The sequence below is a fragment of the Pontibacter coccineus genome (genome assembly GCF_030546575.1).
In the GTDB taxonomy this organism is placed as follows: Bacteria; Bacteroidota; Bacteroidia; order Cytophagales; family Hymenobacteraceae; genus Pontibacter; species Pontibacter coccineus.
The window spans coordinates 1-57671 of the sequence record NZ_JAUOTN010000008.1 but is presented as its reverse complement, the minus strand read 5'-3'; the positions used below and the strand labels follow the sequence as shown (position 1 = coordinate 57671).

The window sequence follows — 57671 nt, the reverse complement described above, 5'->3', positions numbered from 1 at the left end:
CCATTGCCGACATGGAAGCCAAGGAATTCCGGGCGCACATTATTGGCTGGCTCATGACCAACCACCCGCACGACTGCGCCGTGTGCGACGAAGGCGGTGCTTGTCACCTGCAGGACATGACCGTGATGACGGGCCACAACTACCGCGCCTACCGCTTCGACAAGCGCACCTACATCAACCAGTACCTGGGCCCCTTCATCAACCACGAAATGAACCGCTGCATACAGTGCTACCGCTGTGTGCGCTACTATAAAGACTATGCCGGCGGCAAAGACCTGGACGTGTTCGCCGCCCACAACCACCTCTACTTCGGCCGCCACGAAGATGGCGTGCTGGAGAGCGAATTCAGCGGTAACCTGGTAGAAGTCTGTCCGACGGGTGTTTTCACCGACAAGACGCTCAAGCAACACTATACCCGCAAGTGGGACCTGACCATGGCTCCTTCGGTGTGCCACCATTGCAGCCTCGGCTGCAACATCACAGCAGGGGAACGCTATGGCACCTTGCGCAATATCACCAATAGGTATAACGGCGAAGTGAACGGCTACTTCCTGTGTGACCGCGGCCGCTTTGGCTACGAGCACGTGAATCATGTGGGCCGCATTCGCAAGCCTTTGGTGCGGGCCCGACTGCCTGAAGCCACTGATAAACTAACTGCTTTGCAGGCTGCCGCTGCGGTATTCCGCACAGGTAGTGTGATTGGGATTGGTTCACCACGGGCTTCGCTGGAATCGAATTTCATGCTGAAAACCTTAGTGGGCGATGATAATTTCCACCTTGGTGTATCTGACACGGATTATGATCTGGAATGTCTGGCCCTGAAGATTTTGAAAGAAGGCGCTGCCCGTACACCATCGCTGCGGGAAGTAGAACAGGCTGACGCCGTTTTTATACTTGGTGAAGATCTGATCAACACGGCACCCATGCTGGCGCTGGCCGTGCGGCAATCGGTACGCAGGCAACCGGCCCTTGAGCACATTTCCAAAGCCAGCATACCTGTCTGGCAGGACGCAGCGGTACGGGAAATCGTGCAGGACGAAATGGGCCCGCTCTTCATCGCCACCATCCACGACACCAAACTCGATGAAATCGCCACCCATACCTACCACGACACCCCCGACGCCATTGCACGGCTGGGCTTTGCTGTGGCCCATTTTATTCATGCCGATTTCCCGGAAGTGTCCGGTCTCAACGAAAATGAACTGCAACTGGCGCGACAGATTGCAGACACCTTGCTGGCGGCGAAAAAGCCGCTGGTCGTTTCAGGCACACACTGCGGTAGCGAGCGGGTGTTGATGGCCACGGCCAACATCGCCAACGCACTGGTTGCAAAAGAAAGAGAAGCGGGCATTGTGTTCACGCTGCCCGAGTGTAACAGCATGGGACTGGCCATGCTGGGTGGGCACAAACTGGACTCGGCTTTCGAAGCGATCTTCAACGGCTATGCAGATACAGTCATTATCCTGGAAAACGACCTCTACCGCCGGGCCAGCGCAGGCAGGGTGACCAATTTCCTGAAGTCCTGCAAAAACGTGATCGTGCTCGACCACCTGCACAACGCGACTACCGAAGAAGCCAGCATCTTGCTGGCCGCCGGCACCTTCGCCGAGTCGGACGGTACGCTGATCAATAACGAAGGACGGGCGCAGCGCTTCTTCCAGGTATACCCGACCTCCGAAGACCTGCAGGAAAGCTGGCGTTGGCTGGGCGAACTGGGCACGATCCTCGCCCATGACCGCATCAGTCACTGGCACGGTTTCGACGATATCCTGCAGGCTATGGTAAAGGAAAAACCCGAGTTTAAAGGGATAGAGGCCGTGGCACCGGGGACCGACTTCCGCATTGCCGGGCAGAAAATACCGCGGGCACCACACCGCTTCAGTGGCCGCACCGCCATGCTGGCCAACATCAACGTGAACGAGCCCAAACCACCCGTCGATCCGGACGCACCGCTTTCCTATACCATGGAAGGCTACCGCGGACAGCCACCTTCCTCCATCATCCCGTTCTTCTGGGCGCCAGGTTGGAACTCCTCTCAGGCCACCAACAAATACCAGCAGGAAGTAGGCGGTCACCTGAAAGGCGGCGACCCGGGCTTACGCTTGATCAAACCCAATACGGCTCATACCGCACCTTATACCCAAACGGTGCCGCAGAAATTTCAGCCGCTGGAAGGGCATCTGTACGTGCTGCCGCTCCACCACATTTTCGGATCGGAAGAGCTGAGCATGCACTCCCCGCCCATTGTGGAGCGGGCGCCGGAGCCTTATGTTTTGCTTAACGAAGAAGATGCCATCCTGACGAAACTGCAGGAAGGACAGAGTTTGAGCTTCACCATCGACGGACAAATCTACCAGGTGCCTGTGAAAATAAGTACGCACATACGCAGCGGCACGGCGGGCCTACCGGCGGGACTGCCGGGAATACCTTATGCTGAATTGCCTGCCTGGGCCACACTTAACCGAGAACTAAAATGGAGACAGCAACCCCAAACTACTTACTGATCATCGGCGGCGTGCTGTTCGTCATGCTCAACGTGGCAGCACTGCTCATCTGGGTAGAGCGGCGCGGTCTGGCTTTGTTCCAGGATAGGTATGGACCAAACCGTGCCGGCCCCTTTGGCTTGCTGATCGTGGCCGCTGACTCCATCAAACTGTTTTTCAAACAGGACTGGATTCCGCCCTTCGCCGACAAGCCTGTCTTCGTGCTGGCGCCGGCCATCGTGGTTGTCACGGTGCTGATGTCCTTTGTGGTCATCCCCTTTGCGCCGGGCATCGTGGTGGCCGACCTCAACATCGGGTTGCTGTTCTTTCTGGCGATGTCTTCGATGGGTGCTTACAGTATTATTCTCGGTGGCTGGGCCTCCAACAACAAATACAGTTTACTGGGCGCCATGCGTGGCGCGGCACAGATGATTTCCTATGAAGTGTTCATGGGCCTTTCGCTCATGGGGGTGGTGCTAATGGCTGGGTCTTTCAATCTTGGAGATATTGTGGAAGCGCAGCGGGGACTCTGGTTTGTGGTACCGCAGCTAGTGGGTTTCATCATTTTCTTCATTGCAGGTATAGCCGAAACGCACCGCCTGCCTCTGGACATACCGGAGTCGGAAAGTGAGCTGATCGCCGGTTTCCATTCGGAGTACTCGGGTATGAAATTCGGCATGTTCTTCATTGGCGAGTACATGGGCATCACGCTGATTTCCTGCATGATGGTCACACTGTTTTTCGGCGGCTGGCTCGGCCCGGATTTCCTGCCACCCATCGTTTGGTTCATCCTGAAAACCGGTTTCTTCCTGATAGTCTTCATACTCCTGCGCGCCTCCATGCCCAGGCCAAGGTATGACCAACTAATGGAGTACGGCTGGAAGGTGTTGCTGCCGCTCACGCTGTTGAATCTGGTGGTGACGGCGGGAGTGGTGCTGTGGTTGAATGATGGGTTTAAGTGATTGAATGATTGAGTAATCGAGTGATTATTAATATGTCATTTTGAATGCTATGAGAAATCTGGAATAGTTCGGTATATCACATTAACCAATATTTCTCGCTGCGCTCGAAATGACAATAAAAGATATAAACGAAAGGAGCACTTATGTTTAGTTTATTGCGCAGTATGTGGCTCACGTTCCTGCATGCGTTTCACAAGCGGGATACCATTCTGTATCCGGAGCAAAAGGCCATATTACCGACCCGTTGGCGGGGCCGTATTGTGCTGTCGCGCGACCCGGACGGCGGGGAGCGCTGCGTGGCCTGCAACCTCTGCGCCGCCGCCTGCCCCGTGGACTGCATCGCCCTGCAGGCTACTGAAGATTCTACCGGCCGACGTTATCCGGAGTTCTTCCGCATTAACTTTTCGCGCTGCATTTTCTGCGGTTTCTGCGAAGACGCCTGCCCGACTTACGCCATCCAGCTTATACCTGATTTCGAGATGGGCGAGTACAACCGCCAGAACCTCGTGTATGAAAAAGAGGACCTCCTCATCAACGGACAGGGCAAGTACCACGGCTACAACTACTACAAGGTAGCGGGTCTGGCCATTGGCGGAAAAGGCAAGGGCGAGGCCGAGAATGAATCGCCGCCGGTAGACATCAAAAGCTTAATCCCTTAGCCTATGGAACTCACATTTTATATAGCCGCATCCGTCGCCGTGCTGGCCACCATCATGGTCATCACGCGCTACAACATGATCCATGCCCTGCTCTACCTCGTGGTGTCTTTTCTGGCTGTCGCGGTAGTATTCCTGACCATGGGCGCCCCCTTTATGGCGGCACTCGAAGTCATCGTGTATGCCGGGGCGATTGTGGTGCTGATTATTTTCGTGATCATGATGCTCAGTCTCACCCGCGAGGATGTGGAACAGGAAAAGGCCTGGCTCCAGCCCAAACTCTGGATAGGTCCTGCCCTGCTCTCGTTTGTGCTTTTGGCCGAGCTGGTCTACCTGTTGGCAATTGCCGACATGCCAGCCACCGCTTCCGCCGCTAGTTACGTCGACGCACAGGCTGTCGGCTTGGCGCTGTACGGCCCATACGTCCTGGGCGTGCAGCTTTCCGGAATTCTGTTAATGGCAGGTATTGTGGGCGCCTACCATTTGGGTCGTCAGAAGAAGAAAGTCATTCACCGCTTCCTGCAGCAAGAGGAGGCGCAAAAAGAAAGGAGCGCCGCGCTATGACCGCTATACCCATGGAAACCGGCTTGCTGCTGGCGGGCATCCTGTTTATGCTCGGGCTGATCAGTGTGATGATTCGCCGCAACATCATCTTCATGCTCATTTCGGTGGAAATCATGCTGAATGCTGCCGGGCTCGCTTTTATTGTGGCGGGTAGTCACTGGGCGCAGCCGGACGGACAGATCATGTTTATCTTCATCCTCACGATGGCCGCTGCCGAAGTGTCGGTTGGATTGGCCCTGATACTGCAGATCTATCACCAGCTGAAGACGCTCAACAGCGACGCAGCCAACTTTATGAAAGGATAAAACGATGGGAGAATTACTCTGGTTGATCCCCGCCCTGCCCTTTGCCGGCGCCCTCTTGCTGGTGCTCTTCGGCAAGCGCATTTCCCGCATGCTCGTCTCGGCCATCGGGGTCGGGAGTGTAGGTATAGCCGCGGCCATTACGCTGGTGTTGGGTATAGAATTTCTTAGCTCACGACCGGACTTTATCAGGCAGGAACTGTGGCAGTGGTTTGATGTGGCAGGCTTCAGTCCTTCTATCGCTTTCCACCTCGACGCCCTGTCGATGGTCTTCATTTTCGTCATCACCTTCGTCGGCTTTCTGATTCACATCTACTCCACCGAGTACATGGCGGAAGACACGGACTATGCCCGCTTCTTCGCCTGCATGAACCTCTTCGTAGGCTCCATGCTCATGCTCGTGATGGCCGATAACTTACTGTTGCTATACCTGGGTTGGGAAGGCGTGGGCCTCTGCTCCTACCTGCTCATCGGATTCTGGTACAAGGAACCCGCCAACGGCTATGCTGCCCGAAAGGCTTTTATCATCACGCGTGTTGGGGATACGGCCATGGCCATCGGCCTCTTCATGCTCTTTCAGCACTTCGGTACGCTGCACATCCAAACTATCTCCACGGAGGCAGCGCAGGTATGGAGCGTTGGTAACGAAACGGCTATGATCATAGCGCTGCTCTTGCTGGGCGGGGCCGTAGGCAAATCGGGACAATTGCCATTGCAGACCTGGCTGCCTGATGCCATGGCGGGTCCGACGCCGGTGAGTGCGCTCATACACGCGGCTACCATGGTGACGGCCGGCGTATACCTGATTGCCCGCATGCACGTCATCTTCGAACTTTCCCCTGTGGCCATGACGGCCGTAGCCGCAATTGGCGCTGCCACCTTGCTGATTGCAGGTTTTGCAGCGCTCACCCAGCATGACATCAAGCGGGTACTCGCCTACTCTACCATCAGTCAGGTCGGCTACATGTTCCTGGCCCTGGGTGTGGGTGCCTGGTCGGCGGGCGTGTTCCACTTCATGATCCACGGCTTCTTCAAAGCCCTGCTTTTCCTTTGCGCCGGAGCCATCATTCTGGCACTGCACCACGAACAGGACATGCGCAAAATGGGCGGCCTTAGCAAAAAGCTACCCGTTGTATTCTATACCTTCCTGATTGGGGCGGCTTCGCTCGCGGCCTTCCCGCTGGTGTCGGCGGGTTTCTACAGCAAGGACCAGATCCTGTGGCTGCAGCTGGCTGGTGAGAAAGGCAACATCTGGCTATACCTGGCTGGCTTGCTGGGCGCATTCATCACCTCCATCTATACCTTCCGCATGGTCTTCCTTACCTTCTTTGGCGAAGAGAAAACGCATGTCGGACACAAACCAACCCTGGCGATATTGGTTCCGTTGATCATCCTCGGTGTGCTCTCCTTTGCAGGAGGTTTCATCGAGCTGCCGCATAACTTCGGCCATGTGGTGCTGTTCTCCGACTTCCTGTCTCCTGTACTGCCGGCTGTAAACGTAGTGGAAGGCTTGAGTCAATACGAGTGGATGCTGCAGTTGCTGGCAGCGGTGGTTTCGCTGAGTGGTATTTTCATCGCCTACCTCTTCTACTACAAAAAGCCGGCGCTCATCGAGAGCCTACACCGCTCCGAAATCGCCATGGCCCTACACCGGTTCTGGCACTCTGGCTGGGGCTTCGACCAGCTCTACGACACGCTTTTTGTGCGACCCTATGTCTACCTCTCGAAGCTGAATAAAGGCGACTTCATCGACTCGATCTATACCTTCATCGCCCATATTACCCAAGGCGCGCACCGCCTCTTTTCCTCCACCCAAACCGGCGTGATGCGCAATTACGTGGCCGGCATTGTGGTAGGGGCGATCATGATAATAACCATAAGTCTACTGCTATGATACTGGTCTGGCTGATTGCGATACTGATGGCCGGCGGTGTGCTGGCCTGGATTTCCGGGAAGGTAAACCGCTCCCTACCCCGCTGGATAGCGCTGGGGTCGGTGCTGGCTGTTTTCGGGCTCACGCTATACCTGTGGCTGAGTAATCCTGCACCTGTGCTGGGTTCGGCCTGGCTGGTGCAATACAACATGCCCTGGATTCCGCAGTGGGGCATCAGCTTCAGCCTGGCGCTGGACGGGCTGAGCCTGCTGTTACTGCTGCTCACCTTTTTTCTAGGCCTGTTGTCGGTGCTTATTTCGTGGCGGGAGATTCAGACCAAGGTCGCCTTCTTTCACCTCAACCTGCTGTGGGTGCTGGCAGGTATAGCGGGCGTGTTCCTCACCATGGACCTCTTCCTATTCTACTTTTTCTGGGAGGTGATGCTCATCCCGATGTACTTCCTCATCGGCATCTGGGGACACGAAAACCGCCGCTACGCCGCCGCCAAATTTTTCCTCTTCACACAGGCCTCCGGGCTGCTCATGCTGCTGGCCATCCTCGGACTCTACTTCATTCACGGCAACCAGACCGGCCTCTATACCTTCAGCTATTTCGAGTTGCTCAACACCACGCTGGCGCCCGAAGCGGCACGGCTGCTGATGTTCGGTTTCCTGGCCGCTTTCCTGGTGAAGCTCCCTATTGTGCCTTTCCACTCCTGGCTCCCCGACGCGCACTCACAGGCGCCTACTGCGGGTAGCGTGATCCTGGCGGGTCTGTTGCTCAAGACCGGGGCTTACGGACTGTTGCGTTTCGTGCTGCCGCTTTTCCCGACCGCTACCGTGGAGTTTGCGCCCTGGGCCATGCTGCTGGGTGTAATCGGCATTCTCTACGGCGCGATGCTGGCCTTTTCGCAAACAGACCTCAAGCGACTGGTAGCCTATACCAGCGTGAGCCACATGGGCTTTGTCATACTGGGGGTGTTTGCCTTCAACGAATGGGCGTTGCAGGGCGTGGTCATGCAGATGATCACGCACGGCCTGAGCACGGGCGCGCTCTTCATCATCGCCGGATTCCTCTACGAGCGCCTCCATACCCGCGACATCCGGCAAATGGGCGGCTTCTGGTCCACGGCTCCCAAAATGGGCTTCATCTGTCTGGTCTTCGTGATGGCATCGCTCGGCCTGCCCGGACTCGGTAATTTTATCGCGGAGTTCCTGACTTTGGTCGGCTCCTGGCAGGCGAATAATTGGCTGACGGTTTTTGCGACCATCGGCATCGTGCTGGCTACCATTTATTCGCTCCGCATCATGCAGAAAATCTTTTTGGAAGAGCATAAGCTGAAGCAAGCCCTGCCTGACCTGAACGCCCGCGAAATGCTCATTGCTATACCTATGGTCGTGCTGATCCTGTGGCTGGGCTTCTACCCACAACCATTCCTCGATACGGCCCAACCCAGCATCCGGGAGCAACTACAGGCCTACACCGGATCGGCGCCAGAACGGGAGCAGGTGGCTGAGGTGGCTGGACCAGAGACAAAAACCATAGAGGTTGTGCTTGGAGAAAAGAAACCATCTCCAAATATCCACATCTCAAAAACTTTAAATCAATAAGATCTCCAAACTAAAACGCCATGACGCTGACTGATTTCCAACACCTCATGCCGCTGCTTATCCTCACCTTTGCCGTGCTGGTATCCATGCTGGTGATTGCCGTGGGGCGCAACCATAAGATCATGTATGTGATCACGGCCGTTTCCTTCCTGGCGGCTTTTGCGTCGCTCTATGACCTGCGCGATGTGGGGCGCTATACCATCGGGCCGCTACTGGTCATCGACGGCTTCGGCGTTTTTTACATCGGCATGATCCTGCTCACGGCCCTGCTCATCAGCATGCTTTCCTATGCCTATTTTGAGCAACGGGAAGAGCGCAAGGAAGAGTATTACATCCTGCTCCTGCTGGCAACTATCGGGACCTGCGTACTGGTCATCAGCACGCATTTCGCCTCGCTATTTTTAGGTCTGGAAATCCTGAGCGTCTCGCTTTACGCCCTCATCGCCTACCTCCGTACCCGTGAACGTTCAGACGAGGCAGGTATAAAGTATTTGATCCTGGCCGCTTTCTCTTCCGCATTTCTGCTCTTTGGGATGGCGTTGGTTTACGCCAGTACCGGCACCATGGAGTTTGCAGGTATAGCCTCCGCCATTGCGAGCTTTACTGAACTGCCGCTGCTACTGCTCACCGGCTTCGGGATGATGATCGTGGGCATTGGGTTTAAACTGAGTGTGGTGCCCTTTCACATGTGGGCGCCGGATGTGTACGAAGGCGCTCCGGCACCGGTGACGGCTTTTATCGCCACGGTTTCCAAAGGCGGCGTGCTGGGCGTGTTGATTCGCTTTTTTATGGAAGTGGATGGTTTCCGCTACCCGACGCTTGTGCTGATCTTTACCATCGTGGCCATCGCCTCGATGCTGGCTGGCAACCTGCTGGCCCTGCTGCAGCGCAACGTCAAGCGCATTCTCGCCTACTCTTCCATTGCGCACCTGGGTTACCTGCTGGTGGCCTTCCTGGCAGGCAACGAAATGGGTGTGGAAGCGGTGACCTTTTACCTGGTGGCCTACTTCATCACCACCGTCGGCGCCTTCGGGGTGGTCGCCATGCTCTCCGATAAGGAGCGGGACGCAGAGCAACTCGAGGACTACCGCGCCCTGCTCTGGCGCAGGCCTTGGACGGCGGCTGTGTTCACGGCCATGGTGCTTTCGCTGGCAGGTATACCGCTCACGGCTGGCTTTGTAGGCAAGTTCTACATTCTGGCCGCGGGCGTGAACACGCAACTGTGGCTACTGGTGGTGATGCTGGCGCTCAACAGTGTCATCGGCCTCTTCTACTACATCCGCATTGTGGCCGTCATGTTTCAGCAGCCTGAAGCGGAAACTCAGGTAGAGCCGCGCGGCAAACTACGGCCATCCATTTATGTGGCGAGCGTGGGAACGCTGACTGTGCTGGCTTTGCTACTGGTTTACATTGGGGTATACCCATCTGGCCTGCTGCAGATCATACAGGGATTAATTGCGACTACTACACCTTAACATACGCTTAACTAACCGCAGGAAAAGCCCCTCTAACCAGAGGGGCTTTTCTATTTTAAAATCAACTAGCCTATCCTCGTATTCCTACTCCTTTACCTAACTATCTCACCGGGTTTATGCAGGATGTTCCACCATCAATTTTAATGAATCAATAAATTTTCAGAGCACCTTCATTCACTTAATATAATCAAAATTTATATTAGCTTATTTACAAAATAAATCGTACTTAAAAGAAGATTAGTTAACCTATTCTTACCACTTGCCCTACCCGCAGAAGTTCGCTTAGCGCTAAGAAGGCAGCTACTTCATGCCACGATGGCCAAGAAAAACAAGGGTTTCAAAATAGTGCCCTATCGTCCTGAACATGAACAGGCGCTCTTGGAAATCGAGCGTCTGTCTCCCCAAGGGTTTATGGTCAAGCTTGAAACCGTGCGTTCGGAATTTCTGAGTCGGGCAGCGCTTTTTGAAGACTATACTGCCTTTGTCGCTATTGGGCCAGATGACAAGGTACTGGCTGGTGCCACTGCTGCGAAGGCTCCCATGCGTATCAACGGCGAACTGCAGCATACAGGATTTGGTTTCGACGTGGTGGTCAACCCAGCTGTCCGGAACAGGGGCATCGGGCGAGAACTGGCTACCTGCCTGCGAAAGCGCTTTTTTGAGCCCAAGGGACTGACGCGCCAATGCACTACCCTGCGGTCAGGCAACCTCACCATGTTGCACCTGATCTCCAAATCCTACCGCAATACCTTCCGGTACGAATTCCTATACCTGACCTTCCCAACAGCGCGCACCATCCGGGTCGAAAATACTGCCATCGGGGAGCCTGTTTTCAATATATCGCTGCTCTCCGATAGCGATAGCCTGAGCGAATACTACGAAGTGACGGATAGTGGGCTCGGCTTGTGGCACACGCACCAGGTATACCAGTTTAAGGTGAAGTCCGTGAGCCCTGTGCTGAGCGGTGGGCTATGGCTCGGAAAACGATTTGTCCGGACGAACAAGTATGTGCCCCTGGTCGGATCGGTATTGAAAACGACGACCATTTACAACCTGACCCAGGACAACATCCATACCCTGCCCGAGGTATCGCTGCAGCTTTATAAACAAGGCATCAATTACATGCAGATCTGTTGCCAGCCCAGCGATGCGGTGTACCATGCCCTGCAGAAAAGCGCCCTCAATGCTTTCAGTCACTACGTCGTGAGCACCAAGGAACTCAATCCCGACGAACCGCTGACGCTCGACGTCCGCTGTCTGTGACATTTCCCCTATCTTTGCGGCAGAACCACATGCGGCAAAACTTATGAAACGCTTTCTGTTGACCTTGCTTGCTATGGGCAGCTTTTGCCTGACTGTGTCGGGGCAACAACGGCCCGATAGCGTCCGCGTGACCTTCCGGATAAACGCTGCCACAATGCTGGATTCGCAGCACGTATACCTGAGCGGCAGTTCGCCAGCGCTCGGTAACTGGCAGCCGGACAAAGTGGCGCTACAAGCTGTAGGCGGACAGGTATGGGAAAAGACGCTATACCTGAAAGAGCCATCAGTTGCTTACAAGTTCACGCTGGGTTCCTGGGACTCCGAGGCTACCGACGCACAAGGCAAGCCTTTGCCAAACTTCAGCCTGCAACTCAAAGGCGACACCACCGTGCAGCACGAATTGAGGCATTGGCTGAAGAAGGAAGCGCGAACAGTTACCGGCGGCATTACGGGTACAGTGCGCTACCACCGGAGCCTCACCGCCGACAGTCTGAAACCCCGCGACCTGATCGTTTGGTTGCCTCCGGGCTACGAGCAAAGTAACAAGCGATACCCGGTACTCTACATGCACGATGGCCAAAACGTGTTCGATCCAGCCACCAGCTCGTTTGGGGTAGATTGGCGCATCGACGAAACAGCCGACAGCCTTATACGGATCAAGCAAATGGAGCCCACCATCATCGTGGGAATTTACAACACTCCGGACCGTATGGAAGAGTATGTACCGGGTATGAAAGGGAGCGCTTACATGGACTTTGTGGTAAACACGGTTAAGCCGCTCATCGATCAGCATTACCGCACCAAACCGGGTGCGAAACATACCTTAACGGGTGGCTCGTCGGCTGGGGGCATCATGGCGTTTATGCTGGCCTGGGAATATCCGCAGGTGTTCAGCAAGGCCATTTGCATGTCACCTGCTTTTAAGATCATGCACATCGACTATGTGAAAGAGGTGCAGGCTTATACCGGCAAAAAGAAGAAGCTGAAATTTTACATCGACAACGGCGGCATCGACCTCGAGGCGCGTTTGCAGCCAGGTATAGACGAGATGCTCCAGGCACTGAAGCAAAAAGGTTACCGCGTGGGCAAAGACTATATCTGGATACTGGACAGAAATGCGCAGCACAACGAAGCCGCGTGGGCGAAGCGCATGCCCAGGGCGCTTACCTTTATGCTTGGAAAGTAAGGGCACATTTTCAAGTATACGCTCATCTCCGGAATATTGCAAAACGTATATGTTAACTCTTTATCAATACTCTTTCGTCCGATGCCTGAAAAGCGCTCATCTTATACCTGACGTGTTCGTTAGAGCCATTTTAGGGTGAAAATATTTTCATAATGGCCTTTTTGCCAGTTTAAAAACTACTGTAGCAGCTGGCATCCTATTGCATTTTTCCTTACCTTGAAACACAATTCGCCCACGGTTTTCAGGTTATAACAGATAGGTATAAGAAAGGAGCACGCTATGAAACAGCAATTTATTAAGTACGGATGGGTGTTGGTCGCCCCCCTGTTGGTTTTACAATTCACCGGCGAGAACAGCCTGAAGCTGAACGCCACGCCAAACGAGCGCAACGACCGGGCGTTTGAAACAAACAGGCAGATTTTCACATCCCCTGCCCTGCCCGATGCCATTACCTTTGCGGGCGAACCCGTGCCCTTGAACGTGCCGGATGTAGCCGAGCGCCTCGACCGCGAATTGCTGGCCAATTCCTATCTGCATACCAGCACCTTACTGGCTCTCAAGCGCATGCAGCGCTATGTGCCTGAAATCAAGCAACTACTGAAGGAGAATGACATACCGGAGGACTTCGTATACCTTGCCCTGGCCGAAAGCTTGCTGAGCCATGTGACCTCGCCGGCTGGCGCTTCCGGTTTCTGGCAGTTGATGCCCGACACGGCCCGAGGTTATGGCATGGTGGTGAACAGTGAAATAGACGAGCGTTACCATATTCAGAAGTCTACCCTGGCGGCCTGCCGCTATCTCAAAACCGCCAAAGCCAAGTTCGGGAACTGGACCAACGCCGCCGCCTCTTATAACCGCGGCATGGCAGGTATAGAACGCGCCATGAAACAGCAGGGTGTAACGGACTACTACGACTTATACCTGAACGACGAGACGTCCCGCTACATGTTCCGCATCCTGGCGCTGAAAGAAATACTGGGCAATCCGCAGAAATACGGCTTTGACCTGGCCGTAGAGCATGGCTACAAGCCACTGCCCAGCAAGCCGCTTTCTGTAACCAATACCATCAACGACCTGCCCGCTTTTGCTTTGGAACAAGGCATCAACTACAAAACCCTGCGCCTCTACAACCCCTGGATCAGGGGGTATAAGCTGACTGTCCCGGAAGGCAAAGAGTATGTGCTGCAAATGCCAATGTAAGGTTATTGACAAAAATAAATAGGTTCAGTTGATCGAACTTCAAGATTGCCGGGTGGTTTAGCGACAGTTACTATACTTTAGCGACAAGAAAAGGGAGCGGCAGAAACATCTGTCGCTCCCTTGCTGTATAACGGGACATGAGCCGTGCATTTGTAAAAGAAGACGACGCGGGCGAAGCGCCCATCATTCCGCCCCGTGCCGCCCTGCCTGCAGGGGTGCCCAACTACGTGCGTCCGCAGGGATTGGAGAAGCTCCGGGCCGAGCTAGAAGAACTGGAATCTGAACGCAGCCAGGCAGAAGCCAACCGCGAAAACGAGGCCGACCGCACCCGCCAGCTCACCATCCTCAACGGAAAACTCAGCGCCCTGAACGGTAGAATCGCCAGCGCTAGGGTCATCGATCCGCAAGAGCAAACCACTGATGAAGTTCGCTTTGGTGCCACCGTCAAGTTACGCACCATCAGTGGTGGCAAACCCGGCAACATCCGGAAATTTACCATTGTGGGCGTAGACGAAGCGGATGTCATGCAAGGGCTGATCGGATTTGTAGCCCCCATCGCGCAAGCTGTGACCGGCACTAAAGTTGGGCAGAAACTGCACCTCAAACTGGGCCGTGTGGAAGAGGAAGTGGAGGTAATGGAGATCAGGTATAGCTGAGTTTTTGAAAGGGATTTATTTGGCAAGGGGCATATAGAATAGTTTAACTTTTGTTCCAGTGGCACGCAAGTGTCTTTTTCACTTCATCTGGCTTCCATTTTTTACCCCCTACCCGACAACAGGATTGATTAGGCCTGTGATGCGAGCAAAGATTTTGCAGTGTCTTTCAGTGCCCACCAGTACCGCAAGTGTTTTGAGTGCAAACAGGTATAACTTGTCTAAATCAGGATTAAAGAGGGCCCCTACCACCACGGATTAACAGGATTTTCGTGCACGATTGTCATCCCTCTGCCCCCTTCGAAGGGCGACTTCTCGCCCAAAAGAGACTTTGGCCTTTATCATAATCAGGTATAGCTTCTTAGTTGTAGCAGTTCCTTCCCAGTACCGGGTCCAACCTGCCCCTCCTTATCCTTCAAGAGGGCCCCTACCCCCACAGGCGGGGAGTCTGTTGTTGCTAATTCTAAGGTATAGCATCGTAGTAGATTTAAGCTCAGCAAGATTAACACACCCCTGCCCCTCTCGAGAGGGGAATCTCTGCTATTGCCATTTCAAATGTAAAGGGTTTGTAGCTTCAGCAGTTTCTTTGCAGAACCGGGTCCAACCACCCCTGCCCCTCCTTATCCAAGGAGGGGAGCTTTTTGCCACTACTGCTTTGCAGGTATAAGCGCTGTAGTTCTTAATATTGCAGCACACCAAATGAAACGCTGGCAGGTATAGCAAAACATACTTGTACTGAACCTACGAAGTAGAAAGCTTTGTCAGGTGCACTTTTACGATACTCCACTGTTCGAGCGGTCAGCGAGTTTGGAGGATCTTGATTTTTTTGATTACTTTTTTCATCAAGGAAAAAAGTGAGTGCCCGCCGCACAGGCGAAAAACCAGCTATGCAATAGCACAAATGGCTATACCAGCAGCAGTTGCTACAAGCAAAGTAGCTGTACCTTCACCGACTACACCTTTACAAAACAAAACCGCCAGTAACACAAATGTGAACTGGCGGCCTGTAATTAAAGCTATTTTGTCATACTCAATGCTGATGTCCCTGTGGCGCTGCAGCCGGTTGCTCCGCTGACGCTGATCCTGCATTCTGTCCTCTCCTATACGTCTCCTCTGTTTCACCGCAGGTCAGCATGGCCTCTCCGAAGTAAGGGTTGCGTATATCCTTGACCTCACTCAGCCAGAAAGCACCTTTATCACCGAGCGCCATCGGGCAGGATTGAATGTAGGCTAATTCATGCTCTATCCCGAACACTTTCACAGCTTCAATAACATGGTCGGATAAAGGTGAGAAAGCGGCCCGTTGTTTTTCCAGATCGCGGCTTTTCTGAATCGCTTCGGCATTTGATTTTAACATCGGCAGCAGGGCCATCCATTGATCATGCAGCTTACCATCGAGTTCTTTCATGTCCACCTCGCCCAGTTTCATCGCAAAGGTACCCGCCGCCTGACGCGCAGCCGGAATATCCGATGCCACCAGCGCATTCTTCAAGGTATAGTATTGGTCTACAAGTTCGGTCAGTTGCTTTTGGAAAGCCTCTGGCGCCTTGGGCCCACCGGCTGGCGGAGGGGACATCATGCTGTAGTTACCGCGTAGCTGGGCCGCGCCGTCTACGGCAAACACGCCGTTCGTCACCACTTCTTCGCCTGGCTGCAAACCAGACTCCACTACATACCTATCTCCCATGCGTGGGCCGAGCGTTACTTCGCGCATCTCGAAAGCCGGCATCTCCTGATCCGTAACTTTCACATACACCACCGAGCGCTTGCCGGTCCACAGTACGGCGCTGCTTGGCACCGACAGCGACTGTGCTTTTGCTCCTGTAGAAGTCTTGATGCGGGCATCAGCAAACATACCCGGCTTCAGCTGGTTGCCCGGATTCTGCACTTCCGCCCGCACTTCAATAGCGCGTGTCGTGGCATCCAGTACGGGCGTGATAAAGGCAACCTTGGCAGTGAATTCCTTGCCGGGTATACCTGGCACCGTGAAGGTGATGTTGCCGCCCTTCTTTATCCACGACAGATCAGCCTCGTAGGCATCCAGCACTACCCATACTGACGACAGGTTAGCTACCTGGAACAGCGCAGAACCAGTGGTCACATAGTCGCCGGTACTTACCAGGCGCTCTGTGACCACGCCAGCGGCATCAGAATAAATGTCGAAATTGGTGATGATGTCCGAAGCGTTCTCAATGCGCTTGATCTGGGCATCAGACAGTTTCCAGAGCTTGAGTTTGGCGCGGGCCGCCTGGTAAAGTTCCGGCATCAAGTCTTTGGCGCGCACGGCTTCCTGCAGTTCGCGTTGGGCCGTGATCAGTTCCGGCGAGTAAAGGGAAGCCAGTCGCTCGCCGCGGCGCACTTCCTGCCCCGTGAAGTTCACATAAAGCCGCTCAATTCGTCCCGGAAACTTGGCCGTGATGGAAGAAACCTGCTGTTCGTTCAAAGCCACACGCCCCGAAAGCGTCAGCTCGTTCTCCGGATTCACCATTTCAAGTTTGGTCGTCTGGATGTTGGAAAGCGCAATGGCCTCCGGTGTCATCTCCAGCACATAGCGGCTTGTGTTGCCGCCACTTCCTCCGTTGCTCACGGGGATCAGGTCCATGCCGCAAAGCGGGCACTTCCCGGGTCCGTCCTGCCTGATCTGCGGGTGCATGGAACAGGTATACTCCGTGGCGCCGGCTACCTCGCCGGTGTGGTCATGCGCCTGTTCTGAACCTCTGCCGCCAAACAGCAGCCAGCCCAGCAGCAATCCGCCCAGGGCCACGAGTAGGTAGGTTCCGATTCTTTTATTTCTAGCTGTCATGTTTATGTGTTTATGACTGTTGTTCTTACTGATTGTGTTTGATTGCCATCATACTGCCATTTTCTGTCTGTATCAGGATTTGCAGGATTAAAGGATTCACAGGATGATGCTACACCACTGTTATCCCCTACCTCATTCATTTCCAAGTGGGTCTTTCCAGCCACTGCCTGTATACAGGTATAGCTTCTTAGTTCGGTTGCCCTTGCTTGCCTAAAAGTCCTTTGACTATTGTCCAATAGTCCTTAGTCAAAACAGGCTCTTAATTATCCCCCTGCATCATGCGGTTAATAGCAGAAACAGCGATGTGCTGGTTGGTGATGGCCTGTACCTGCTGCTGCTTGTAAGTGAGCAAAGACTGGCGCTGGCGGATGATCTCGTCTATACCGGTGCCTGATACGGAGTAGTTGGTCGTAAGCAGGCGTATAGTCTGTTCTGTCAGCGTGATCTGGTCCTTCAGCAGGTTGATGCGGCTCACGGCGCTTTGGTATTGGTAGAGCAGATTCTCCAGCTCCGTGAACAGCTCCCGCTCCGTCGCCTCCTTTTGGTAAACAGCTGCCTGTTGCGAGAATTCCGCCTCCTTTTTGGCCGCATTGTATTTTTTACGGTAAATCGGGAGAGTCACGCTCACCATCGGCATGATCATATTCTCACCCCCCATCTGCATCCCATCCTCCGGACGTGGCTTGAAGATCATGTAGTTCAGCCCCACCCCGAACATCGGCCTGCCCATCAGCTGTGCCATCCGTAACTGTGACTCCCGGGCCTTTTCATCCCACTCGTACATTTTAAGCATCGGGTGGTTTGAGCGGATGGAGTCTTCGATCAGCGACAAGGTAGCCGGCAGTGGCACTGGCAACAGCGTGTCAGCTGATAGCACGGTCATGCTTGGTCGCCGGCGCAGCAATTGGTTAAACTGAGCCTGCAATGGGCGGCGGGCTTCATGGTGTATCATCATCTGGTTCTCGAGCTCTTTCAACTGCAGCCGAATCAGCATCACATCAACCATAGAAGAGCCGCCCGAGCTGCCCATACTTGTCATGCTACCTCCTCCTGCCGCCATGCTGCCACCGCTATTACTTGCGGCACTGCTACCAGAACCACCCATACCTGCCATACCGGAGCCACTGCTTCCGGCAGTGCCAGAAGAGCTGCTTGAGCTGCCCGTCGTGCTGCGAGCCGGTGTAGCCGCACCTGAGCTGCCACCTGCCGGGGCAGACGTATACTTAGCCAGCGCCAGCCGTTCCAGCGCCTTCATGATCGCCACTTCGCGCTCCATCAGAACCGCTTCCTGGTCGTTGAGGTATAGCTGGTACCAAACAGTGCGCACGTCGTGGTACAGGTTTATTTTTGCCTCAATGAAGGAAGAGAATTTCATCTGTGCCATGTAGTTTGCCTCGTCCTTTGCCGCTTTGTTAGAGCCGAACCAGGGGAACATCTGCATCACAGTCACACCGCCTACCTCGTTGCCCATGTAGCGCTCCATCGGTTGCAAAAAGAAGTTAAAGGAAGCCTCCGGGTCCGGCAAAGCACCCACCTGCGGGGCACGCTGCAGGGCCGCCTGGTACTCGGCGTAGCGGGCCTTCAACGTCGGACTGTTTTCGCCTGCCTCTACGAGGTACTCCTCCAGCGTTTGCGCCTGCACCAGGGGCATCGCCCCCAGCAGTAGGATTATAAAAGCCAGTATCTTTTTCATACAGTTTCTTTTTTGATTTTGAGTTCTTCGCGCCAGCTGTACAGCACCGGTACGATTAGCAGCGTGATCAGGGCCACGAACATTCCCCCAAAGGAAGGGATTGCCATCGGAATCATGATGTCAGAGCCGCGTCCGGAAGAGGTGAGCACCGGTAGCAGCGCCAGCAAAGTGGTGGCGGTGGTCATCAGGCAGGGAAGCACGCGGCGCTTTCCTGCCTCCATTACGGCTGCCCGCACCTCGGCCCGCGTTTGCGGGGTGTTGCGTTCAAAGCTTTGCTTCAGGTAGGTTCCCATTACCACCCCATCGTCGGTGGCGATACCGAACAGGGCAATAAAGCCCACCCAAACGGCTACACTGAGATTGAACGTGCGCATCTGGAAGAGCTCCCGCATGTTGGTTTCCCCGAATGAGAAGTTCATGAACCAGTCCTGCCCGTAGAGCCACAGCATCATAAAGCCCCCGGCAAAGGCCATGGCAATAGCTGAGAAAACAAACAAAGTGGTACTCACGGACCGGAACTGGAAGTACAGGATCAGGAAGATGATCATCAAGCTGATCGGCACGATGAACGCCAATCGCTCCTCGGCCCGTATCTGGTTTTCGTAGTTGCCCGAGAATTTGTAACTCACCCCCGTTGGCACCACCAGTTCGCCGGAAGCAATTTTTCCCTGCAGGTAGCGCTGTGCGTCTTCCACCACAGCCCCTTCGGCAAATCCCTCCTGCTTGTCGAGCAGCACGTAGCCGGTCAGGAAGGAGTCCTCTGAACGGATCATCATCGGCCCCGGACGGAACTCGACTTTAGCAAGGGCTGTGAGCGGAATCTGCCCACCTTGTGGTGTAGCGATCATGATGCGGTTCACGGACTCAGGGTCGTTGCGGTACTCACGGGCGTAGCGTGCCCGGATGGAATAGCGTTCCCGGCCTTCCACCGTCGTGGTCAGCGCCATACCGCCCATCGCCACCTCGATGTACTCCTGCACATCGGCCACATTCAGTCCATAGCGTCCCAGCGCGCGGCGATCCAGGTCAATTTCCATGTAGGGCTTGCCCAGCGAACGATCCGCAAACACAGCTTCCGGTTTTACGGATGGCACCTCTTTGAGCAGGCGCTCCATTTGCATACTGAAGTCCTCGATGGTCTGCAGATCAGGTCCGTATACCTTCACGCCCATCGGCGCGCGCATACCCGTCTGCAGCATCACCAGTCGGGTTTCGATCGGCTGCAGTTTGGGGGCAGACGTCACGCCCGGCAGTTCGGCCGCGGCCACAATCTCGTTCCAGATATCGTCCGGCGTGCGAATGTGGTCGCGCCACTGGCGGAAATACTCGCCGCGCTCGTCTTCGATGAGCTTGCCTTTTTCGTCGCGCACAAAATTGCCTTCGTCGTCCACCTCAAAGCGCACCTTATACCCATTGGCGTCGGTGATGTATTCTGATTTATACTGAATGACGTTCTCGTACATCGACATTGGCGCCGGGTCCAGGGCTGTTTCAGCACGGCCCGCTTTGCCCACCACCATCTCCACTTCAGGTATAGCCGTAATCAGCATGTCGAGTTGCTGCAGGTAGCGTTTGTTGGCCTCCACGCCGGTGTGCGGCATCGAGGTCGGCATCAGCAGGAAAGCCCCTTCGTCGAGCGAGGGCATAAACTCCTTGCCCATGCCCGGGAAAGTGTGCGCCAGACTGCTCCAGGGCGAAGAGGTGCGTACGTTCACTCCTACTTTATCGAAGCCTGTCGCCACCCAGCCGAACACACCGTTAAAACCAATCCAGATGTTGAGGCCCAGCAGCATGATGAGTGCCGGGATCAGCAGGAACGTGCCTTTGTTAGCCAGACACCAGCTCAGCACGCGCGGGTATACCTTGATAAAAAACAGGAAGAAACCCAGCGACAGGCCTATGACCAGTATAATGAACAGGAAGTTGACAAAGTAACTCACCGACACGCCCAGCGGTACCCACTCGGTAGCTAGCAGCCACGATACGGCCAGCGCCATGATACCCACCAGCACCTGACTGTGGTATTTGCCAAAACGCTCCGGCTGGTAAAAATTGAGCAGGTTATTGGCCGCAACCAACAAAAGCGTCACCCCTGCCAGCGGCAGGATGAACAAACCCGCTATACCTATTCCAACCAGGGCCCAGTTCAGGATCTTGCTCCACGCCACGTTGCGCGACTTCAGACCGAAAACCACATGCGCAAAGGCAGGCATGAACACGAGCGTGAACACGAGTGAAGCTACCAGTGCAAAGGTTTTGGTATAAGCCAGCGGACCAAACAACTTGCCCTCCGCCGCTTCCAGCGTAAACACCGGCAGGAACGAAACCACGGTGGTGGAAACGGCTGTCAGGATGGCGGTAGCCACTTCGGTGGTGGCCTCGTAAACCGTTTTGAGCAGCGACTGTCCGGGTGGAGCCTCTTTCATGTGCCGCAGAATGTTCTCATTGAGAATGATCCCCAGATCGACCATGGTACCGATGGCGATGGCTATACCTGACAGGGCCACAATGTTGGCGTCCACATCAAAGTATTTCATCATGATGAAGGTCATCAGCACCGCCAGCGGCAGCAGCGCCGAGATCATTAGCGAGGCCCGCAGGTTGTATACCATCACAATGATCACGATAATGGTGATCAGGATCTGCAGGATGATGGCCGAGTTGAGTGTGCCGAGGGTTTCGTTGATCAGCTGTGTGCGGTCGTAGAAAGGTACTACCGTCACTTTGGAAACGCGCCCGTCAGCCAGCTTTTTGGAAGGCAGACCGGCAGAGATATCGTCGAGTTTGGCCTTCACGTTGTTGATGACGGCCAACGGGTTGTCGCCATACCTGGCGATGACCACGCCGCCCACCGCCTCCGCGCCGCTCTTGTCGAGCACGCCGAGCATGGAGCGGTCAGCAGGGCCGATGTTCACCCGCCCGATGTCGCGGATACGGATCGGCACGTTGTTGGCCACCCGCACCGTGGCGTCTTCGATGTCGCTGATCTCTTTCACATAGCCTAGCCCGCGTACCAGGTACTCGATCTGGTTGATCTCCACGGTGCTGGCGCCTACTTCCTGGTTGCTGTTTTTGAGGGCATTCATCACCTCCATCATGGAGACGTTGTTGGCCTTCATCGCCACCGGGTCGAGGTCTACCTGGTACTCTTTGATATAGCCACCTACCGAGGCCACTTCAGCGACGCCCTGCGCCCCGGCCAGCGCATATTTCACATAGAAGTCCTGGATGCTGCGCAGCTCGTGCAAGTCCCAGCCGCCGGCCGGGTTGCCGTCCTCGTCGCGCCCCTCCAGGGTATACCAGTATACCTGCCCGAGCGCCGTGGCATCAGGTCCGAGTTTGGGCGTGATGTCAGCAGGCAGCAGGTCGGCTGGCAGCGCGTTGAGTTTTTCGAGGATGCGGGAACGGCTCCAGTAATACTCCACGTCGTCGTCGAAAATAACATAGATGCTCGAGAAGCCGAACATGGAGGTCGAGCGGATGGTCTTCACGCCGGGCATCCCCAGCAGGGAAGTCGTGAGCGGATAGGTGATCTGGTCTTCCACGTCCTGCGGAGAGCGGCCCATCCACTCGGTAAAGATGATTTGCTGGTTTTCGCCAATGTCGGGTATGGCGTCTACCGGAACCGGGTCGCGCGGCAGGAAGCTTACGTTCCAGTTGAAGGGTGCCACGATAATACCCCAGCCCACAATAAGGAGCAGCAGCAGGACAGTCACCAGCTTCTGTTCCAGAAAGAACTTTATAATGCTATTTAACATGCTTGTTCGATTGAATGCAAAAAGAAATGGCGCCTCCCCATAGGGAAAGCCAATAGCTATACCTGACCAGAAAGGCCGGGCATCATCGAAAAAGTAGGTTTATAGCAAGAAGGATTGCACGAGGACGGGGATGTCCTGCGCCAGCAAAGGCGGTGCATAGACCGGCACATGGGTATTGGCCGGCTCATAAAGTTCGAAAAGGGCTGACCATACCGCCGTAAAGGCAGCGATAAAGGTCATATCGGGAACAGAGAGCTTAAAGGTCGGGCTGAGCGTTTGCTCATCCTCTACGTCCAGCACCAGGGTCTGGTCCTGGCAGCAATCGTCGTCCATGACCGGTTTGTGGCAATCCGGCAGGGACTCGCGCTGCTTTTCCATGTCGCATTCAGCGCTGTGCGAGAAGAAAGCCGTCGACATCACCTCACCCGCGCACAGATGCTGCGTGATCGTCATCCCCAGCGAGGAGAAAACAACCAGCAAAGCCAGTGTCAGGGTCAGTATGGTGCGAATCAGCTTCAAATGCTTGTGCGTCTGTTGTAACGAAGATACAGTTTCTTTTACAAAAGTAGGCAGTAAATGCCGGAGGTGCTTACAGATTTCGTATTAAAACTTACAAATATCGACAGAAGCCCACCGGTCTTCGCTATAACGCACCGTAGCCCTGACATGATTCACTTCCGGCACAACTAAATATTCAGGCAGAGACGTATAGCACTATAGTAAGATAACGACAACAAGCATCAGATGGCAACTATAGAACAGGAAGAACAGGGACGTGTGCGGGAGAGCACAACTGACAGTATAAACGAGCGAATGGACAGCTCCATCCGGCAGAGCATCGCCCGGTACAAAGGCCGCAGTCACGGCGAAATATCGGAGCGCATCCGCGAACTCGACCAGGAATGGAGCATAGAGCGCACGCTGGAGATAAATGCCTCTACACTTGCTTTATCCGGCACGCTGCTGGGGGCTTTCGTAAACAAGCGCTGGTTTATTTTGCCGGGCATTGTGAGCACGTTTTTGCTGCAGCACGGCCTGCAGGGCTGGTGTCCTCCCCTGCCCATCATGCGGTCGCTCGGCATCCGCAGTCGCCGCGAGATAGACGAAGAACGTTATGCCCTTAAGGCCTTGCGTGGCGATTTCGATGACATTTCCCCGAAAAGCTCTCCCAGTGAAATTCTGGATACGGTGCGGAATACGTAGGTATAAAATTTAAAAAAGTGACATTCGTCATCTTCTGACAGTATAAAAACATGGATATTTGTTCTTTTCCATGTTATGCGTCAAAAAACTGTTTCTATACCTGTCGTAGCCTGGCTCATCAGCGGCATTGTGCTGGTGGTAGCCATGGTGATCATCGGGGGCATTACGCGCCTCACCGGCTCGGGCCTTTCCATCACAGAGTGGAATTTAATTTCGGGTACGCTGCCCCCGCTTTCAGAGAGCGCCTGGGTCATCCTATTCGAAAAGTACAAGCAGTTTCCGGAGTACCAGAAGCTCAACTTCGGCATGACGCTTTCAGAGTTCAAGCAGATCTTCCTATGGGAGTACCAGCACCGCCTGCTGGGCCGCCTCATTGGCATCGTCTTCGTGGTGCCTTTCCTTTATTTCCTGTACCGTAAAATGTTGGCTCCCTGGCTGGTAAAGCGCTTGGTTTTAATTTTGCTGCTCGGTATGGCGCAGGGTGTGATGGGCTGGGTGATGGTGATGAGCGGACTGAGTGAAAATCCGCATGTGAGCCACTACCGACTGGCGGCGCACCTCACACTGGCCCTGCTTTTGGTGGGGGTTATCCTCTGGACGGTGGCCGATCTGGTCGCACCTGTTCAAAGCGATTCCAGAACCAGACGTCCAGCATTTACCTTGTCGTGGCTGGTGCTGGGCGCTATTATGATCCAGATCGTGCTCGGGGCCTTTGTGGCGGGGCTCAAGTCGGGCTTTTCCTACAACACCTGGCCACTAATGCAGGGCGAGTTTTTCCCGGGCATTCTCAGTAGTGTTTCCGTTTCCGGATTTTTTGAAAATGGTGTGGCTGTGCAGTTCCTGCACCGTTGGTTTGCGTTTGTGGCGCTTGCCGGCATTGTGCTGCTGTGGTACAAAGTGAAGCAGCAGGTATGGAAGGGCCGCATCAGACAGATCGCCAGCTTATTGCTGCTGACAGGTATAGCACAGGTCCTGTTGGGCATTTTCACCCTCGTGTTGGCCGTGCCGATCAGTCTGGGCGTGTTGCACCAGCTGGTAGCGGTTGTCCTGTTCTCCCTGGCTGTGCTGACCGTTCACCAGCTGCGCCAGCCGGAGCCGGTGAACACTGGCTATGCAACTTCTCCCACTCATCAACGTGTTTAGTTTACAGCACTCATACCCTCTCCCTACATGCTCCAGTCCACCTCTCAACAAACACCTTACCCTGAAAATGAAAGCAAACGGGTCCTCGACCTGATGGCTTTTGATTTAGACTACAATACCTTAGAAAAAGAGTTTGAGGAGCTTACCTCCCTGGCTGCCCGTGTGGCCGGCACAGAGGTTTCCCTGCTCAACCTGATCGACCTGTACACGCAGTGGACGGTGGCAGGTCACGGATTCCCGATGGTGCAGACGCCCCGCGAAAACTCGGTTTGCCAGTACACGATTCTGGAGCAGGACCATTTTGAGGTAAAGAACCTGCAGGAGGACGAGCGCTTCAAAGACCTGGCTGGCGTAAAGGACGGGCAGATGCTGCGCTATTATTTTGGCGTACCGCTCCGCACCCCGGACGGGCACAACGTAGGTTCACTTTGTGTTCTGGACCGCAACGAGGTTACGTTATCTGCTGACAAAATAGACCTGCTCAAGGCCCTGGCCCATGAAATTGTGAAACGACTTGTTTTGCTGAAAGAGGTGCGCCTGTTGCACAGCGAACTGACGGAGTCCAGAACCGTGAACAAACGGGTGGCACACGATGTGCGCGGGCCCATCGGTGGCATCATGGGATTAACGAAAAGGCTTATTCAAAAAGAAGGCATGAGCAGCCCGGAGGAAGTGCTTAAGATCAGTCAAATGATCCACAAGAGCAGTGCCTCCCTGCTGGCGCTGGCTGACGAAATCCTGCTGCCCAATCAGCTGCCAACTGCGCAGCCAGAGATCAAGGATGGAATGACGCTAGCGAGTTTTAAGGAAGCACTCGAGCAACTGTTCCTGCCCCAGGCCACCGAAAAAGCTATCAGCTTCGTGGTGCACATCAATGAAGCGCTTCGCGACATAACCTTTACCAAAACCAGGCTGATGCAGATCGTGGTCAATTTGGTTTCGAATGCGCTTAAGTTCACGCCTCCTCTAGGTGAAATCTCTGTCTACCTGGACTTTACCTTGACGCAAAATAACCGGGTACTACAAATCCAGGTGCAGGACACCGGTATAGGCCTCAGCCAGGACCAGGTCAAGGCCATACTGAAAGGACAGACGCCGAGCACCTGCGGCACCCAGGGGGAGCTTGGCTATGGGATGGGTTTACAATTGGTGCAACAATTGCTGGCCGGACTAAATGGAAAACTCGGGGTAGAAAGTACACCTGGTCAGGGATCCACCTTTGAGCTGGCTATCCCGATCGGTACTGTTTTGTATAGTGTCTAATCCCTACCAGAACAAAGGCCCACTGCCTCCTGTGCGGTCAGTTGTAAATTGGCGTAAGGTATAGGCGAGCCCGATTTCGTTGGTAGAACGGCTGATGGACCGGGCCTCCTGGATGGGGCTCTCGTAGGCGTAGGTGATGCGGAACTGGCGGTAGTGCAGACCGGCCCCCACATGAAAGGCCTGATCGTTGCGATAGCCCCCGCCTGCCCACAGCATGTCGTTATACACCAGTTTCACCTGTCCTTCTAAAGTGCCTTTCAATTGCTCGTCATACTGATAGAGGCCATTCACGATCAAACCCAACTGTTCAGTCATAGCGGTACGAAAACCAGCTTGCCCGATGTGCTTGCGGGTATACACGTCTTTCATGAAACTATCGCCGCTCTTCATAAAATGGCCTTTGGTGATGTCCTGCATGGCATAGCCCAGGTAGTAATTGGCCGAAGCCAGGGCAAAACCCAGGTTCAGGTCGAATTTGCTCATGCTGTTCTGGTCACCCAGCACGTGCTGGTAGCGCGGATCACCTGTGTTGTCCACCACCAGGCTGTTGCCGTCGAGTCGGAAATTGTTAAAAGTAAGCGAAGTGCCGAAACGCAGGCTCAGCGACTGTGAAAGCCGCACGCCGGTGCCGTAGTTCAAGCCAAGCTGCGTTTCCCTGGTCGGGCCGAAGCGCTCCTGCAAGGCGATCAGGCCGAAAGCATGGCGGGCGCCCATGTAATTGCTGCGCGAGTCGCGGTACTGGTAGTGGCTGGTTTTGTCCGTTTTCTTGTTCATATCCGCCATATCCAATTCCCCCGAGAAGAAGAGCGTTTTGGGCGCATCCTCAAATCCCGTCCACTGGTTGCGGTAATAGGTGCGGAGCATTGAGCCTTCGCTACCGGTGAGAGCCGGGTTATAGAAATGCTGATACGCCGAGAAGTTACTGATATACTTGCGGTTCTGCGCCTGCAGCCCCGATAGGGTCAATAGAAATAGCGCTGTTAAAATTAATCTGTTCATGTACGCTTACTTAAGAACTGTTAATACACCCTTCTGCACCAGGTTAATGTCTTTCACCTCGATGATGTAGAAATAGGAACCATCCTTCACCTGTCCATCCTGACTGCGCCCGTCCCACCCTTGCTCCGGATTGGTGGTATGGAAGAGTCTCCCGCCCGCCCGGTCAAATACCTGGATGCTGATCTCGTCATAGAACTTGAGCTCCGGCACAGTCCAGGTATCGTTAACCCCGTCACCGTCTGGCGAGAAGGCGTTGACCAGTTTGATCGGGTTGGCCGGCTGGTATACCTCCTTGTTGAGGATGAAAGTCTGTTCAAAACTGTTCTGATAAGGATCAGTGGTGCGCACGCGTATCTGGAAGTTGCGGATGCCCGACAGTCCGGTGTTTGATTTCAGGTATAGCTGATTGTCTCTAAGCTCAAAATAGCTGTTGTGGTTGCTTCCTTCCCCGTTCACCAGGGTATAGGTATGGGTTTCGTCATCTGGATCGGTCGTGCTGAAGGTCAGCAGTATTTCCTCGGGAGCCGCATTCGGTTTAAAGGCGGTCTGGCTGATGGCGATGGCCGTCGGCGGCTGGTTCGGCTCCACCGTCACGGTGATGCTGGCCATGCGGTTGTCCTGGTTGGTCGTGTTCGGTGGTAGCACCAGCTCTCCGCTCAAGGTATAGGTGCCGGGTTTTAAACCATCGTAGTTGCCCTGCTGCCATTTTACCTCCAGCTCTTCTTCCTCGCCATTGGTGTAGCGCACCTTTACCTGTGCAGGCAACGGCAAGTCCCCAAAACCGGTTCTGAACGGTACGCTGATCGCATCAGGACTGCTAACGGTCACGATGTTTTTGGTCATCTTCACCACCTGTGCCGTGGCATCCGTGCCCCGGTTACCGGCGGCATCCACCTGGTAGAACGTGAGGGTGAGCGTGCCATCGAATAGACCGCTCAGGTCGAGCTTGTCAATATTGAAAGCTGTAGCCGTTGCAGCGGCAGTGCCGGTTACATCTGTACCGCCTTTGTCGCTGCTGATGGTATAGAAATAAGTGGCGCCCTGCTCTGCTCCTTTCACAGAGAAAGATACCTGTTTTTGGTTGGCGTGATCTACTTTTTCGGTACCGAATGCCACGGTATAGCCGGATGGGGCCGTGCCGTCATAGCGTATGCTTAACGTATTGGAGGCAGAATTTGGGTTGCCCGCCGCATCCTGCGCTATACCTGCCGCCAACCGTACGGTCACTTCGCCATCGGCTGATGGTTTGATCAGGGCGCTGTACGTGCGATCGTCTGTTTTTTTGAACTCGCCAGCTGCGCCATTAGCTACGGTGATATCGGCCACAGCGAATCCTTCTACTGCCTCGCTGAAGCGGAAGTTCACGGTAAAAGGTTTGTTGGTCAGCTCCGGAGCATCGGTGCTCAGCACTACAGTAGGTGCAGTGGCATCGTACCGGCGTTTAAGGACGTTCGAGGCGGTGTTGCCGTTTCCGGCCTGGTCTTCGACCTTGTCTGCGGCTAGTTGCAGGCTCACTTCCCCATCTTCCTCAGGCGTCAGTAAGACTGTATACGTAGTGTTGTCTGTTTTCTGCAGATTACTCAGTCTGCCGTTTGTTGCGCTAAACGAGGTTAGGGTAAGCCCGGTCACAGGCTCGCTGAACGTGACCGTGACAGGTATAGCCGTATTCGTAAGTTCACCCGCCGTGGTAGCCAGCGTGACGGTTGGCGGCGCCACGTCGTAGAGGCGCTTCAGTTCGGCAGCCGCTTCGTTGCCATTGCCGGCTTCGTCGGTTGCCTTGTTCTCCGCCAGACTCACTACTACTTCCCCATCAGAAGTTGGGCTGATGGTGGCGGTATACACCGTAGCGCTCTCGGCCTTCAGGCTTCCTGCCGTTGCGTTCTGCACACTGATATCAGCTGCCGCAAAACCCGTCACGGCTTCATCGAAGGTAAACTTCACTGTAAACGGTGCCTTCACGATCAGCGGAGCCTCGGAACTCAGCGTCACTTTCGGGCGCTTCAGGTCATAAGCGATTTCCAGCTTGTTAGATGCTGTGTTAGCGTTTCCGGCCAGGTCGGTTGCCTTGGCAGCAGCCAGACTAATGGCTACCGTACCCTGTCCGTCGGCGGGAGGCGTGATTGTGGCCGTATAGGTGGACTTGTCCACTTCTTTCAGTTCGCTCAGCGTCCCGCCGGTCACGGCAATATCAGCGGCTGCGAGGCCGTATACCTCCTCAGTGAACTTGAGCTGAATCGCGAAGGCTTTGGTTACCGGCGCTTTCGCCTCAGTAGTGATGGCAACATCCGGACGGGTCAGGTCGATGGTGACAGTAAAGGTACTGCTGACCTTGCTCACGTTGCCCGCAATATCGGTGGCCGTAGCTGAGAAACGATAAACACCCGCTGGCAGGTCGGTGCCTTCGTAATTAAAAGACCAGTCGCCGCTGTCATTGGTTTTTACGTTGCCCAACACGCCCCGCTCTGCTTCGCTCACGGTAACTTCTACCCCATTCTGAGCCTTACCCGACAAACGGATGGTGTTATCGGAGGTCACGCGGTCGTTGTTAACCGGGCCCCGGTCTTCGGTGACAGCAATGAAAACCGGTGGTGTGGGAGGTTCTGTGATGATGGTCCAGGTATGGGTGGCCGGTGTGGCGTCTCTACGCCCGCCCGCATCCACGGCACGCACCGACAAGGTATAGCGCCCGTCGGCCAGGTTGCTCAGGGTATAAGGATTGCTGACCGCTTCATAAGCACCGCCATTTAGGCTCACTTCGAAATATACGGGGCTCTTATTGCTGGCAAATTCAAACGTGGCCGATTTCTCTTTGGAGATTTCATTCGGCTTTTTGATGATAGTGGTTTCCGGATTGCTGGCGGTAATGCTGGCTGGTTTCAGAAGTGGATTCAAGACCTTAAACCACTGATTGGCCATTTTCTGGTAGCCGGAAGGTGCCGGGTGCAGGCTGTCGTCCATGTCTCCGCCATCGCTCGCTAATTTATAGATGATGTCGGCGGCTTTCTCCATATCCACGACAATGAGCCGGTCGCTTTTCGTTTTGATGCGGTTATCTGCCATGGCAGCCACTTTTGCATTAAAACGCGAGGTAAACTCCACTGCAGCCGGATCATTTTCCTGCAGAACACGGTTAATGATGAGCGCCAGCACGACGGTTACCTCTTTGTTGGCTCTGGCTTCGTAAGCATCCACCTCGTCAAGTATAGCGGCCATTTCAGCTATGGCCTGCTCGTCGTCGGTAACGCCCCACTGCCCGCCGTTGGTGCCCAGGTGCAGGAGCACCACATCGGGGTTGAACTTGTCCAGGTAGGTGCCGGAACCACGCGATACCAATACATTTTCCTGGTTGCGGTAACTGCTGGTGCGCAGCAAACTCGCGATATCGCCCGTGCGGGATCCCGAAAAGCCTGCGTGCTGGTCGTTTGCCAGCGTCGCACTGCCGGATCGCTCACTGCCCACGTAGGTGAACTTGGCGTTGGCCCCCATCAGCAGGTCGTAGAGTTGCTTGCGGTAAGCGATGCGCTCAGCATCAGGCCGGGTATCGCTAAATTTGGTGCCGTGCGTATTGGAGTCGCCCAGCGGCATGATGTTGAAGGTCTTGCTCTGCGCATGTGTCGTCGTGCTCACCGTACTGCTCCAGGGCGAGTCGCCGGAGCTTGTCACAGCTTTTACACGGTAATAGTAGGTCTCGCCGTAACCCAGCCCGGTGTCGCGATAGGCATAGACTGTTTTGCCGCTGGTGGCAGCCACGGTGGCATGCGCCTGAAAGCTATTGTTTGCAAACAGAGAGCGTTCCACCACATACTGAGTGGCACCTGTTACCGCATTCCATTGAACAGTGATGGCACCGACCAGGGAAGGCTGCGCTTTAACGGCTGCGGGGGCTGTGGCAAAAAAGGCAAACGTAGTCGAAGCGGCTGTGCTTCGGACTCCAGAAAATGCCACAAAAAGAAATAATACAATATAAACTGTCAGTCTGGTTTTTCCTCTGTAGACGAACGAGTAGATTTTATTCATACAAACTAAAAGAATCGAATGAAAACACCCTGCTAAGCTAATGTAATGGAGGTTCAGACGGCTTAACGAAAAATGACCGGATGGGTTGAGTAATTGGACCAGAATATATAGTAATACTACTTTTCCGGTAGGTGAAGCCGCTTTTGCAATTTGTATATGACCAGTGCTAAAAACGCGTCTATTCAAACAGTCGGGACCATTATAGAAGCTGTCGGATGGGGAAATAACTATCTGCACGTTCCATAAAACAGAAACCTAGAGCTAGCTTCTGTTCAAAAACAATTAGGTACGGGCCTGCGAAGCTTACTAGGGCATCGACTTCAGTTGTAAATTATCCAAACACCTGCTTTTTTGCTGTTCGCAAAGGGTTGTCTCAGCCAATCCCTGTTAACTGGCAAATTTCTTTTGGAGATCAGGACAGACTGGCTACGGAGCATTTCCTGCAGCCTGGCAGAGTCTTGCCTGTCCTGAATCCGGAGCAGGTGGTTGCGCCATGCGTCGCTTGTTTCGAACTGCGTTTCGCGCTGCAGGCTATGATGCTGATCGCTCACAAAAACAATGTCCTTGTTCAGCTCAAAAGCCAGGGACGGGAGCAAACGGTCATAGACGATGATGGTGCGATTTTGCAAACCCTCCTGCCTGATCAAATTGGCCAGCGCCGTACTGGGGTTCAGTTGTGCCGCATTGGCGCCCAACAGGTGCGTTGAAAAGGGTATCAAGAAAAAAGTAAACATCAGAGCTGCCGCCATTACCTGCGCTATACCTGTGTCCACAAACCGCCAGATCAGGTATAGCACAGCCAGCAGCAGGACAGCACAAACGACCAAAGGCAGCGGCACAGTTAAATCCAAAGGCAGTACGGGGAGCAAAACCAGGCCAAGCACCACCAGGCCCAGGTATAGAAAGGTGATGATGGAAATAATTCGGAGTTCATTGGAAGTCAACTGGAAAAGTAGCCAGGAGATCAGCAGTGCTATACCTGCCAGCATCGGCAGCACGTACAAAATCAGCTTGGAGCTCGAGAAAGAGAAAAAAACGAGCGGCACGAGCAACCACAACAAGAACAGTCTTTTATGATCAGGTATGAGCTTCCGGAGTTTTTGAAAGTGCAGCAGTAGCATGGCTGACCAGGGCAACGTCAGGGCAGGTATAACGGCCAGGTAAAACCACCAGGGCTCGGAGCGGCTGAACGTTTCGGGGCTGGTATAGCGCGCCACGATGTGTTTGAGCAGGAAGTAATCGACAAATCGCGGGTCCTGCCACATCAGGTAGAAGTACCAGGAGCCGCTCAGCACCAAAAACAGCACAAGGGCTGTTAGGTGATGCGACAGGCTCGGCCTGCCAATGGAGTGCCGCGCCCTGTACCCTACCACCACGAGCACAGGAAATATCAGGCCCACCGGTCCTTTGGTGAGAAACGCGAGGCTCAGCGCCAGATAAAACAGGTATAGCCAGGCTGGTCTTTTTCCAGGCTTATACCTCAGCCAGGCCCAGATGGCCAGCAATTCGAAGGTGGTCAGGAATGAATCGGTGGTCAGGTTGCGGGCCGAAATCAGAACAGCAGGCATGGTCACGTAGATGACCAGGGCAGTGAAAGCCATTCTGCGCGACCCGAACAGCTCCAACGCGATCAGGTATACCAGCCAGGCCTGCAACACCAAGGAGAACTGCAGAAAGAAACGCACCCCGAATTCATGCACGCCGAACAGCCCCATACCTGCGGCAGAAATCATATAAGTGATGGGAGGTTTGTGAAAGTGCTGGATACCGAGTAAGCGGGGGCGCAACCATTCACCACTTAACAGCATCTCCCGGCTGATTTCCGCATAGCGGGCCTCGCTGGACTCTATCACGCCCCAACCGCCCAGGTTATAGAGCAGGATCAGCAACAACACAAAAAGCAACGCTGCAACCGGGGTGTGGTGGCGCAGCCCGTCAAAAGTTCGCTTCATACCCGGTCAGGAAACAGAACGTTGGCTGGTGGACTGTTTCTGCAGCCCCAGGTATAGATTTCGGGAATAGGCCACCAACCCGACCACCTGCCCCAGCAGCAGCACCGGATCGAGGCGCAAAACGGCATAGGTGACGATCATCAGGCTGCCGACCAGGCTGATCACCCAGAAACCGTTCGGCAAGATAGACTCTTGGGCCAGCTCGGAATAATACCACTGGTATACGAAGCGGAGGGTGAAGATGACCTGCCCCGCCCCACCCCAGGCTATGAGTAGACCCGACACTTTACTATGCTCCCAGATATACGCCAGGCTATACTCATCCCCGAACAGCAGCCAGGCCAACGCCACGACCGGGAACAGCACAGCCGACCAGCGCAGCCAGGCGGGCAAGTCATTCCAGACGCCCTTAAATTGCAGGTTACGCAGGTAGATCAGGTATGAGATCACCTGCCCGCCAATGATCACCAGATCCTGCCGGAACATGCCGTAGAGCATCAGCAGGAAAGACGCCAGCAGGCTGAAGGTCCAGAACGAGGTGGGTGAAAGCACCCTGCCGGCCCGCTCCGACTTGATCCATTGCACCAGGATACGGGAAGAAAACAGCACCTGCGCCATCAAACCCAAACTCAGTATACCTATCTCAGACCTGCTCATGCCGTACCGCTCTCTCGTTGATCAATTGTTCGGCTATGGTATACCGGATGTAGCGTTTACGCATCCACCGGAAGGCAAAGGTATCGTTCAAGGGACCCCAGAGACGGTTGAACAAATGGTATTTGGAGGTGCCTGCATAACGTTCAAAATGCTGCACGGGCACCTGCTTTACTTTCCCGCCCTGCAGCTGTATGAGCGCTGGCAAAAAGCGGTGCATCCCATCAAAAAACGGGACTCTTTTGGCATAGGCAGCGTCTATGATCTTGAGGGGGCAACCTGTATCGACAATGCCGTCGTTGATCATGCGCCGCCTGAAACCGTTGGCTATCCTGGAGGAGATTTTCTTTACAAAAGTGTCCTTCCGCTTCATCCGGATGCCGCAGATCATTTGGTGCGTCGGCAGGTGCTCAAAGAACAGCAGAAAATCCATGGGCGAGGTTTGCAAATCAGCGTCGATGTAGCCGATGTAGGTGCTCTGGCAATGGTCTATACCTGCTTTGATAGCCGTGCTCAGGCCGCTGTTACGGCTCAGCGAAATGTAGTTGAACAGGCTATGGCGCTGGCATATTTCCCTGATCAGGCTCAGGCTGTTATCCGTCGATCCGTCGTTTACAAACAACACCTGCGCTGCCATCGGAGACTGTTGAAGAAAGGCCTCCAGGGCCTCGCTTAGGCGCAGCAGGCACTCTGCCTCGTTAAAGACCGGCACCAGGATCGTGAGGGTGGGTTTGGCAGGCTCCTCCCTGTAAAGTTCATTTACCATACCTTGTTCTTATTATTTGAATAAATGCAATTATCGCCTTCAGGCAGCCTTTGTAATGGGATGCGCCAGGTAATAGGCTTCAAACCAGTCCAGGAACTTCCCTATACCCTCCTCCAGGCTGGTGCGGGGCCTGTACCCGGTGGCCGTCACCAGCGCTTCCACATCGGCATAGGTCACAGGCACATCACCCGGTTGCATGGGCAGCAGGTCGATGCTGGCTTTTTTGTGCAGGCCACGCTCCAGCAAAGCCACCATTTCGAGCAACTGCACGGGCTGGTTGTGGCCAATGTTGTACAAGCGATATGGTGCCTCCGAGACACGGTTTTTCCTGTTGACTTTGGGTGCGCGAATCAGCAGTTTCGTGACGGCGGTTACCACATCGTCAATAAAAGTAAAATCACGCCACATGTTCCCCTGGTTGTAAAGCCGGATGGTGCTTCCTTCGGCGATGCTCCTGGCAAACTGCAAACACGCCATATCCGGTCTGCCCCAGGGACCATATACCGTGAAGAAGCGCATGCCTGTCGTGGGTATACCGTACAGATGCGCGTAACTGTGCGCCATGACTTCATTTGCCTTTTTGGTGGCGGCATAAAAGGATATCGGGTGGTCTGTTTGATGGCTGATGGAAAAGGGAACCTCCAGATGCTGGCCGTAAACCGAGCTGGAAGAGGCGAATAGAAAGTGCTTCACCGGGTATTTCCGGCAAGCCTCCAGGATGTTGGCAAAGCCTACGAGGTTGCTCTCCACATACGCCATGGGGTTTTCCAGGCTATACAATACACCTGCTTGGGCAGCCAGGTGCACGACCAGGTCAAACTGTTGTTCCTGAAAGAGGTGCTCCAGGGCGCTCTTGTCCGTTAGATTGAGCAGGATGAAATGTCTGGATGCGTTGTCAGCGCTCCGGATACAGGTGTTGTAATCAATCAATGACTTTTCAAAGCCCTGCGCCTTCAGCCGGTCATATTTCAGCGCCGGGTCGTAGTAGTCGTTGATCACGTCGAGCCCTACCACATCAAACTTCGTCTCTTGCAACGCCATGACCACGTGGTGCCCGATGAATCCCGCGCTTCCTGTAACCAAAATCCGTTTTTTCTTATTCATGATTATTACGGGCTACCTCTGTATACAAGCTTTCACAACCCTGTGCTATACGAAATATTAAATACGTATTACACTAAATTTTAACAATTGAATACAAAATAAAATTAACGTTTTACAAGCATGCAGAAACCCGCGCTCATCTGTTTTTGAATAATTCCCGGATTACAGGTATGCTGGCGCTAAAGGGCCACCTGCCAGAGCAGGTAGATGCCCAGTGCTGTGGTAAGCCGGGTGATGGTGTGGAAGATACCGTTCCAGAACATGTTGGACTCTTTGCTGAGCAGCGCGTCCGGCGTCAGTTTGGCGGAGATCTTCTGCTATACCTGGAATCTCCGCACGAACACTACTCCAGTTCTATACCTGCTGTAAATCCCTTAGATTACCCGGATTGCCAACCTGTCACTCCTCACCAACTGGCAGCTGTACCTCAACACTTTAAGAACAAACTGACAGCAAACAAACGTAAACTCCCCTATGTGACTTACATCACTGAAGCGGTGTATACCCTATGGTATCTTTGTAGCATACATCCGGGATTCCCTGGTAGCGAATCCCCGAATAGAAGTAAAGCAAAACCCATAACCAATGAAAATAGAACAGTTCGAAGACAAAGGCCTGGCGCATTATGCCTATGCCATCTTGAGTGAAAAAACCGGCGAAGTAGTACTGGTAGACCCGGCCCGCAACCCGCAGCCCTACTACGACTTCGCTGCGAAAAACAAGGCGAAAATTGTGGCTGTGATCGAGACGCACCCGCATGCCGATTTTGTGAGTTCGCACCTGGAAGTACATCAGAAAACAGGCGCCACTATTTATACCCACAGCCTGGTGGGTGCTGACTACCCGCACCATGCCTTTGACGAGGGTGCCGTACTGGAGATCGGTGATATGAAGCTGAAGTCACTGCACACGCCGGGCCATTCCCCGGACAGCATCAGCATTGTGCTGGAGCACGAAGGAAATGACATCGCCGTGTTCACGGGCGATACCCTGTTTATTGGTGATGTAGGCCGCCCGGATTTGCGCGAAAGTGCCGGTAACATAACAGCCAAGCGCGAAGAGCTGGCACGCCAGATGTACCACAGCACCCGCGAGAAGCTGATGAAGCTCGATGACGATGTGCTGGTATACCCTGCGCATGGTGCCGGTACGCTTTGTGGGAAAGGCCTGAGTGAGGCCAATAGCAGCACCATCGGCGCTGAGAAAATGAGTAACTACGCCCTGCAGGAAATGACCGAAGAAGCTTTTGTAAAAGTGCTCACAGAAGACCAGCCGTTTATTCCGAAGTACTTTGGTTACGATGTAGGGCTGAACAAACAGGGAGCGCCTGCTTACCAGGCAGTTCTGGACAAAGTGAAACGGCTGGAGAAAAACTACAAGCCATCAGTCGGCACGTTGGTTGTGGATGCCCGCAGCGAAAGGGTCTTCAAGAAAGGGCACCTGAGAGGCGCGATCAACATTCAGAACGGGGGCAAATTCGAGACTTGGCTGGGCAGTATCGTGGGTCCGAACGAGCATTACTACCTGATCGCCGAAACAGAAGAAGAGCTGGATGATCTGATCCGCAAGGCTTCTAAAATCGGCTACGAACTCCTGATCGAGGGGGCGTTTGTGCAGACAGAGGCTGCTGCGGAAAAATCGCCTGTGCTGGATGTGACTGCCTTCAAAGAGCATCAGGACGGGTATACAATCGTGGACATCCGCAATGCCTCTGAAGTGAAAGGGGGCAAGTTCTTCGACAGCGCCATCAACATACCGCTTCCAGAACTGCGCGAGCGCGCCAGTGAGATCCCATCTGACAAACCTATTGTAGTACACTGTGCCGGGGGTTACCGCTCTGCGGCGGGCAGCAGCATTGTGGAGGCTGCGCTGCCAGGCACCAAGGTGCTTGACCTGAGTGAAGCCGTCAACGATTTCAAATAGGTATGCTTTAATTTAATCATGACCAGTGCGGGCACTTTTGGGGCCTGCACTGGTTTTTGGTTTATACTTGCTATACCTTAAGCATCTATTCCAACCACAGGGACACGTATACTTTACTATGGAAACACCGCACAAAGAAGACATCCTGAAGAAATTCCCGCAGTTCGAACAGCCGCTCCTCGACGACATTCTGGCGCATAGCACCATCCGGCAGGTGGAAGAAGGCGAAGAGGTGATGCGCACCGGGCAGTACATCCGCTCCACGGTGCTGCTTCTGAGTGGGCTCCTCAAGGTTTACCGTGAGGACGACGAAGGCAATGAATTCCTGATGTACTACCTCGAACCGGGCAACGCCTGCGCCATGTCCATGATGTGCACCGCCCGCGATGAACAAAGTCAAATTATGGCTAAAGCTGTGACGGAGGCGGAAGTCATCCTGATCCCCTCGCACCTTTCTGAGCAATGGCTGGCCAGGTATAAGAGTTGGCACAACTTTGTGATCGCTTCCTACCGCCAGCGTTTTGAGGAGTTGCTGCAAACCCTCGACAGCATCGCTTTCAAAGGACTCGACGAGCGCCTGTTGTTCTACCTTAAGCGCCACGTTAAAGTGAGCGGCAAAGAGATCCGCCTCTCCCACCAGCAGGTCGCCCTCGAGCTGAACAGTTCCCGCGAAGTCATCTCCCGCCTCCTCAAAAAGCTGGAACAAACAGGCGCTATCGCCTTACACCGTAACTACATCGAAGTGCATGACCTGGAGATGGTTTAGTATGCAGGGACGGGCGCGGCCTGTCCGTTCTCATCGTAACCGACATCGCCAATACCTACCTCATGTTCACACAAAAATATCGTGCACGATTCGGACATCGCACGGCCTTTCCCTACGAAAAACCGCTTAATTTCCTCTTCTGTGATAATAGTCACTGCCAATCCTTTGAGCCAGCTATACCTTTGTGACATTAAAATCATAAATTTATAGCTCCATGGAAATTCTAGGTTATCTGGCGGCCATGCTCATCGGCCTTTCGCTTGGGCTGATTGGTGGTGGCGGTTCTATTCTGACAGTGCCGGTATTGGTATACCTGATCGGCCTGAGTCCTGTCCTCTCAACAGCCTACTCACTCTTTATCGTGGGGCTCACCAGCCTGGTGGGCTCTTACAAATTCTATAAAAACGGACTGGTGAGCATGAAGACGGCCGTGGTTTTTGGTCTGCCTTCTATTGTGGCGGTATACCTGACGCGCCGCTACCTGGTTCCGGCCATACCTGACGAGATTTTCTCGGTTGGTGATTTTCTGGTGACCAAAGGTGTCCTGCTTATGCTGCTATTCGCCGGCCTGATGGTGTTCGCCTCAATCAGCATGATCAAAAAGAAGAAAGCAGTACCGGCCAACGCGGCCGACCCGGTAGACATGGTTGATGAGAACATCGACACGGAAATAGATGTGGAGGGTAACGGCACGGCGCATCCGCAACCCAAATTCAACTACGGTGGCATTCTGGCCGAAGGCCTGGTCGTAGGCACGCTCACCGGGATGGTGGGCGCGGGCGGTGGCTTTCTGATCATACCTGCGCTGGTCTTGTTCAGTAAACTCGACATGAAAATGGCGGTGGGCACTTCCCTGCTCATCATCGCGGCCAAGTCGCTTTTCGGTTTCATCGGCGACATTTTCAACTACGAGATCGACTGGATGTTCCTGGGTATTTTCTCGGCCATCTCCATTGCCGGCATCTTTGTAGGCACCGCCCTTTCCGCAAAAATACATGCTGACAAACTCAAGACGTCATTTGGTTGGTTCGTCCTGGTGATGGGGGTTTATATCATCGGAAAGGAGCTTTTCTTCTAAAAAATCACCCGGCGTGACCTAAGTCACTGTATCACGCAAATAATATACTGATATTTGTATTGTCATCGGATGAGAAGGTGACGATTGAAAGCGAAAAATAAAGAACTCAAAACCCTATACCCATGAAAGTAGAACAGATCTATACCGGGTGCCTGGCACAGGGCGCTTATTACATCGAGAGCAAGGGGGAAGTGGCCATTATCGACCCGCTTCGCGAGATCAAGCCATACCTGGAAAAAGCTGAAAAAGCCAACGCCACAATCAAATATGTGCTGGAAACGCACTTCCACGCCGACTTCGTTTCGGGCCACGTGGACCTGGCCAAAGCCACCGGCGCGCAGATCGTTTTTGGTCCCAATGCACAACCTACTTTTGAGGCACACATCGCAACCGACGGTGAAGAACTGAAAGTGGGCGATGTGACCATCAAGGTACTGCACACACCCGGCCATACCATGGAATCCACCACATACCTGCTGCTCGACGAGAATGGCAAAGAGTACGCCATCTTCTCGGGCGACACGCTCTTTATCGGTGACGTGGGCCGTCCGGATCTGGCCGTAAAGTCCGACATGACAGAAGAACAGCTGGCCGCACACCTCTACGACTCGCTGCGCAACAAGATCATGACCTTACCGGATGATGTGATCGTGTACCCTGCGCACGGCGCCGGTTCTGCCTGTGGCAAAAACATGAGTAAGGAAACCACCGACCTACTGGGCAATCAGAAAAAGGTGAACTACGCGCTGCGTGCCGACATGACGAAAGAAGAGTTCGTGAAAGAGGTAACGGACGGCTTGCTGCCGCCTCCGGGCTACTTCCCGATGAACGTGAAGATGAACAGGGAAGGCTACGCCAATATTGCCGACGTGCTCACACAAGGCCAGCAGGCACTGTCACCGGAGGCATTTGAAGCTGCCGTGAACGAAACAGGCGCCCTGGTGCTGGACACCCGCAAACCGGAGACTTTTGCGGCAGGCTTTATTCCAAATAGCATCAACATCGGCATCGACGGCAATTTCGCTCCCTGGGTAGGTGCCCTGATTCCGGATGTACAGCAACCTATTCTGTTTATTGCCGACAAAGGCCGTGAGGAGGAAGTGGTAACCCGACTGGCCCGTGTCGGCTACGACAACACCCTGGGCTATCTGCAGGGTAGCTTTACGGCCTGGCAGGCGGCTGGCAAGGAAACAGATTCCATCAGGTCGATCTCGGCTGCTACGTTTGCGGCTGATTATGCCAAAGACAACAACATCAAAGTAGTAGACGTGCGCAAGCCCGGCGAGTACCAGGCCGAACATGTGGAGGATGCCAAGCATGCCCCGCTCGATTACCTGAACGAGCACCTGGCCGAGTTGCCAAAAGACGAAGACCTCTACATCCACTGCGCCGGCGGTTACCGTTCCATGATCGCGGCATCTATCCTGAAGGCAAGAGGCTTTGACAACGTCATCAATGTGGAAGGCGGATTTAAGGCCATCGCTGAGACAAACATACCCAGAACAACCTACGTTTGCCCGTCCACACTGAAGTAAAATGGTTTAGTATTTTGATTAGGAAAGCGGGGCCGGTCTGAAACTGGCCCCGTTTTTATTTAAAACCAGGTTGCGTGACCAAAGTCACTGAACCCCGCTGGCTATACCTGTAACTTTGTATAGTTAACTTCAAATCACGAACAACAAGACACAAAAGCCATGTTCAATATCTTCAAATCCGCTCCCAAGAACTACGAAAACCTGGACGGAAAAGCATTCAAAACAAAATACCAGAACGCATCGAAAGCGGAGCTGCTGGATGTAAGAACAGCCGGTGAGTTTGCCTCCGGCACGATAAAGAGCGCCAGGAACCTGGACGTGACCTCAGGGCAATTTCAGAATGCGCTGGGCTCACTCGACAAAGACAAGGAATACTTCGTGTTCTGCCGCAGCGGCAACCGCAGCGGTTCAGCCTGCGAACTGCTGAGCGCACAAGGCTTCAAGTGCTACAACCTCGCTGGAGGTATAGGCGCCTGGCCAAACAACTAACCCAAAAAACGGAGCAGATTCGGAAGGGGCACGCGACCTCGCTCCTTCCCTGCTCTTCTCTCCTAAACCCTAAACAGTAAATACATTTTTAAAAAGTTATGTTAGAGCTTTTAAGACAACCATGGCCCTGGTATACCTCGGGTATCGTGATCGCTTTCATCATGGTGCTGCTGTTGTTTTTCGGCAAGTCGTTTGGTTTCTCTTCCAACCTGCGCACTATTTGTACGGCCTGCGGGGCCGGCAAAACGGTTAAGTTCTTTGATTTTGACTGGCGCTCCCAGACCTGGAACCTGCTATTCCTGGTAGGTGCCATCATCGGTGGTTTTATCGCATCTGAGTTCCTTTCTAGTGGGGAGGCGGTTCAGATCTCCGAAGCCACCATCCGGGACCTGCAACAGCTGGGTATTTCATCACCGGACGGCATGCAACCAGAAGAGATTTTCAGCCTGAGCGCGGCCTTCAGCCTCAAAGGATTTCTGATTTTGCTGTTGGGTGGTTTTGCAATTGGCTTCGGCTCACGCTACGCAGGCGGCTGTACCTCAGGTCACGCCATCAGCGGTATATCCAATTTGCAGCTCCCCTCACTGATCGCCGTGATCGGCTTCTTCATAGGTGGTCTGATCACCACATTCGTTTTGCTGCCGCTGATCTTTTAATGATTAATTAAGAATGAATAATGACTAATCATTTGAAGTCCCTTTACAGACTATGTCATTGTTCATATACCATTAATTAATCATTCGTCATCAATCATTATTCATTAATAATTCCATCTCGTGAAAGGTATAAAATTTATAATAGCCGGCATTTTGTTCGGCATCGTGATGAGTAAGTCGGAGGCCATTTCGTGGTTCCGCATTCAGGAGATGTTCCGTTTCCAGGACTTCCACATGTACGGCATCATCGGTACGGCGGTCGCGCTGGGTACGCTGGCTACTTTCCTGATCAAGAAATTCAAACTGCGCGACTACCAGGGCAACCCGATCGTGTTCACTCCCAAGGAAAAATCGGTTACGCGCTACCTGATTGGCGGCACTATTTTCGGGTTAGGCTGGGCACTGACAGGCGCCTGTCCAGGTCCGATGTTTGTGAACATTGGCTTCAGCTACTGGGCAATCTTTATCGCGATTGCAGGCGCGTTGGCCGGCACCTACCTCTATGGTGCCATCAAAGACAGATTGCCGCATTAAAAAACTGGCTACTTGTTGAGTAAATGCTGAAAGACACGTGCCACTAGCAGTGGCTTTCACGCATACCCAAAAAAACTACAGGACCATGTCGACAAACAGTACACGATTAGGCTTGCGAGAGAATGCCAGGCAGTTCTGGCTGCTGGTGCTTGTCAACGGCTTTGTGGGCGCCATGGTCGGACTGGAGCGCTCTGTCATCCCGGAGTTTGCCGAAACGGTTTTCGCTATCAGCGGGCACACGGCGCTTCTCTCGTTTATCGTCGCTTTTGGCCTGGCCAAGTCCTTAGCCAACATGATGATGGGCCGGCTCACGCTGCGCTATACCCGCAAGCAACTGCTTTTGATTGGCTGGCTCTTTGCCTTGCCGGTGCCCTGGCTCCTGTTGTATGCCAACAACTGGTGGTGGGTGATCTTTGCCAACCTGCTATTAGGTATAAACCAGGGACTTGCCTGGTCGGCTACTGTGGTGATGAAGATTGACCTGGTGGGTGAGAAGAACCGCGGCCTGGCGATGGGCATCAACGAATTTGCAGGATACATGGCCGTAGGTTTGGTGGCATTCCTGGCCGGTTATATTGCTTCCACAACTGGTGAAGTGACCTATGCCTTTATTCCAGGTATAGCCTTCTCGAAGTTCGGGCTGCTGCTGACCTGGTTCTTTGTGCGTGACACGCAAGCCCACGTCAAGACCGAGACAGCCCGGACCAGCCTGCCGCTCCTGCGCAACGTCTGGAAAGACACAACCTGGCGGCATGCGAACCTGGGCTCGGTCACGCTGAGTGGATTTGTGAACAACATGAACGACGGCATCCTGTGGGGTTTGCTGCCGGTGCTGTTGATGAGCAAGGGCTATACCTTGCAGCAGGTCGGTTTGCTGGCTGGCGTTTACCCGGCGGTGTGGGGCATTGGCCAGTTAGTGACAGGCAAACTCGGCGATGTGCTCTGCAAGAAACAACTGCTGAGCCAGGGTATGCTCCTGCAAGGTATAGCGATTGGGGTGCTCTTCTTCAGCCAGGCCTATGCGGTAGTGGTGGCGGCACTGGTGCTGTTGGGAGCCGGCACGGCACTCGTATACCCGAATTTTCTGTCGGTAGTGGCCGAAAACACGCACCCGGAGCAGCGGCCGCAGAGCCTGGGCATCTTCCGTTTCTGGCGCGACTTCGGCTATGTGGCGGGTGCTGTGGCTGCGGGTGTTTTCAGCGATTTCTTTGGCGTGGAATTTGTACTGTTGGGCACGGCCATCCTGACCGTCAGTGCCGGTGTGCTTTCCGAAATAAGGATGTGCTGCACCAAAAAGCGCTTGTGGCACAGCTCCGAATGCGCGACAAACTTGGCAGTCCGGACTTAGTATTGTAAATTTACATGATCACTGGCATTCTATACCAGCTGCCACCGCTAAAACCATGAAGCATACGCTGCTCCTTCTTTTAGGCACTTTGTTACTTTTTTTCACCATGGCTACTACACAGAAGCCTGTGAAATCAGTTGGTTGTGCACTTAAAAGTGAGTTGAAAGAAGCAAATGGTGATAGAAAGCTGAAGCGCCCCTGCGCCAGAAAATGCCTGAAGCACCAGACGCATTCCGAGCAGAAGACTCCCGCTACCGTCCTGGTTGACTGCGGTCCACAACTCTACGCTGTGGTGAACGAGGCACAATCTGACTCATTTTTCCATTTTACTGCCGGACAGCAGCCAGCGGCTCCCGTCCAGTCCAGCTACCTGTCGCCTACCCTTGGCGCTGATCCCGACCCTCCGCGATTTTCTTAACCGAACAAATGCACCTTGTTGACACAGCCATCAGTTGCCAGGTTTGCCCCCGTTGCTATACCTGCCGGGCTGTGCCTTGTTCGACATGTCAAAGCGATAGGCACCTCCTATCCTGCTGCGACGATCATTTAAAGAAAATAAGCGATCTTATGGAAAATACTGCTTTGCAAAAAATATCATTCCTGGTGCTCCGCATCATGGGCAGCCTGATCTTTATCACGGCTGGCTTTAATCATCTGCTTCAAACTGCCGGCGCTGTCGCCCGCCTCGAGAAAGCCCCTTTTGCCCATTTGACTACCTGGTTAGCCCCTGCCGAGACCTTAATCATCCTCTCAGGTGTGGGTTTGCTGGTTGGCGGCGCTATGCTGCTGGCCGGGTTTAAAACGAGACCGGCCGCTGCCCTGCTGCTGGGTATACTGATTCCGATCACCCTCACCGTGCAGATTGGTGCCGAAGGCTTCGGCCCTTTGTTCAAGAATATTGCCCTGATCGGGATGCTCTTGTTTTTCCTTGTGAATGGGGCCGTTCATTATGGCCTGGACCAAACATTGCTTCACAACAAACAGCTGAAGCCAGCTTTTAAGAATAAAATAACCAGCAAGTATGTAGCCGTACTGGCATTTGGTCTGCTGATGTTCCTTGGCTCCTGCGCCAGCGGCACGACTGTTGCCCAAAACACTACTGCACCTGAAGCAGTTGCAACTCAAACCGGCAAAAAATACGCCGTGCTGATCAGCCAGCCGAACCACCTGAAAGCCGCCGTCAACACAGCTCAAACTATTACAAAAGAGAGCCGCTACCAGCGGGAAAGCTTTGTGGTGATGGCCTGCAGCAAGTCTGTGGAAGCTTTTGTGAAGGGCAGCGACCTGGCACCCGAATTCGAGAAAGGCAAAGCGGCCGGCATCACCTACCGCGTATGTGGCCTGTCGCTCAGGCAGTTTAACATCGACGCCAGCACACTGGTAGAGGGCGTTGAAGTAATTCCGAATGGCCTGACCTACCTATTTGACCTGCAGCAACAAGGCTACACCACAGTTGAACTTTAAGCCCGAGCCAACTGCATGTACAGCTCAAAATTGACTTTATAAATTTAATTAAACTGATTCGCGCAAGCCGAATCCTACAAAACATACGATCATGAACAAGAATAAATTCTCAATCAAAAACATACCTGGCTGGGCGATCACACTCGGCATTTTCGGCATCCTATACCTGACGGGTCTGCACACCGAGGCTATCGGGCAGGTGCAGCGCATTTTGCTGGCGACAGGTATAAAAAATGCTGATGTACCGAACATAGATGAAATTGCCACCGCATCCGAAACAACGTCGTTCGAAACAGCCGGAGCAAACATGGCCGGAGCCGGATTCAAAATGGTGGGTCTTGATGGCAAAACCGTAGCGTTCGAAAGCCTGAAAGGCAAAGTGGTATTCCTCAACATCTGGGCCACCTGGTGTCCGCCTTGTATTGCCGAAATGCCGAACATCCACAGTTTATACAAGAAAATGGACCCCAACAAAGTGGCATTCGTGATGCTGTCGGTGGATGAAGGCGGTATGGGCAAGGTGAAGAAGTTCATAGACAAGAAGGGCTATACCTTCCCGGTGTACATGCCGGCCAGCCAGTTTCCGCAGGAGTTTTACAGCACGGCTATACCTACCACATTCATCATCTCCCCGGATGGTAAGATCGTAGCCAAGCAGGAAGGTATGGCCGAATACGACACCAAAGAAGTGCGCGAGTTTCTGGAGGGATTGGCAAAGTAAGCTTTTAAAAAATAGTCGGCTGAAACCTTATGCCGACTATTTTTTTTTACCTACCCCAGCATAGCGCTTGGAACGATTCACCTGTAACAAATTTTGACAGTAGAGCTGCATGGAAAAATACTGGCACATCTTCACGACCTCTTTTTCTGACTACGGCAATTACCTGTGGCGTGAACTGCTGTACCCGGGCTGGGGCAACTATTTTTACTGGCTGCTGGGGCTGTCGCTCTTATTCTGGCTGCTCGAGATCGTGCTGCCCTGGCGAAAAGGCCAGCCGCTGATCCGGCAGGATTTCTGGCTCGACGGCTTCTACATGTTCTTCAATTTCTTCCTTTTCTCGCTGGTCGGTTTCAACGCCATCACCAACATCGGCGTGGAGGCTTTCAACGATTTCCTGGGCTTTTTTGGCATTCAGAATTTAGTGGCTTTTGAGATACATTCTTGGCCGGTGTGGGCGCAGCTGCTCACGCTCTTTGTGCTGCGGGACTTTATTCAGTGGAACGTGCACCGTTTCCTCCACCGCTCCGATTTTCTCTGGCGCTTCCACAAGGTGCACCACTCGGTGCAGCAGATGGGCTTTGCGGCGCACCTGCGCTTCCATTGGGGCGAAACGGTGGTCTACCGTACCATCGAGTACATTCCGCTGGCCATGATCGGTTTTGGCATTCAGGACTTCTTTCTGGTGCACATTTTTGCGACCGCCATTGGCCACTTTAACCATTCCAACCTGCATATCCCGCTGGGTCCGCTCCGCTTTCTGCTCAACAACCCGCAAATGCACATCTGGCACCATGCCCGGCACATGCCGCTCCGCTATGGCGCCAATTACGGTATCAGCCTGAGCGTGTGGGATTACCTCTTCGGCACGGCATATGTGCCGGAAGACGGCCGCGATATCGAACTTGGCTTTGAGGAGGTAGAAGCATACCCGAAGTCTTTTCTGAAGCAGCAGGTTTATCCTTTCCGGGAGCGTTCGGGCACACCTGAGGAGGAGGAAGTAAAGTCAACGAAAGCAAAGCAACTTATACCTGCTGAAGAGGAAAGCGCTCTGATTTAAATGCAGTAACGCTGCTTAAGCGAAGCTGGTGGAATAATTATTCATGGCGTGAGCGACCTCACTTGTGTCTGCTATGGTTGGGGCTCTGGCCTAAGTGTAGGTATAGCTGATTACACTTTATTTCAAGTATGGCAACCTTTATTGCTTTGTAGCTTCGCCTGTGCGGCGGGCACTCACTTTTTGTCTTGACACAAAAAGTAAGCAAAAAAGTCAAGACGCTCCAAACTCGCTGAACGCTCGAACAGTGGAGCGCCGAAAAGTGCACCTGGCTCAGGTGATTTGCTTTGTAGCTTCCAGGGCAAGTTAGTCTTTCGATGCGTGCCAGTGTTTCGTATGGCATGTAACTTCAATTACAACGCTTATACCTGTAAAGAAGTAGTTACAGATTCCCCGCCTTAGATAAGGAGGGGTTAGGGGTGGTTGGACCAGGGACTGCTAAGAAGCTGCTGAAGCTATATCGCATATACCTGTTAAGGGATAGCGGCAGAAATTCCCTTCCTTGGCAAATTCAAGGGTGTGTTATTGCAAAAGCTTAACCTCCCCTCAACCAAAATCCTTTCAGGATGACAAAACGAAAAGCAGGAGCCAAAGAGTCCCTTTGGGGGCATATGGATGTTAATCGTGCACGAAAATCCTGTCAATTATAGAATCCTGAAAATCCTGAATCAGACAAATACACATGCACGACTCGCAAAGGTCACGACCGGCCTCTGCAAACGATCACTATTCATACCTACCTACACCGCCATTCACCCCCACGACGGTAGCATCTAACGCCGCTACTTTTCAACTTCCAAACTCTTCAACTCGCCCCTTTCCGAATTCTGCTATTTTCCTGTAACTTGAGTATACCTTAACTTAAGCGCTCCAGCCATGCAACACCACGAGGTACAGTCGGAGGACAAAATTCTTTTTTTCAAAAAGGAGTACATTTCTGAGTTTGTGTATGGCGGCGTTGATGGGGCTATCACGACCTTTGCCGTGGTGGCCGGGGCGGAGGGCGCCAGCCTGGGCATATCGGTCGTCATCATCCTGGGGCTGGCAAACCTGATCGCGGACGGCTTCTCCATGTCGGTTGGTAACTACTTTTCCACCAAGGTTTCCCGCGATAATTTTGACCGGCACAAAGCCCGCGAGTACTGGGAAGTCGAGCACCTGGGCGCTACGGAGAAAGCTGAAATCCGGGAAATCTACGAGGCCAAAGGTTTTAAGGGCGATCTGCTGGATCAGGTGGTGGAGGTGATCACTTCCGATAAGGACGTGTGGGTGGATACCATGATGAAAGAGGAACTGGAGATGGCCAAGGACGACAAGACACCCGTCAAAACCGCTTCTGTCACCTTTATCAGTTTTATCATAGTCGGGTCCATTCCGTTGCTGGCCTACATTTTTGCCGGCCTCGATTCCGGTATAGCCGGCAACGAACTCTTCCTTTACTCCAGCGTCCTCACCGGCATCGCCCTTACAATGGTAGGGGCCCTGAAGAGCCTGGTAACAGAGCGCAACATGCCGGCAGGTATAGCGGAGACGCTGCTGCTGGGTGGCTTGGCGGCCTTACTGGCTTATTTTGTAGGCGATATGCTGGAACAGGTGTTCAGGTAAGCCCTACCCTACCCGTTATGAAATGCGGCCTCAGCTAGTTGCATCCTTCCCCGTAGCAACCATCTGTCTCACAGGGCAAACCAACTTCCGGATGGCTGATTTGCCTGCGTCTGACAAAGCGCCCAAATACAGTTTCTGCGAAGCCTGCAAATTTAATCTACAGATCACTCACTTACTTGCAATTTGTGTTATATTTGCGATGGCTTATGGCCCTGACTCTGCCTAAATACCGCTTTCTGAGGCATTTGATCATGTCGCTCGCTCTGCTTTGGGCTGTTATGCTCCATGGCACTGCAGCGTATGCCCATGATACGGTACAAGTGGCGCAGCGCTATACCACCGGTATAGCTCAGGGGAATGACGCCAACAGCGACACCAGTAAAACCAGTCTGCAGTGCGGGCAGCTATACCTGGCCCAGGAGGGCACCAACAATACCCTCAGTATAAACCTGCAGCCCGCGGCCACGGTCTCAAAAGCCAATCACATACGGTTCACCGGTCACCAGGCGATCCCGCGCTACGCCTCACGGGCGCCCGGCGATAACTTTTTTTGTCAGTTTTTCTACACCTCCAATCAGCCCCAGGCTCCTTAGACTGCGGCGCACCTCCTCTATCAGATGAAAAATGCTCCGGCACTGGGCAAACTGCTTCGCCTGGCAATCGCAGGTATAGCCGGCGCTAACACACGGCCTGTTTCATCCTGATTTCCGGATCCATCCTGGCTGCCAGCATGTGCAAGGCAGTTTTTGTAGCCCGATTTTACTTCGGCTACTCCCCCGTAGCCGCCCTAACGGTAAGGGGACCTTTAATTCTTCTTTTTTAAACTGACTTTAATTCAATTCAAAATGAACAGCATTGGAATTTTCGCTTTTATAGGTGGCCTCGGAGGATCTGAAGTGGTCCTCATCATTTTCGCCTTCCTGCTATTGTTTGGCGCCAAACGCATACCTGAACTGGCACGCGGACTGGGCCGCGGCATACGCGAGTTCAAGGACGCCACCAATGAGATCAAGAGTGAGCTCGACAAATCAGTACAAAACACCGACGAAAAGAAATAGCAGGCTGATCGGGCACAAACCGCATAACTTACCCAATGGATTTCATTTATTATTTAATAGACTTCGTGCTCCATATTGACAAGCATCTGGTTGAACTGGTGCAGGAGTACGAGCAGTGGATTTATTTCATCTTGTTCGTGATCGTGTTCTGTGAGACGGGCCTGGTCGTTACTCCTTTCCTGCCGGGCGACTCGCTGCTTTTTGCGCTCGGCGCGCTGGCGGCCATCCCTGCATCGGGCCTTAACCTGGTGCTGCTGATGGTGCTGCTGGTTGCTGCAGCCATTCTGGGCGACTCGTTCAACTATTATGTAGGGAGCAGGATCGGCAGCCGCATCTACCTGCGCGACTTCTGGTTCATGCGACGCTCGCACATAGACCAGACGCAGAAATTTTACGAAAAGTATGGCGGACTCACCATCATTTATGCGCGTTTTGTGCCCATCGTCCGCACCTTCGCCCCCTTTGTGGCAGGTATAGCCAAGATGAATTACAAGCGCTTCTTTAGCTTCAACGTGATAGGGGCCCTGGTATGGGTCGTGTTCTTTATGATGATCGGCTACCTGTTCGGTAACCTGCCGGCCGTCAAGCGACATTTCTCCCTGCTTATCCTGGCCATCATCGTGCTTTCCATCACCCCTCCTATCATTGCCGCCATCAAAGGCTGGCTGTCGAAGAGAAAAACCTCGCAGAGTTAATAAACACAAAAGCTTTAGACGATTTATTTTATGAACAAGAAGGCCATACTGCCACTTTTTACCCTGATCAGCATCAGCATTGCCGCCTTACTGACGGTACTGCAGCAATATGAAGTGATTGCCTTGCCCTCCGAGGTCCTCACCGCCATCCGTTGGGCTGGTACGGGCGTGCTGGTGCTTTACGGACTCCAAAAACGCTCCCTCACCACCTGGATCCTGATCAGTATGGTAATTGGCGCTCAGATCGGTTATGATTTCCCGCAGGTGGCACAAAACCTGAACGTGCTGAGCAAGGTGTTTTTGAAGCTGATCAAAACGATCATCGCGCCCCTTATCTTCGCCACGCTGGTAGTAGGTATAGCGGGCCACGCCAATCTGAAGCAGATCGGCAGCATGGGCTGGAAGGCGCTCCTCTACTTTGAGGTGGTGACCACGCTCGCCCTGTTCATCGGTCTGGCTGCCATCAACATCAGCAAGGCAGGCGAAGGCATCGACATGACAGGTATAGCGGCGACTGAGGAAATTCAGGCACCTGTCAAGCAGACCTGGTCCGACATCATCCTGCATGTGTTCCCGGAGAACATTGCCAAGTCAGTGGCCGAAGGGCAGGTGCTGCAAATCGTGGTGTTCAGTGTGATTTTTGCCATCGGCCTGGCCATGGTGACGGAGAAGAAGCGCAAGCCGATGCTCGACTTCTGCGAGAGCCTTTCTGAGACCATGTTCAAGTTCACCAACATCATCATGTACTTCGCCCCAGTGGGTGTGGGTGCCGCTATTGCCTATACCGTGGGGCACATGGGCTTTGGCATTCTGGTGAACCTGTTCCAGTTGCTGGCTACGCTCTACGTGGCGCTGCTGGCCTTTGTGCTGCTGGTGCTCCTGCCAATCGCGCTTATTGCCCGCGTTCCGATCGTGCGTTTCCTGAAGGCCATTTCCGGTCCGGTGTCCATTGCCTTTGCTACTACCAGTTCGGAGGCGGCGCTGCCGCGTGCTATGGAAGAAATGGAAAAGCTGGGCGTTCCGCGCCGCATTGTGGCCTTCGTAATGCCGACCGGCTACAGCTTTAACCTCGACGGCACCACGCTATACCTGGCGCTGGCCGCTGTGTTTGTGGCCCAGGCCGCCGGCATCGACCTGAGCTGGGAGCAGCAGTTGCTGATGGTGTTTACCCTGATGCTGACCAGCAAGGGCGTAGCCGGTGTACCGCGTGCCTCGCTCGTGATCCTGCTGGGTACGGTCGCTTCGTTCAACCTACCGGTGTGGCCGCTGTTTGCCATCCTGGGTATAGACGAGCTCATGGACATGGCCCGCACCTCCATCAACGTGACCGGTAACTGCCTGGCCACCGCCGTAGTGGCGCGTTGGGAAGGCGAGTTCGATCCGCAGCCGGAAGTAGGCCTGGTGGAGACAACGAACCCGGAGCTGCAGGTACAACAAGAAGAAAAACCCGTTTCCGCTTAACGCCTTTTGCTAAGCGATCTTTGTTGAAGCGAAGCAGTCCTGTTAGCCGAAAAGCCGGCCGGGTCGCTTCGCTTCATCACTTTCTGAATAGCAGCGCTCGTTTAAATTTCGCAGCCTGAAATCGAACAGATAAGATTACGACAAAGAAGTGTTTGAATGGCAGGGCCTTGCCAGGCAAAGATTTAAAAACAGGCACTTGGTGCTCGTGCGACCAAATTGCTCTACTAAAAAAGATCGTGCTACTTGATACTCAAGAAGAAATACGCAAATACTTACCATGATTGAAATACTGATTTATACCTTCCTGCTCAGCATCTCCCCTTTTGGCGAGGCGCGGGCGGGCATTCCGTACGCCGTGCTCAATGACATGCCCGTTTTCTGGGCCTTTGTGGTGGGCCTTGTCGGCAACCTGCTTATTTTCCCTTTGCTGGCCTGGCTGATCGAATCGTTCAGCAAAAAACTCTGGCCAAACCGCATCTACAAAAAAGGGGTGATCAAGCTGGGCAGAAGGGCCAAGAAAGGCGTAGGGGCCGACATACAGAAGTATGGCTTCTGGGGACTGATGGTTTTTGTGATGATCCCGCTGCCCGGCACAGGCGCTTACATGGGCACTATTGCCGCCTACGTGCTTAAAATAGAACGTTACAAAGCCTTTATGGCTGTCAGCATCGGGGTAATCATTTCGTGCCTGATCATGGCTGGCGGATCGTACCTGGGAAACGTGGGATTGAAAACTTTCCCGTAGATTTACGTTAAATCGTAACGCAAACCGTTTCCGGTCGGCGATTCAGGTAAAATGATCCTTACATGCTAAATATTCTCCTTCTCCTAGCCGGCTTCGCCGCCCTTATTTTCGGGGCCGACAAACTGGTTGACGCTGCTTCCGCCCTCGCCAAGAGACTGGGCGTTCCAAACATTGTGATCGGTCTAACCATTGTCGCCTTTGGCACCTCGGCTCCCGAACTGGTGGTGAACGTGTTTGCGGCCATCAACAAAAACACGGACATGGTGATGGGCAACGTCATCGGGAGTAACCTTTTCAACGGGCTGGCTATTCTGGGGATCTGTGCCCTTATCTTCCCGCTCACAGTCAAACGCAACACTACCTGGCTCGAAATACCGCTTAGCGTTCTGGCTGCTGTGGTCGTGCTCTTTATAGCCAGCGATATAACACTGGATGGTGCTGCAAGCAATGTCATCACCCGCTCCGACGGGCTTATCCTGCTGCTCTTTTTCGCCATCTTCCTGGTCTACAACGTAGTGATCGGCCTCGGCGGAAACGCAGACGACGAAGAAACGGAAACCAAGGATTATACTTACTTAAAGTCGGTGCTCTTTATTGTGCTGGGACTGGCCGGCCTGGTGCTGGGTGGCAGGCTGATCGTGACAGGCGCCGTGAACATAGCAGCTGCCTTTGGACTTTCTGAGCGCATCATCGGCCTGACCATCGTCTCGATCGGTACCTCGCTCCCGGAACTGGCCACCTCGGTCGTGGCGGTACGCAAACGCAACGTGGACATCGCCATCGGAAACGTGGTGGGCTCCAATATCTTCAACATCTTCTTTATCCTGGGGATTTCTACAGTGGTTGCGCCGGTGCCGGTAAACCCGGCTTCCTACACAGATATTTTCATGAACATCGGGGCCAGCCTGCTGTTATTCATCTTTATTTTCGTTGGCAAAGGCCGTCAGCTGTCACGTGGGGAGGGCATGGTGTTCCTGCTCCTCTATGTGGCTTACCTAATGCTGCTGATCAGCCAGGAGTAGGAAAACAGCAAATTATCCTGTTTTAAAATGCTGCTGTTTGCTATACCAGCTAATTACCTTTACTTAACAGGTTTATAATTTAACTTTTAAACGTATTAGTATTTTTGGTTTGAATTCCGTTTAACCCCTAATTACCATCTTACCAACTTGAAGGCATGAGAGAATTTTCTGAGTTTTTACAAAAACTCGAGTCCTGCGAATGCGATCTAATAGTGCTTACATTTATCAGTGATGAGCGCCTCTATTGCCGCTTTTTTAAAGGCGGACTGTACAGAGACCGTATGTTCATCAGTGAGCCTGCCATCATTAACGAGCTGCGTACTGTCTGCGGTGAAGGCGAAGAGATTGATGCCAGTGGAATAGGCAAGTTGCGGAAACTGGTCTCATCCACGCAGGCAGATGCCCCGGAATTACAGCTGTAGCTGGTTATTGCACATCCCACATTTCTAGAGAGCCTGGCGCAGTTTGCTGTCAGGCATTTTTGTTGCTGACCATTGGTAAGCGCAACGGCCCTGGGTAGCAGTACCGGGTCTTTCCCTTATACGATCTAAAACCGGCTTTGCATGCAACTTGCGCTCTCTGACATCAACTGGCTTCTGATCGGAGAAACGCTATACCTGGGTCTCCTTATCCTGGTGTGCCTGCGCATCATTTACGACACCCGCTCTTCGATCAAGACGCTCGCCTACCTGTTGCTGGTCATCTTTTTGCCGGTAGTCGGCATCCTGTTCTATTTCTCGTTTGGCATTAACTACCGCAAGCGGAGCCTGTACTCCAAAAAGCTGCTGCAAAATGTGGAGCTCATGAACCAGATCGAACGCAAGATCATCTCCTCCTCCAAACAAAATTTCAGGGAAAGCAGCGCAGAGGTACAGCATTACAAGCCCCTGGCCCGCCTGCTGCTCCAGGATAACCTCAGCCCCCTGACCGCGGGCAATAAGGTAAAACTGCTGCTGAACGGCGAGCAGAAGTTTGCCGAGGTGTTTGAAGCCATTGAAAAAGCCCGGCACCACATCCACCTCGAATACTACATCATCGGGAATGACCACATAGGCAACCAACTCAAGGCGCTGCTGATAAAAAAAGCAAAGGAAGGTGTCATCGTCCGGATGATCTACGATGACTTTGGCAGCCGGCCCATCCGCCGGAAATTCAGGAAAGAGCTGCAGGCCGCCGGCGTGGAGGTATACCCTTTTCACAAGGTATATTTCCTGTTGCTGGCCAACCGGCTCAATTACCGCAACCACCGCAAGATCATTGTAGTGGATAGTACGACAGCCTTTGTAGGCGGCATCAACATCAGCGACAGCTACCTCAATTACCCCGACCAGACCGAAAAGACCTACTGGCGCGACACGCACCTGCGCATCGACGGACCGGGCGCCTTTTACCTGCAGTACCTCTTCTTTACCGACTGGAATTTTTCCTCCCAACGACACCTGGAGCCGGAGAAGAAATACTTTCTGCCACCAGACACAAAGCCGGGCAACACCGTGGTGCAGATCGCTTCGAGCGGCCCCGACTCCGCCAGGCCCACCATCATGTTCTCCATCCTGCAGGCGATTGCTTTGGCCAAGGAGGAGATCCTGCTCACCACGCCCTACTTTATACCTGGCGAAAGCATACTGGACGCGCTCTCGATTGCGGCCATGGGCGGTGTGACGGTGAAACTGCTGGTACCTGAAAACTCGGATTCGTTTATCGTAAACGCCGCCGCCCGCTCCTATTATGAAAGCCTGCTGGAGGTAGGCGTGCATATCTACCTCTACGAGAAAGGATTCATCCATTCCAAAACTTTGGTGGTAGACCAGAACCTGTCGATGGTGGGCACCGCCAACCTGGACTTCCGCAGCTTTGACCTGAATTTTGAAGTGAACGCCGTGGTGTACGATACCGCATTTGCCGGAGAACTGCGCGACGCTTTCTTTCAGGACCTGGAACATGCCCGGAAACTGGATGCCGCAGCATGGAAGGCCCGCCCGGTTTACAAACAGCTGATCGAAAAAGTATTTAAGCTGATTTCCCCGTTGCTGTAGCACAGGGCCACTCGATTCATATACCTATGAAACTGTACCTACCAAGTTGTAACTTTCAAAGTCCCCCTTTGAAGGGGGCAGGGTGATGACAAACTTGCGAGAGAATTCACCTATGGGGTAATGGACAAGGCTGTGTTCATTAAGTGAGCAAAACTTAGCTGCAAAATAGAATCATAGCTGGACTTCCCTTTTCAGAATAGCCCAGCTATGTTTATTATGAACTTCATCGTTTCAAAACTGCCTTTATACTCTGCACTCTCGACGGAGTTGTCAGGCGTGTTATGTAAATACCTTCGGCTAAACCATCTGCTATCAGCCTAAACTCATAAAGTTTATTAGCTTCTGCTATGCCGGTTGCCACGCGTCTCACTAAAGCACCCCGCAAATCAAATACTTCCAAGGTATAGCTTTCCCCATTCTCCAGTGAGAAAGCTATTGTCGTTATACCTGAGAACGGGTTCGGGTAGGTTTCGAAAAAAGCATCAGTAATTTCGGATACTTGCAAGGCAGCCGTAGTACTCGTACCTGTTACTCTAAAGTTCTGTTTGCTAGTTCCAGTACCTCCAGGCGTGGTTACAGAGATGGGGCCCGTTATTGCACCTAGCGGTACGTTAGCTCGGATGGAGGTATTACTTAGCACATTGAACGTAGCAGAAGTACCTTTGAAAGCAACTGTTGTAGCACCTGTAAAATTTGTACCGGTTATAATCACGCTAGTACCCACAGCACCTGAATTTGGCGAGAACTTACTGATTGTTGGCGTAGGATTAGAGCTAGTCACTGTGAAGTTCTGCTTGCTTGTCGCACTGCCATCGAAAGTTATTACTGTTATCTTACCTGATGTTGCATTTTCTGGTACCACAGCACGAACAGTAGTTTCATCAATTGGTTTAAAAACAGCATTTAATCCATTAAACCTAACTTCTAACACCCCACTTCCTAAATTATTACCCAAAATTGTAATGACCGTCCCTATAGGTCCAGAAGTTGGTGATATTGAGGAAATACTAGGTTTCAAAGCAGTAGATTTCACTACTTTAATATTCACAACTTCATTATCCGCAAATTCTCCGTCAGAGACTTGGAATGTAATAGTATAATCTCCAGTTTGGTTGACCTTTGGCGTCCAAGAGAAGGTGCGGGTTGAAGCATTGAATGTAGCGCCTGCAGGCAGTCGTGAGGTGGAATATGAAAGATTTTGGGATGGAATATCAGAATCGATGGCAGAGACTGTGAAAGAAAGGTTGCTATCCATAACTACCTGCTTGTTGCCTATATTAGCTAAAACAGGGGCTACATTTACTTCGTTTACTTGTATCCCAATTTCTTCTTCATCCGTCATCTCACCATCCGAAACGACTACTTTAACGCGGAAAGTGCCTGGTCCCTGTGCTTCGGTGGAAGTCCAACTGAAAGTGCCAGTCTCAGTGATAGAAGCGCCTGTGGGATAGGTACCTGTTTCTGGATCTGCCAAGCTGTAAGTAAGTGAGTTATTTGGTAAATCGTCATCTATGGCTGAAGCTTGGAATGTTAGATATGATTGCTCATTTACTAATTTATTTCCGATAACAGTCAATATGGGTGCCGTGTTTTGAACATTTATTAACCCAAATACAACTACCCTGTGATTAAATTGATCTGCCACGTACACATTCCCCTGTCCATCTACGGCTATGCCATAAGGATGTGACAACTGCCCCTCGCCCGAACCCTCCGAACCAAACTGGAATAGAAAAGCTCCCTGCCCGTCGAACTTCTGCACTCGGTGGTTAAATCTGTCCGCCACGTACACATTCCCCTGACCATCTACGGTTAATCCATTAGGATGTGACAACTGCCCCTCGCCCGAACCCTCCGAACCAAACTGGAATAGAAAAGCTCCCTGCCCGTCGAACTTCT

48 protein-coding genes (1 of these 48 running past the window's edge) are annotated in these 57671 nt (G+C 53.3%); 37 read left to right on the top strand and 11 right to left on the bottom strand.

The annotated features are described in order from the left end of the window. The 12 genes from nuoG to Q4E40_RS16890 form a co-directional block, all read left to right on the top strand. A protein-coding gene (nuoG, locus tag Q4E40_RS16945) for an NADH-quinone oxidoreductase subunit NuoG (RefSeq protein ID WP_303413827.1) crosses the window boundary here: on the top strand, window positions 1-2504 show its 3' portion. It extends 232 nt beyond the left edge of the window; the window shows 2504 of its 2736 coding nt (coding positions 233-2736); the start codon falls outside the window, past its left edge; it ends in the stop codon at window positions 2502-2504. Then, window positions 2474-3445, top strand: coding sequence for an NADH-quinone oxidoreductase subunit NuoH (nuoH, locus tag Q4E40_RS16940; RefSeq protein ID WP_303413826.1), 972 nt, complete (start codon window positions 2474-2476; stop codon window positions 3443-3445). The genes nuoG and nuoH overlap by 31 nt, the downstream gene beginning before the upstream one ends. Before the next feature lie 143 nt (window positions 3446-3588). Continuing rightward, window positions 3589-4104 carry an NADH-quinone oxidoreductase subunit NuoI gene (gene nuoI / locus Q4E40_RS16935; protein ID WP_303413824.1) on the top strand — a complete coding sequence of 172 codons (516 nt, stop codon included), beginning with the start codon at window positions 3589-3591 and terminating at the stop codon, window positions 4102-4104. A 3-nt stretch (window positions 4105-4107) separates the two neighbouring features. Next, window positions 4108-4665, top strand: coding sequence for an NADH-quinone oxidoreductase subunit J (nuoJ, locus tag Q4E40_RS16930; protein WP_303413823.1), 558 nt, complete (start codon window positions 4108-4110; stop codon window positions 4663-4665). Next, window positions 4662-4970 (top strand): NADH-quinone oxidoreductase subunit NuoK, encoded by a 309-nt coding sequence (nuoK, locus tag Q4E40_RS16925; RefSeq protein WP_303413822.1) that lies wholly within the window; start codon window positions 4662-4664, stop codon window positions 4968-4970. The genes nuoJ and nuoK overlap by 4 nt, the downstream gene beginning before the upstream one ends. 4 nt (window positions 4971-4974) lie before the next feature. Further along, window positions 4975-6861 carry an NADH-quinone oxidoreductase subunit L gene (gene nuoL / locus Q4E40_RS16920; RefSeq protein WP_303413820.1) on the top strand — a complete coding sequence of 629 codons (1887 nt, stop codon included), beginning with the start codon at window positions 4975-4977 and terminating at the stop codon, window positions 6859-6861. After that, the gene (gene nuoM, locus Q4E40_RS16915) at window positions 6858-8450 is read left to right on the top strand and encodes an NADH-quinone oxidoreductase subunit M (protein WP_303413818.1); all 1593 of its coding nucleotides are present in this window, start codon (window positions 6858-6860) and stop codon (window positions 8448-8450) included. The genes nuoL and nuoM overlap by 4 nt, the downstream gene beginning before the upstream one ends. A gap of 20 nt (window positions 8451-8470) precedes the next feature. Continuing rightward, on the top strand, window positions 8471-9925 hold the full coding sequence (locus tag Q4E40_RS16910) for an NADH-quinone oxidoreductase subunit N (RefSeq protein ID WP_303413816.1): 1455 nt from the start codon (window positions 8471-8473) through the stop codon (window positions 9923-9925). A 315-nt stretch (window positions 9926-10240) separates the two neighbouring features. Further along, entirely contained in the window at window positions 10241-11188 is a 948-nt protein-coding gene (locus Q4E40_RS16905) for a GNAT family N-acetyltransferase (RefSeq protein ID WP_303413814.1), read from the top strand. A 43-nt stretch (window positions 11189-11231) separates the two neighbouring features. Continuing rightward, window positions 11232-12374 carry an alpha/beta hydrolase-fold protein gene (locus Q4E40_RS16900; protein ID WP_303413811.1) on the top strand — a complete coding sequence of 381 codons (1143 nt, stop codon included), beginning with the start codon at window positions 11232-11234 and terminating at the stop codon, window positions 12372-12374. 279 nt (window positions 12375-12653) lie between these two features. Then, the gene (locus Q4E40_RS16895; protein ID WP_303413810.1) at window positions 12654-13574 is read left to right on the top strand and encodes a lytic transglycosylase domain-containing protein; all 921 of its coding nucleotides are present in this window, start codon (window positions 12654-12656) and stop codon (window positions 13572-13574) included. 137 nt (window positions 13575-13711) lie between these two features. Beyond that, the gene (locus Q4E40_RS16890) at window positions 13712-14230 is read left to right on the top strand and encodes a GreA/GreB family elongation factor (RefSeq protein ID WP_303413809.1); all 519 of its coding nucleotides are present in this window, start codon (window positions 13712-13714) and stop codon (window positions 14228-14230) included. A gap of 1027 nt (window positions 14231-15257) precedes the next feature. On the opposite strand, the gene Q4E40_RS16885 is transcribed toward Q4E40_RS16890, so the two are convergent. The 4 genes from Q4E40_RS16885 to Q4E40_RS16870 all read right to left on the bottom strand — a co-directional run bounded on the left by Q4E40_RS16885 (window position 15258) and on the right by Q4E40_RS16870 (window position 23000). After that, the gene (locus Q4E40_RS16885) at window positions 15258-17030 is read right to left on the bottom strand and encodes an efflux RND transporter periplasmic adaptor subunit (RefSeq protein ID WP_303413808.1); all 1773 of its coding nucleotides are present in this window, start codon (window positions 17028-17030) and stop codon (window positions 15258-15260) included. 259 nt (window positions 17031-17289) lie between these two features. Further along, window positions 17290-18723, bottom strand: coding sequence for a TolC family protein (locus Q4E40_RS16880; protein WP_303413807.1), 1434 nt, complete (start codon window positions 18721-18723; stop codon window positions 17290-17292). Further along, window positions 18720-22481 carry an efflux RND transporter permease subunit gene (locus tag Q4E40_RS16875; protein ID WP_303413806.1) on the bottom strand — a complete coding sequence of 1254 codons (3762 nt, stop codon included), beginning with the start codon at window positions 22479-22481 and terminating at the stop codon, window positions 18720-18722. The genes Q4E40_RS16880 and Q4E40_RS16875 overlap by 4 nt, the downstream gene beginning before the upstream one ends. Before the next feature lie 99 nt (window positions 22482-22580). Then, the gene (locus Q4E40_RS16870; RefSeq protein WP_303413804.1) at window positions 22581-23000 is read right to left on the bottom strand and encodes an HYC_CC_PP family protein; all 420 of its coding nucleotides are present in this window, start codon (window positions 22998-23000) and stop codon (window positions 22581-22583) included. Window positions 23001-23225: 225 nt separating this feature from the next. Between Q4E40_RS16870 and Q4E40_RS16865 the strand changes: the two genes are divergently transcribed. From Q4E40_RS16865 to Q4E40_RS16855, 3 genes are all read left to right on the top strand, one after another. Continuing rightward, the gene (locus Q4E40_RS16865; RefSeq protein ID WP_303413802.1) at window positions 23226-23684 is read left to right on the top strand and encodes a hypothetical protein; all 459 of its coding nucleotides are present in this window, start codon (window positions 23226-23228) and stop codon (window positions 23682-23684) included. A gap of 75 nt (window positions 23685-23759) precedes the next feature. Then, window positions 23760-24827 carry a COX15/CtaA family protein gene (locus tag Q4E40_RS16860; RefSeq protein ID WP_303413800.1) on the top strand — a complete coding sequence of 356 codons (1068 nt, stop codon included), beginning with the start codon at window positions 23760-23762 and terminating at the stop codon, window positions 24825-24827. Window positions 24828-24920: 93 nt separating this feature from the next. Next, entirely contained in the window at window positions 24921-26090 is a 1170-nt protein-coding gene (locus Q4E40_RS16855) for a GAF domain-containing sensor histidine kinase (RefSeq protein ID WP_303413799.1), read from the top strand. Between the two features lie 3 nt (window positions 26091-26093). On the opposite strand, the gene Q4E40_RS16850 is transcribed toward Q4E40_RS16855, so the two are convergent. From Q4E40_RS16850 to Q4E40_RS16825, 6 genes are all read right to left on the bottom strand, one after another. Next, on the bottom strand, window positions 26094-27089 hold the full coding sequence (locus tag Q4E40_RS16850) for a PorP/SprF family type IX secretion system membrane protein (RefSeq protein ID WP_303413796.1): 996 nt from the start codon (window positions 27087-27089) through the stop codon (window positions 26094-26096). 6 nt (window positions 27090-27095) lie between these two features. After that, window positions 27096-31034, bottom strand: a complete 3939-nt coding sequence (locus tag Q4E40_RS16845) for an Ig-like domain-containing protein (RefSeq protein WP_303413795.1) — start codon at window positions 31032-31034, stop codon at window positions 27096-27098. 392 nt (window positions 31035-31426) lie between these two features. Continuing rightward, window positions 31427-33058, bottom strand: a complete 1632-nt coding sequence (locus tag Q4E40_RS16840) for an ArnT family glycosyltransferase (RefSeq protein ID WP_303413794.1) — start codon at window positions 33056-33058, stop codon at window positions 31427-31429. 6 nt (window positions 33059-33064) lie between these two features. Continuing rightward, a complete protein-coding gene (locus Q4E40_RS16835; protein ID WP_303413792.1) occupies window positions 33065-33715 on the bottom strand; it encodes a lipid-A-disaccharide synthase N-terminal domain-containing protein in 651 nt (216 codons plus the stop codon). Continuing rightward, on the bottom strand, window positions 33702-34478 hold the full coding sequence (locus Q4E40_RS16830) for a glycosyltransferase family 2 protein (RefSeq protein WP_303413791.1): 777 nt from the start codon (window positions 34476-34478) through the stop codon (window positions 33702-33704). Before Q4E40_RS16830 ends, Q4E40_RS16835 begins: the two co-directional genes overlap by 14 nt. Before the next feature lie 39 nt (window positions 34479-34517). Beyond that, the gene (locus tag Q4E40_RS16825; RefSeq protein ID WP_303413790.1) at window positions 34518-35582 is read right to left on the bottom strand and encodes an NAD-dependent epimerase/dehydratase family protein; all 1065 of its coding nucleotides are present in this window, start codon (window positions 35580-35582) and stop codon (window positions 34518-34520) included. Between the two features lie 234 nt (window positions 35583-35816). Here Q4E40_RS16825 and Q4E40_RS16820 point away from each other — a divergent pair, with 234 nt between their 5' ends. The 22 genes from Q4E40_RS16820 to cls all read left to right on the top strand — a co-directional run bounded on the left by Q4E40_RS16820 (window position 35817) and on the right by cls (window position 55772). After that, complete coding sequence (locus Q4E40_RS16820; protein WP_303413789.1) at window positions 35817-35951, top strand: hypothetical protein; 135 nt, start codon at window positions 35817-35819, stop codon at window positions 35949-35951. 216 nt (window positions 35952-36167) lie between these two features. After that, a complete protein-coding gene (locus Q4E40_RS16815; protein ID WP_303413788.1) occupies window positions 36168-37505 on the top strand; it encodes an MBL fold metallo-hydrolase in 1338 nt (445 codons plus the stop codon). A 118-nt stretch (window positions 37506-37623) separates the two neighbouring features. Beyond that, complete coding sequence (locus Q4E40_RS16810; protein WP_303413787.1) at window positions 37624-38271, top strand: Crp/Fnr family transcriptional regulator; 648 nt, start codon at window positions 37624-37626, stop codon at window positions 38269-38271. A 214-nt stretch (window positions 38272-38485) separates the two neighbouring features. Beyond that, window positions 38486-39349, top strand: a complete 864-nt coding sequence (locus tag Q4E40_RS16805) for a sulfite exporter TauE/SafE family protein (RefSeq protein ID WP_303413785.1) — start codon at window positions 38486-38488, stop codon at window positions 39347-39349. A gap of 122 nt (window positions 39350-39471) precedes the next feature. Next, on the top strand, window positions 39472-40884 hold the full coding sequence (locus tag Q4E40_RS16800; RefSeq protein WP_303413783.1) for an MBL fold metallo-hydrolase: 1413 nt from the start codon (window positions 39472-39474) through the stop codon (window positions 40882-40884). A 159-nt stretch (window positions 40885-41043) separates the two neighbouring features. Further along, window positions 41044-41373, top strand: a complete 330-nt coding sequence (locus tag Q4E40_RS16795) for a rhodanese-like domain-containing protein (protein WP_303413782.1) — start codon at window positions 41044-41046, stop codon at window positions 41371-41373. A gap of 98 nt (window positions 41374-41471) precedes the next feature. Beyond that, entirely contained in the window at window positions 41472-42029 is a 558-nt protein-coding gene (locus Q4E40_RS16790; RefSeq protein ID WP_303413781.1) for a YeeE/YedE family protein, read from the top strand. Between the two features lie 120 nt (window positions 42030-42149). Further along, complete coding sequence (locus tag Q4E40_RS16785) at window positions 42150-42563, top strand: DUF6691 family protein (RefSeq protein WP_303413779.1); 414 nt, start codon at window positions 42150-42152, stop codon at window positions 42561-42563. 85 nt (window positions 42564-42648) lie between these two features. Beyond that, window positions 42649-43911: an MFS transporter gene (locus Q4E40_RS16780; RefSeq protein ID WP_303413778.1), complete on the top strand. Its 1263-nt coding sequence runs from the start codon at window positions 42649-42651 to the stop codon at window positions 43909-43911. 55 nt (window positions 43912-43966) lie between these two features. After that, entirely contained in the window at window positions 43967-44329 is a 363-nt protein-coding gene (locus Q4E40_RS16775) for a hypothetical protein (RefSeq protein WP_303413777.1), read from the top strand. Window positions 44330-44493: 164 nt separating this feature from the next. Next, window positions 44494-45375, top strand: coding sequence for a DoxX family membrane protein (locus Q4E40_RS16770; protein WP_303413775.1), 882 nt, complete (start codon window positions 44494-44496; stop codon window positions 45373-45375). 91 nt (window positions 45376-45466) lie between these two features. Then, window positions 45467-46096, top strand: coding sequence for a TlpA disulfide reductase family protein (locus Q4E40_RS16765; protein ID WP_303413774.1), 630 nt, complete (start codon window positions 45467-45469; stop codon window positions 46094-46096). A gap of 109 nt (window positions 46097-46205) precedes the next feature. Beyond that, complete coding sequence (locus tag Q4E40_RS16760) at window positions 46206-47153, top strand: sterol desaturase family protein (RefSeq protein ID WP_303413772.1); 948 nt, start codon at window positions 46206-46208, stop codon at window positions 47151-47153. Window positions 47154-48026: 873 nt separating this feature from the next. Continuing rightward, window positions 48027-48755: a VIT1/CCC1 transporter family protein gene (locus Q4E40_RS16755; RefSeq protein WP_303413770.1), complete on the top strand. Its 729-nt coding sequence runs from the start codon at window positions 48027-48029 to the stop codon at window positions 48753-48755. A 251-nt stretch (window positions 48756-49006) separates the two neighbouring features. Then, window positions 49007-49348, top strand: coding sequence for a hypothetical protein (locus Q4E40_RS16750; RefSeq protein ID WP_303413768.1), 342 nt, complete (start codon window positions 49007-49009; stop codon window positions 49346-49348). Window positions 49349-49600: 252 nt separating this feature from the next. Next, the gene (locus Q4E40_RS16745; protein ID WP_303413767.1) at window positions 49601-49813 is read left to right on the top strand and encodes a Sec-independent protein translocase subunit TatA/TatB; all 213 of its coding nucleotides are present in this window, start codon (window positions 49601-49603) and stop codon (window positions 49811-49813) included. 35 nt (window positions 49814-49848) lie between these two features. Continuing rightward, window positions 49849-50508, top strand: a complete 660-nt coding sequence (locus Q4E40_RS16740; RefSeq protein ID WP_303413766.1) for a DedA family protein — start codon at window positions 49849-49851, stop codon at window positions 50506-50508. 30 nt (window positions 50509-50538) lie between these two features. Beyond that, the gene (locus Q4E40_RS16735; protein WP_303413764.1) at window positions 50539-51969 is read left to right on the top strand and encodes a dicarboxylate/amino acid:cation symporter; all 1431 of its coding nucleotides are present in this window, start codon (window positions 50539-50541) and stop codon (window positions 51967-51969) included. Window positions 51970-52246: 277 nt separating this feature from the next. After that, window positions 52247-52714, top strand: coding sequence for a COG2426 family protein (locus Q4E40_RS16730; RefSeq protein WP_303413763.1), 468 nt, complete (start codon window positions 52247-52249; stop codon window positions 52712-52714). Between the two features lie 62 nt (window positions 52715-52776). Next, entirely contained in the window at window positions 52777-53736 is a 960-nt protein-coding gene (locus Q4E40_RS16725) for a calcium/sodium antiporter (RefSeq protein ID WP_303413762.1), read from the top strand. Window positions 53737-53948: 212 nt separating this feature from the next. Then, complete coding sequence (locus Q4E40_RS16720; protein WP_303413760.1) at window positions 53949-54158, top strand: hypothetical protein; 210 nt, start codon at window positions 53949-53951, stop codon at window positions 54156-54158. Window positions 54159-54299: 141 nt separating this feature from the next. Next, the gene (gene cls, locus Q4E40_RS16715; protein WP_303413758.1) at window positions 54300-55772 is read left to right on the top strand and encodes a cardiolipin synthase; all 1473 of its coding nucleotides are present in this window, start codon (window positions 54300-54302) and stop codon (window positions 55770-55772) included. Window positions 55773-55995: 223 nt separating this feature from the next. Here the strand turns inward: cls and Q4E40_RS16710 are convergent. After that, on the bottom strand, window positions 55996-57671 hold a 1676-nt coding region (locus Q4E40_RS16710; protein WP_303413757.1), incomplete at its 5' end, for a putative Ig domain-containing protein.

Coding starts and splice junctions, on each gene's coding strand:
- nuoH (WP_303413826.1), top strand. CDS start 2,474: ATGGAGACAGCAACCCCAAACTACTTACTGATCATCGGCGGCGTGCTG.
- nuoI (WP_303413824.1), top strand. CDS start 3,589: ATGTTTAGTTTATTGCGCAGTATGTGGCTCACGTTCCTGCATGCGTTT.
- nuoJ (WP_303413823.1), top strand. CDS start 4,108: ATGGAACTCACATTTTATATAGCCGCATCCGTCGCCGTGCTGGCCACC.
- nuoK (WP_303413822.1), top strand. CDS start 4,662: ATGACCGCTATACCCATGGAAACCGGCTTGCTGCTGGCGGGCATCCTG.
- nuoL (WP_303413820.1), top strand. CDS start 4,975: ATGGGAGAATTACTCTGGTTGATCCCCGCCCTGCCCTTTGCCGGCGCC.
- nuoM (WP_303413818.1), top strand. CDS start 6,858: ATGATACTGGTCTGGCTGATTGCGATACTGATGGCCGGCGGTGTGCTG.
- Q4E40_RS16910 (WP_303413816.1), top strand. CDS start 8,471: ATGACGCTGACTGATTTCCAACACCTCATGCCGCTGCTTATCCTCACC.
- Q4E40_RS16905 (WP_303413814.1), top strand. CDS start 10,241: ATGGCCAAGAAAAACAAGGGTTTCAAAATAGTGCCCTATCGTCCTGAA.
- Q4E40_RS16900 (WP_303413811.1), top strand. CDS start 11,232: ATGAAACGCTTTCTGTTGACCTTGCTTGCTATGGGCAGCTTTTGCCTG.
- Q4E40_RS16895 (WP_303413810.1), top strand. CDS start 12,654: ATGAAACAGCAATTTATTAAGTACGGATGGGTGTTGGTCGCCCCCCTG.
- Q4E40_RS16890 (WP_303413809.1), top strand. CDS start 13,712: ATGAGCCGTGCATTTGTAAAAGAAGACGACGCGGGCGAAGCGCCCATC.
- Q4E40_RS16885 (WP_303413808.1), bottom strand. CDS start 17,030: ATGACAGCTAGAAATAAAAGAATCGGAACCTACCTACTCGTGGCCCTG.
- Q4E40_RS16880 (WP_303413807.1), bottom strand. CDS start 18,723: ATGAAAAAGATACTGGCTTTTATAATCCTACTGCTGGGGGCGATGCCC.
- Q4E40_RS16875 (WP_303413806.1), bottom strand. CDS start 22,481: ATGTTAAATAGCATTATAAAGTTCTTTCTGGAACAGAAGCTGGTGACT.
- Q4E40_RS16865 (WP_303413802.1), top strand. CDS start 23,226: ATGGCAACTATAGAACAGGAAGAACAGGGACGTGTGCGGGAGAGCACA.
- Q4E40_RS16860 (WP_303413800.1), top strand. CDS start 23,760: ATGCGTCAAAAAACTGTTTCTATACCTGTCGTAGCCTGGCTCATCAGC.
- Q4E40_RS16855 (WP_303413799.1), top strand. CDS start 24,921: ATGGCTTTTGATTTAGACTACAATACCTTAGAAAAAGAGTTTGAGGAG.
- Q4E40_RS16850 (WP_303413796.1), bottom strand. CDS start 27,089: ATGAACAGATTAATTTTAACAGCGCTATTTCTATTGACCCTATCGGGG.
- Q4E40_RS16840 (WP_303413794.1), bottom strand. CDS start 33,058: ATGAAGCGAACTTTTGACGGGCTGCGCCACCACACCCCGGTTGCAGCG.
- Q4E40_RS16835 (WP_303413792.1), bottom strand. CDS start 33,715: ATGAGCAGGTCTGAGATAGGTATACTGAGTTTGGGTTTGATGGCGCAG.
- Q4E40_RS16830 (WP_303413791.1), bottom strand. CDS start 34,478: ATGGTAAATGAACTTTACAGGGAGGAGCCTGCCAAACCCACCCTCACG.
- Q4E40_RS16825 (WP_303413790.1), bottom strand. CDS start 35,582: ATGAATAAGAAAAAACGGATTTTGGTTACAGGAAGCGCGGGATTCATC.
- Q4E40_RS16820 (WP_303413789.1), top strand. CDS start 35,817: ATGGTGTGGAAGATACCGTTCCAGAACATGTTGGACTCTTTGCTGAGC.
- Q4E40_RS16815 (WP_303413788.1), top strand. CDS start 36,168: ATGAAAATAGAACAGTTCGAAGACAAAGGCCTGGCGCATTATGCCTAT.
- Q4E40_RS16810 (WP_303413787.1), top strand. CDS start 37,624: ATGGAAACACCGCACAAAGAAGACATCCTGAAGAAATTCCCGCAGTTC.
- Q4E40_RS16805 (WP_303413785.1), top strand. CDS start 38,486: ATGGAAATTCTAGGTTATCTGGCGGCCATGCTCATCGGCCTTTCGCTT.
- Q4E40_RS16800 (WP_303413783.1), top strand. CDS start 39,472: ATGAAAGTAGAACAGATCTATACCGGGTGCCTGGCACAGGGCGCTTAT.
- Q4E40_RS16795 (WP_303413782.1), top strand. CDS start 41,044: ATGTTCAATATCTTCAAATCCGCTCCCAAGAACTACGAAAACCTGGAC.
- Q4E40_RS16790 (WP_303413781.1), top strand. CDS start 41,472: ATGTTAGAGCTTTTAAGACAACCATGGCCCTGGTATACCTCGGGTATC.
- Q4E40_RS16780 (WP_303413778.1), top strand. CDS start 42,649: ATGTCGACAAACAGTACACGATTAGGCTTGCGAGAGAATGCCAGGCAG.
- Q4E40_RS16775 (WP_303413777.1), top strand. CDS start 43,967: ATGAAGCATACGCTGCTCCTTCTTTTAGGCACTTTGTTACTTTTTTTC.
- Q4E40_RS16765 (WP_303413774.1), top strand. CDS start 45,467: ATGAACAAGAATAAATTCTCAATCAAAAACATACCTGGCTGGGCGATC.
- Q4E40_RS16760 (WP_303413772.1), top strand. CDS start 46,206: ATGGAAAAATACTGGCACATCTTCACGACCTCTTTTTCTGACTACGGC.
- Q4E40_RS16755 (WP_303413770.1), top strand. CDS start 48,027: ATGCAACACCACGAGGTACAGTCGGAGGACAAAATTCTTTTTTTCAAA.
- Q4E40_RS16750 (WP_303413768.1), top strand. CDS start 49,007: ATGTCGCTCGCTCTGCTTTGGGCTGTTATGCTCCATGGCACTGCAGCG.
- Q4E40_RS16745 (WP_303413767.1), top strand. CDS start 49,601: ATGAACAGCATTGGAATTTTCGCTTTTATAGGTGGCCTCGGAGGATCT.
- Q4E40_RS16740 (WP_303413766.1), top strand. CDS start 49,849: ATGGATTTCATTTATTATTTAATAGACTTCGTGCTCCATATTGACAAG.
- Q4E40_RS16735 (WP_303413764.1), top strand. CDS start 50,539: ATGAACAAGAAGGCCATACTGCCACTTTTTACCCTGATCAGCATCAGC.
- Q4E40_RS16730 (WP_303413763.1), top strand. CDS start 52,247: ATGATTGAAATACTGATTTATACCTTCCTGCTCAGCATCTCCCCTTTT.
- Q4E40_RS16725 (WP_303413762.1), top strand. CDS start 52,777: ATGCTAAATATTCTCCTTCTCCTAGCCGGCTTCGCCGCCCTTATTTTC.
- cls (WP_303413758.1), top strand. CDS start 54,300: ATGCAACTTGCGCTCTCTGACATCAACTGGCTTCTGATCGGAGAAACG.